The following is a 46552-nucleotide window of genomic DNA, read 5'->3' on the forward strand; positions in this document are numbered from 1 at the left end:
GGCCGATGCGATGCTGCCGGCGATGCTGCCGAAATCCAGGTCGGTGGTCACATAGGTGTTGCAACGCGCCGGCACGCTCGCCGAGGCGGTGAACGGGAAGGCATTGCTGACCAGCTTGGCGCCGCTACCGCCTGCGTTGCAATCGTTGGGTGGGCTGGGGGGGCCGATGATGCTTTCGTTGTAGGCATAGCGCAGGACGACGTCGGCGCCGCTGAAAATGCTGCTGTGGGTGCCGACCGACAGGACCTGGTTGGCCGGAACGCGTCCATACAAGGTGACGTTGACGGTTTGCGAACCGCCGACGATGACCGGCACCTGGTAGGACAGGTCCAGCAACAGCGGCGAGGGCGTGCTGGAGCCGGTCGCTCCCCACACCTGGGTGCGTCCGGCGTCCTTGTAGAGCTGGAAGTCCAGGCTGTCGCCGGTCGGATTGGTCATTCGGCGTGGGTTATACAAGCCTGGGCTGGCGCTACCGGCGCCGATATCCAGGCACAGACTGACCCGGGCATAGCCGAGCACGCTGAGTGCGGCGGTGTTGCAGGACACATTGAAGGTGGCCACCGCATCAGTGGCGCCATTGGCTGCCACGTTGCCGAAGTTCAATGGCGCAGCCAGGGTAACGGTGCAGGTGGTGTCGGCGCGGGCCGGTGCGGACGGCGCCAGCCACAGCATCGCCAGCAGCACGACGACCAGCCAATGCCACGGGAAGGGGGCCCTCATGGGCGAGTCTCGGCAGCACAGGTCAGCGGACCCACGCGTGGGATGCCGGAGGTGACGGCCGGATAGCTGAATCGCACGCGGCAGCTGCCGTCCGGCGTCTGCACCTGCACCTGGTTGTCCTGCTGCAGATCGTCCAGATAGGTCTCGCCGTCGTAACCGACCACCGCCTGGTCCTGGTCGCCTGTGTGGCGCACGCTGCTGCCCACCGGCAACGGTGTGCCATTGGCGTCATGCAGCACGATCACTGCCGCGCGCACCCGGGTAATGCCGAAATGCACCGCGATTCCGGATTGCTGGCGCGGCGTCACACTGGTATCGACCCGATCCACCCGCAGGTCGGCCGGCAGCGCCAGCGTGTCGATCGAGAGCTGGTTGCGCTGCCAGGACTGCAATGGCGTCACCAGCAAGGTGCCGCGGGCATCGGTCACGCCGATCAGGCGGTTTTCCAGGCGTACCGGAATACCGGCCTGGCCGTCGGTGGAGACCACGGCGAACGCGTCGCGGACGTCGCGCGCAGCGAAGCTGCGACCGTCCATCCACACCAGGCTGCCGCTGGCGCTGGCATAGCCCAACGTATCGCCTTGCTGACGGGAGGCGCCGATCCCGTAGCGGCCAATGGTGTTCAGCCAGCCCAGCTCGGCCAGTCCGCCATTGGTGCCCCCGCCGCGGCGGGCCTGCACGCGCCAGCCCAGTCCGCCGATGTCGCCGTCGCCAGGGAGTGGCTGGCTGAGATCGCCGACCATGCTGGTGCGGCTGCCGTTGCGCTGCATTGACACCCCCGCCTGACGAAGCTCACCAAAGGTGGTGGACAGCGACAGATACACGCTGCGGTCGCGCTGCAGGTCGAGATTCTGATTGCCGGACAGGTTGGCCGCCCAGCCGCGCCCGAAGCTGCGCGACCAGAACACGCTGGCATAGCGCGAGGTATCGCCTTGCGGGTAGCTCAGACGGACGTAGCTGGTCCCCAGTGCGCCGATCGCATCCAGGGTGACGCCGACGGCGGCACGATCGCTGACCCGTGCCGGCAGGCTGCCTTGCAGGGCGCCGAGATCGCGATAGTCGCCATGGGTGCGTTGGCTGCCCAGGGTGAGGTTCATGCGGCGATTGTTCCAGGCATAGCCGATTGCGGTCTGGCCGCCTTGCAAGCCATCCATTGCGCTGTGCGCATAGGCGGCGTTGATCACGCCGCCGCGTCCCAGCGACCAGATCGCCCCACCGCCCAGTGTGGCCACGCCACCGCCGCCTTCGCCGTGCGCCTCCAGGGTCAGGTCCTCGCTCACGCCCTTGCGCAGACTTGCGCTGGCCAGCACCTGCCGGCCGTAGCCGAACGAGCGCACGCCATAGTCCTGGCGGAGGTGGCCGATGCCGGCCGACCATTCGGACACCCCGCGTGCCAGCAGCTGCGGGGTGCCGTAGAACGCAAAGTCCAGCCGCTGGATGCGGCCGAAGGCATCGGTCACCACGATCTGCGCCTGGCCGGTGCCGCTGATGCCGGGTTGCGCTGCCAATTGGAACGGCCCGGCGGGCACCTGTCCGCTGTATTGGCGCATGCCATCCACGTAGAGCTCCACGGTGGAGGGGACTGCCGCTTCGCCCAGGAAGCGCGGCGTCGGCGTCAGCACGCGATAGGGTTGCAGGGCGTAATTGCGCCCGATCTGCATACCGCCGAGACGGACGGCGCGGCTCCAGTCGACGAAACCGCTGTAGAAGTCGCCCGCGACCAGGCTGGTGGCGCTGTCGGGAAAGTCGATTTGCCAGGCGCTGTCCAGTCGCACTGCGTCGCCGCGCCAGCGATTGTCCCCGTCGATGCGACGCAGCTGGAAGATGGCGGTCGAGGCGACCATGCCAGCGCCAATGCCGAAGCCGCGGACCTCGGTCGCCAGCGAGACGTTGTCGGCACCGCTATTGCTGGTCGCGAAGACATCGTAGTTCAGCAGCACGCCAGGCGAGGCGGTGGCCGTGGGGGCGGCGACCTGCTCGGACTGCAGGACCGTGGTCGCCAGCGAGAGCTGCGCCAGCGGTGCCTGCAACGCCAAGCGTTGCAGCGCGGCGTCGTAGCGCACTTCCACATCGGGCAAGCGGTCCAGGTCGACCAGCTCGTCGGCGCGACGCTCGGCGAGGATGAAGCCGAGCGTGCGCAGGGTCTGCACGCTGGCGCGCAGGTGCCCATCAGCCAGTTCGAACGGAGCCAGGCCGCGTTCGGCCTGATTGAGGGTGACTTCCAGATACAGCGTTTGCACCGCGGCGCTGGCGTCGGGCGCAGTGGAATCGGGACCGATGACGCCGCTGCTGCGCTCGCTTGCAAGAACGCAGGCCGGATAGCAGGCGATCAGCAGCGTCATCGCCAGTCCTGCCGCTTCACGGCCGCGCGGGCGCGGCCAGCAAGGTGCGTTCTTCAGCTTCACCGTTGATCCTTGCGGTGAGGGTGCCATGCGCGAAGCGAGCCGGCGGGGCGCCGAGCGACCAGCGCATGGTCTGGCCCGGCAGCACGTAGCCGACCAGGCCGTCGAGGACGTTGGTGAACGTGCCATCGACCTGGTGGCGCACATCGGCGACTTGCGCATGCGCCTTGCCGGTGTTGCGCAGTTGCAACTCGGCCATGCCATTGCTGCCGCTGACGATCTCGGCCTGCAACGCGGAGGTGGGTGCCGTCGTGCCGATCGGCAGCAGGAAGATCGGCACCGAATAGCGCAACACGAACTGCATGCCCTTGCGGTCGGGGTTGCTGTTGTCCGGCAGCTCATCGACGATGATGCGATAGCTGGCCTCTTCGCTGGTCGGCGGGGCGCCGGCCCGGATGACCCGGATCAGTTGCCGTTCGCCGGCGGCCAGGGTGCGCATCGGTGGGCTGACCAGCAATTCCTGGGTCGGGACCAGCTGGTCCGCCCCATCGACCTGCGTCCAGCGGTAGGCGCGCGTCTGCACCTGCAGCGGCGCGCTGCCGCTGTTGCTCAGCCACAAGCCATCGGCCGTCTGTTGTGCCTGCAGGGTCAACGACGTCGGCGCCAGTTGCAGGCTGGCGGCGTGGGCGCTCAGGCCTGGCCCTGCCAGCGCGAGCAGCAGGGTCAGTGCACGCAGCGTTGGCATGCGGCGGAGGTTGCGCGTGAGCGGGCCGGGCGACTGGCAGGCGTGGCGTGGCATGCGTCTCCTCAATAGATGATCGTGGCGGTGATGGTGTCCTGGTAGCTACCGGTCGCCGGGTTGTTGGCCGAGGGGTTGGTGACGCGGCCGTAGACCGGGTAGACCTGGGACAGGCCAGTGGCGGTGCGGCTGAGCGTGTTGGTCCCGCTGGTGCTCCCCCAGACCGTGCTGCGGCTCAGATCCTGGTACAGCTGGTAGGCGATGTAGTTGTTGGCCGTGACGCTGGCATCGGTGTTCTTCATCCGGCGAGTGGTGACGTCGTTGGCGGTGCCGGCGTTGCTGCCCGCGCTCAGCGCGATGTTGTAGGGCGTCAGGGCCGTGCACTGCGCGGTCAGGCTGCCGTTGGCGTCCACATTGGTGGACGTGGTGGACAGCACCGAGCCGAAGTCGACGTCGGTCGCGGCGGCGGCGGTAATGGTGCAGGCCTTGGTGACAGCGATCTTGACGTTGAAGGTGGTGGTGTCCGCCGCCGTAGCGGTGCTGGCAACGGACAGCAGGAGGACAGACAGCAGGGCGGAGTGGACAGTGCGCATGGACATTTCCTTGACCGTTTGGGTCATCTGTGGCGCGACCAGGTCGTCGCACACGCAGCAATGCATCAGGCGTGCCAAACAATACCGCTGTTTTACCCGTTCATCTCCCTGTTTTCACTGGTTATTTTCGTGAAATTGCGATGTCCTACGGATGACCTCGTCGCACGGAACGTTGACGCGGCGTGAAAACGTCGCGGAAATGTCGGAATCTTGTGGTCCCGGCTGCTTGCTGCCACGCCATCTCCCGGGGGTCGTTCAGATTCAGCGCGAATCGGCGATAATCCAGCCATGAGCGTCAATCTAAAAACCAAAGAAGAAATCGAACTGATGCGCGTCGCCGGCCGTCTGGCTGCCGAGGTGCTCGATATCGTCGCCCCCTACGTCCAGCCCGGGGTCACCACCGCCGAGCTCGACCGCATCTGCCACGACCACATCGTCAATGTACAGGGTACGATTCCGGCCAACGTCGGCTACCGCGGCTTTCCCAAGAGCGTGTGCACGTCGGTCAACAACGTGATCTGCCATGGCATTCCGAGTGCGGCCAAGGTCTTGAAGGAAGGAGACATCGTCAACATTGATGTCACCGTCATCAAGGATGGCTGGCATGGCGATACCAGTCGCATGTATTACGTCGGCACGCCTTCGGTGATGGCCAAGCGGCTGGTGGAGACCACCTACGAAGCGATGTGGCGCGGCATCCGTGCGGTCAAGCCGGGTGCCACGCTGGGCGATGTCGGACACGCGATCCAGAAGTACGCCGAGGCCGAGCGCTTCAGCGTGGTGCGCGACTACTGCGGGCACGGTATCGGCAAGGTCTATCACGACGAGCCGCAGGTCATGCACTACGGGCGTCCGGGCGAAGGACTGGTGCTCAAGCCAGGCATGACCTTCACCATCGAGCCGATGATCAACGAGGGCACTTATCACCATAAGACCTTGCCGGATGGTTGGACGGTGGTGACCAAGGACCGCAAGTTGTCGGCGCAGTGGGAGCACATGGTGGCCGTGACCGAGGATGGCGTGGATGTGCTGACGTTGTCGCCCAACGCCACCGTGCCGGCATGAGTGCAGCGCCGGCGGAGCGTCCGGAACCGGGCGTCGCCGGCGACGCCGACTGGGCCGCGCAGGCGCGCGCGCTGTTGGCGCAGGCCGATGCGCGCTTGTGCAAGCGCTTCGACCTGGGCGAAGCGATCGAACGGCTGCTGGCGCTGCGCGCGCGCGCGGTCGACCACGCGTTGCGCACGGCCTGGGCACGCTGTATTCCCGCTGACGCAGGCCTGTCGTTGCACGCTGTCGGCGGCTACGGTCGCGGCGAATTGTTCCCGCGTTCGGACGTGGATCTGCTGGTGCTCGGCGAACCGGCCGAACAGCAGGTCCACGAGCAGGCCTTGGCGCGCTTGTTCGCGCTGCTGTGGGACGTCGGTCTGCCGGTCAGCCATGCGGTGCGCTCGGCGGCGCAGTGCAGCGTTGCCGCCGCCGACCAGACCGTGTTGACCGCCTTGATCGAATCGCGGCCGTTGGTGGCCGATGCCGCTGCGCGCACGGCGCTGGCGACAGCGATCGCGCCGCAGCAGGTGTGGCCCCCGCGCGAATTCTTCGAAATCAAACGCGAGGAACTGCAGGCGCGCCACCAGCGCTTCGGCGACACCGCCGACAATCTTGAGCCGGACATCAAGGATGGCCCCGGGGGGCTGCGCGATCTGCAGACGCTGGGATGGATGGCGTTGCGCGCGTTCGGCGTCAAGGAGCTGGAAGCGCTGGTCGGGCTCGGCCATGTCGGCGCCGACGAAGCCGCTGCGCTGCGGCGCGAACGCGGCGAATTGGCGCGACTGCGCTACGGCCTGCATGTGGTCGCCCGGCGGCCGGAGGAACGGCTGCGTTTCGATTATCAGAAGACGCTGGCCGAGCGACTGGGCTTTGCCGACGATGCCGAAAGCCTGGGCGTGGAAAAGATGATGCAGCGCTTCTACCGCAGCGCTGCGCTGGTCCGCCGGATCAGCGATCGCCTGCTGCAGCGCTTTGAAGAGCAGTTCGATGGCGAGGCGATCCCGGTGCCGCTGGCCAACGGCTTCAGTCTGCGCCGCGGCTACCTTGCCGCCGACAGCGAGGACTGGCCAGCCGGCGACGTGTTGCAGGTGTTCGCCTTGTTCGCGCAATGGGCGGCACACCGCGACGTGCGCGGACTGCATTCGCTGACCGCACGTGCGCTGGCCGAGGTGCTGCGCGCACTGCCGTCGTATGCGCAGGCCGATGCGGTGGCGCGCGAGCGCTTCATGGCGTTGCTGCGCGGTCCGCGCGCGGTCGAAACGCTGACCCGGATGGCGCGGCTGGGGGTGCTGGGGCAATGGATTCCGGCCTTTGCCAGCGTCTCCGGACGCATGCAGTTCGATCTGTTCCACGTCTACACCGTCGACCAGCACACCTTGATGGTGCTGCGGAACATGGCGCTGTTCGCCGGCGGTCGCGCCGATGAGCGGTTCTCGATCACCCATGAAGTGTGGCCGCGACTGCGCAAGCCGGAATTGTTGCTGCTGGCTGGACTGTTCCATGACATCGCCAAGGGCCGCGGCGGCGACCACTCCGAGCTCGGCGCGGTCGACGCGCGCGCGTTCTGCCAGGCGCATGGCTTGAGCGCGGGCGATACCGAACTGGTGGCCTGGTTGGTCGAGCAGCATCTGCGGATGTCGGTGACCGCGCAGAAGCAGGACATCTCCGATCCGGAGGTCATCCACCGCTTCGCGACCTTGGCCGGCACGCGCGAACGGCTGGATTATCTGTACCTGTTGACATGCGCCGATATCGCCGGCACCAGCCCCAAGCTGTGGAACGCCTGGAAGGATCGCTTGCTGGCCGATCTGTATTTCGCCGCACGACGGGCCTTGCGCGAGGGGCTGGAACATCCGCCGCCGCGCGAGGAACGCCTGCGCGAAGCGCGCGAGTCGGCGCGCGCGCTGCTGCATGTGCAAGGCCTGGACGATGTCACCATCGACCGCCAGTTCGCCGGCATGCCGGACGAGAACTTCCTGCGCTTCCGCCCCGAGCAATTGGCCTGGCAGGCGGCGTCGCTGATCGAAGTGGAGATCGGCCAGACCCTGGTCAAGGCGCGTCGTGCCGTGCCGGACAACGATGCGTTGGAAGTCTTCGTCTACTCGCCCGATCGCGATGGTGTGTTCTCTGCGATCGTGGCCACGCTGGATCGCAAGGGCTATGGCATCCACCGCGCCCGCGTGCTGGATGCGCCGCACAACGCGATCTTCGACGTGTTCGAAGTTCTGCCGGGCGACAGTTTCGCCGACGGCGACCCACAGAGCCTGGCCGCGGCCCTGCGTGAGGTGCTGGCGGGCGATCTGCGGGAGGTGCGGCCAGCGCGGCGCGCCGTGCCGCGACAGCTACGCCATTTCCGTTTCGCCCCCCGGATCGAGTTCAGTCAGAGCGCCGGTGGCCGGCGCACGCGGGTGAGCCTGGTGGCGCCCGATCGCCCCGGTCTGCTGGCCGACGTGGCGCATGTTCTGCGTGTGCAGCACCTGCGCGTGCACGATGCGCGCATCGCCACCTTCGGGGAACGCGCCGAGGATCAGTTTCAAATTACCGACGAACACGATCACCCCTTGTCCGACACCGCCCGGCAGACGCTGCACGATACCTTGCGCGACTGCCTCGACCCCACGTAGTCCCCTGGAGAGCCCCATGAGCACCAAGAAGCCCGCGCGCAAGCAGAGCGCGACCACGCCCAGCGCCTCCGGCAAGCGCGCCGCCTCGGCTGCCGGCAAGCCGGCCGCCAAGCGTGCGACGGCGCCGCGTCTTCCCAACAAGCCCACCAAGGTGGTCAGCGCTCCGGCCGCGGCCAAGGCCAGTGCGGCCAAGAAGCTGCCGATCGCCCGCAAGGCGGTGCAGAGCGTGACGGCGACGGTGAGCAGCGACGAACTGCGGTTCGGCATCGAGAGCGCGTTCGAGCGGCGCGCCGCGTTGACCATCGACGAGATCGAGGGCTCCACCCGTGGCATCGTCACCCGCGTGATCGACGGCCTGGAAAGCGGGCAGTTCCGCGTCGCCGAGCCCGATGGGCATGGCGGCTGGACGGTCAACGAATGGCTCAAGAAAGCCGTGCTGCTGTACTTCCGCGTCAATGAGATGAGCGTGGTCGAGGCGCAGCCTGCGCCGTTCTGGGACAAGGTGGAGTCGCGCTTCGCCGGTTATCACGAAGCCGAGTTCCGCAAGGCCGGCGTGCGCGTGGTCCCGGGTGCGATCGCGCGCCGCGGCAGCTATTTCGGCAAGGACGTGGTACTGATGCCGAGCTTCACCAACATCGGCGCGCACGTGGGCGAGGGCACCATGGTCGATACCTGGGCCACGGTCGGCTCGTGCGCGCAGATCGGCAAGCATTGCCACCTGTCCGGTGGCGCCGGCATCGGCGGTGTGCTGGAGCCATTGCAGGCCAGCCCGACGATCATCGAGGACCATTGTTTCATCGGCGCGCGTTCGGAAGTGGTCGAGGGTGTGGTGGTCGGCCATCACAGCGTGATCGGCATGGGCGTGTTCATCGGCCAGAGCACGCGGATCTACAACCGCGCCACCGGCGAGATCAGCTACGGCTACGTGCCTCCGTACAGCGTGGTGGTCTCTGGTCAGTTGCCGGCCAAGGACGGGTCGCATTCGCTGTACTGCGCGGTGATCGTCAAGCAGGTCGACGCCAAGACGCGCAGCAAGACCAGCGTCAACGATCTGCTGCGCGGGTTGGCGGATTGAGCGCTGCATATTCGACTACCGGCGCCATGCTGTCGCGTGCCGCCGGTGGCTGGGTGCGTTGGGGTATTCCGGCCCTCTGGCTTGGATGGGTTGCGGTCTATCTCGCCGCGTCGTTGCTTGGCCAGGGCCTCCCGCATCGCGTGGACGCGCTGCGTTGGCTGGCGCCCGCCTTGTTGGTGCTATTGACCGTTCGGCATGTCTGGTCGTGCAATCAGTGGGCGCAGGTGCGCGATGCAGGTGACGCGCTGGAGATCGTTCAGCACGGAAGAACGCAGCGCGTCGACGTTGCGCAGCTGCGCTCGGTCGATGCCGCCTGGCTGATTCCGCCGGTGCGGCTCGTGCTGAGATTCCACGGTGAGCGCGGCGAGGTGGTATTTCTTCCGGCAAGCGCGCAGGACCACACACAATTGGCAACGATGCTGCAGGCACGTGCAAGCGCGCGCCGGGCAGTGCAAGCGAGTACGACATGACCACGTTATACGGATTGAAGAACTGCGACACTTGCAAGAAGGCCAGCAAATGGCTGGACCGCTTCGGGGTCGGCTATACATTCGTGGATTACCGGGACAACAAGCCGTCGCCGGAGACGCTGCTGGAGTGGGCTGGCAAGGCGGGCGGATTCGACGCGCTGATCAACAAGTCTTCCACCACCTGGCGGCAGTTGCCCGACAACAAGAAGACGCCTGGCTCGGATGCGGAGTGGAAGCTGTTGTTGCGCGAATACCCGCAACTGATTCGGCGGCCGGTGGTGATCGCCGACGATGGCGCCTTCAGCCAGGGCTTTTCCGATAATGGCTTCAAGCAGCGCTTCGGCATCGGGTGAAGCTGCGAGCGTACCGCGACGACGACTGGTCGGCGCTCTGCGCTGTCCATGACGCTGCGCGTCAGGAGGAGCTGCGGGCAGCCGGCCTGGCAGAAGCCTTCCTGCCGTTGTCGGTCGCTGCCGAGCGGGAGGGCCTGTTCGTCCACTACCAGCTGCGTGTCGCCGTGCTGGACGAACGGGTGGTCGGATTCGTCGCCTATGACGCGCACGAACTGGCCTGGCTGTACGTTGCGCCCGACGTGCGCCGGCGCGGTGTCGGCATGGCGCTGGTCGAGGCGGCCAAGCAGGCGCATCCTGCCGGACTGACCTTGGAGCTGCTGGAAGGCAATCGCGCGGCGCTGGGGTTCTATCGACGCTGCGGTTTCGTGGAGACCGGCAGTCATCGCGGTCGAATGCCGGGGAACGAACGCTTTATGGTCAGCGTGTGGACGATGCAGTGGTCCGGACAGCCCGCCGCTGCAGGCGCTGCCGGGCCGGTCTTGTGATGACGGAAAGCAATGACATGAACGATGTGCTGGAGTTGACCTGCGATCTGATTGCCCGTCCGTCGGTGACGCCCGACGATGCCGGCTGCCAGGCACTGCTCGCAGCACGCCTGCAGCGGTCAGGATTCGCTTGCGAACACCTGCGCCTGGGGGCAGTCGACAATCTCTGGGCCACCCATGGCAGTGGCGCGCCGGTGCTGGTGCTGCTGGGCCATACCGACGTGGTGCCGCCGGGACCGCGCGAGGCGTGGACCAGCGATCCGTTCGACCCACAGGTGCGTGATGGTGTGCTGTACGGCCGCGGTGCGGCCGACATGAAGGGCAGCGTGGCCGCGTTCGTGATCGCCGCCGAGCAGTTCGTCGCCGCGCATCCGAATCACCCGGGCACGCTGGCGGTGCTGTTGACCAGCGACGAGGAGGGCGCGGCCATCGATGGCGTGCGCCACGTCGCCCGTCTGTTCGCCGAACGTGGTCAGCGGATCGACTGGTGCATCACGGGCGAGCCGTCCTCGACGGCGGCGCTGGGCGATCTGCTGCGGGTGGGGCGTCGGGGCAGTCTGTCGGCAAAGCTGCGCGTGCAAGGGCTGCAGGGCCATGTGGCGTATCCGGACAAGGCACGCAATCCGATCCACCTGGCCGCGCCGGCCTTGGCCGAACTGTGTGCGCGTCGGTGGGACGAGGGTTACGAAAGCTTCCCGCCGACCGGCTTGCAGATCTCCAATATCCATGCCGGCACCGGCGCCAACAACGTGATTCCTGGCGAGCTGGAAGTGGATTTCAACCTCCGCTACAACCCGCACTGGAGCGCCGCCACGCTGGAAGCGGACATCACCGCACTGCTGGATCGCCACGGTCTGCAGTACACGTTGGCGTGGCATCGCAGCGGCGAGCCGTTCTATACCCCGGAAGGTGAGCTACGCAGCGCAGCGCGCGCGGTGCTGGCCGAGCATGTCGGCCGTGCGCCGGAGGAAAGCACCGGTGGCGGCACCTCCGATGCACGCTTCATCGCGCCATTGGGGGCGCAGTGCATTGAAGTGGGGCCGGTCAATGCCAGCATCCATCAGGTCGACGAGCATGTCCGGGTCGCCGATCTGCTGGCCTTGCCGGGGCTGTATCAACGACTGGTCGAGCGCTTGTTGCTGGATGCCTGAAGTAGTGGCTTCGTTGCCACTGAAACGGTTGCATCAGGCGTAGCGAACCGTTAGCGTCGATCGCATGGTCAATCGTTCCAACCTCGCCAATAACGTCAATCGCAATCCGCTGCGCGCGAATAATCGTGCGCGGCTGATGCGGGTCTGCGACTAGGCGACGTTCCACCATACGACGCCCGGCAACCAGAAAACCCGCATCGGCCGATGCGGGTTTTTTCATGGGCGAGGTTCATGCTGTAACCGTCTTCGGCTCGACTGCTCATCCCGCCAATTCCAGGAGTGTTTCCATGTGTTCGATCTTCGGCATCTTCGGCCTGCAACCCGGCGACGACCTGCAGGCCCTGCGCCGGCAGGCGCTGGAGTGTTCGCAGCGGCAACGCCATCGCGGCCCGGACTGGAGCGGCGTGCATGTCGATGCCGGCGCCATCCTGGTGCACGAGCGCCTGGCCATCGTCGACCCGGCCGGTGGCGCCCAGCCGCTGGTATCGGCCGATGGGCAACTGGTGCTGGCAGTCAACGGCGAGATCTACAACCATCGCGAACTCAAGCAGGACTTGCAGCAGCCATACGCATTCCAGACCGGCTCGGATTGCGAGGTGATCAATGCGCTTTACCGCGAGGATGCGCCGGCCTCGTATCTCAACCGCCTCAACGGCATCTTCGCCTTCGCGCTTTGGGACAAGGCCGCCGGGCGGGTGATCATCGCGCGCGATCCGATCGGCGTGGTGCCGCTGTACTGGGGACATGACCGCGAGGGACGGCTGCGGGTCGCTTCCGAACTGAAGTCGCTGGTGGATGCCTGCGCCGATGCGGCGCAGTTCCCGCCGGGACATTGGTACGACAGCGCCACCGGCCAGGTGACCCGCTATTACGAGCGCGGGTGGCGCGAATACGGCGAGGTGGAAGGCGTGGAGGTGTCGTTGCAGGAGCTGCGCGAAGCGTTCGAGCGTGCCGTCCACCGCCAACTGATGACCGATGTGCCGTATGGCGTGCTGCTGTCCGGCGGGCTGGATTCTTCGTTGGTGGCGGCGGTAGCAGCGCGTTACGCACGCCATCGCATCGAGGAGAACGATCGCACCGAGGCCTGGTGGCCGCGGCTGCATTCGTTCGCGATCGGTCTGGCCGGTTCGCCGGACCTGGCCGCTGCCGAGGTGGCGGCGGCGGCCCTGGGTACGGTGCATCATGGGTTCGAGTACAGCTTCGAGGAGGGCCTGGACGCGCTGCCGGAAGTGATCCGCCATATCGAGACCTACGACGTCACCACCATCCGCGCGTCCACGCCGATGTTTCTGCTGGCACGACGGATCAAGGCGATGGGCGTCAAGATGGTGTTGTCGGGCGAGGGCAGCGACGAGGTCTTCGGCGGCTACCTGTATTTTCACAAGGCACCCAATGCGCGCGAATTCCATGAAGAGCTGGTGCGCAAGCTCGATGCGCTCAATAACTACGATTGCCTGCGCGCCAACAAGTCGATGATGGCCTGGGGCGTGGAGCCGCGGGTGCCGTTCCTGGACCGCGAGTTCCTCGACGTGGCCATGCGCATGGATGCACGCTTCAAGATGATCGAACGCGGCAGCAACGCTGCCAATCGAATGGAAAAAGGCGTGCTGCGTGCCGCATTCGAGGGCTATCTGCCGGAGGCGATCCTGTGGCGGCAAAAGGAGCAATTCAGCGATGGCGTCGGCTACGGCTGGATCGACGGACTCAAGGCGCATGCGCAGGCACAGGTCAGCGATCGCGAGCTAGCCGCAGCCGATCGTCGCTTTCCGGTCAATCCGCCGCAGACCAAAGAGGCCTATCTTTACCGCAGTCTGTTCGAGCAGTTCTTTCCAGGCCAGGCCGCGGCCGAGACGGTGCCCGGCGGAAAGTCGATCGCGTGTTCATCACCGACGGCGATCGCCTGGGACGCGAGCTTTGCGGCGATGGCCGACCCCTCCGGGCGCGCGGTGGCTGGCGTGCACGCGCAGGCACTCGCGTCCTGAGTAAGGTGGCCGGCGGTTTGTGGCCGCCGGCCGGTTGCGATCATTCGTGACGGACGCAGTAGCCGTAGCGCTTGGGATCGATGTCGACACCGGCCACGTCGGCCTCGTTATGTCGCCACACGTTGGGCTTGAAGTCCGCGCCGTTGCAATTGGCGGCGCGATCCACACCGATGGTGTAGGTGAACGGATTGCCGGTGAAGCGGTTGTTCTCGAACACGTTGTCCTGGCTCATGCTGTTGTCCCAGCACAGGATTTCGGGTGTGCGATAGCGGATGGCGCAGGCCAGGAAGATGCCGGCGCTGTGATTGCCTTCGAACTGGTTGTTGGCGAAGCGGTTGCGCCGGGCGTCGGACAGATAGATGCCCTGGCTGCCGTTGCGCGCGAAGCGGTTGTCGCGGATCTCGCTGTCTTCCAGGTGCTCGGTGGTCAGACCGGCAGCCACGTTGTCGTGCAGGTAGTTGTTGAACATCTTGACCTGCGAGGTGCGATTGAACGACACGCCGTCCCAGATCGCGCCGGACACGTCGTTGTTCTCGATGGTCAGGTCGCGGGTATCGTATTCGCTGAGTAGGCAGGCGCTGCGGCATTTGTTGACCTGCAGGCCGGCCAGGCGAATGCCCTGGCCGGAACGCACGACCACTGCGCTGTTGCTCAGGTAGGGGCGCTCGGGCATGAATTCCTTGTCGCCGGTGCTGGCGACGATCTGCATGTTTTCGATATCGACATCGCGAATCACACCGGTCGGCTGTTGATTTTCGTAGTCGCCCACCACCAGCACCGGCTGCTGCACGCCGTCGGCCATGCGCAGCACGGTGCTCGGGCCTTGGCCGTGCAGGGTCAGATTGCCGCGGTGGATCGATACCAGGCCCTTCAGCGGGAACTCGCCCTTCTCCAGACACAGCGTCACCGGCTTGTCGCCTTGCGGCAATGCGTCGATGGCCTTTTGTAGATCCTGTCCGGGACGGACCTTGGCTGTGCAGGTGGTGGCGTTGGCGGTGGGCGGATCGGCCTTGGCCTGGCCGGGTGCGGCGCAGGCGGTGGCCAGTAGCAAGGGCAACACGACAGAGACGGAGCGGGCAAGCTGGGGCATGCGGATTCCGGAAGTGGGGGGAGGGGGCGAACGCGCTGGAGTCGGCGCTCGCGACGGCCTCTAGTGTCTCGCAGCAGGCGTTAAGTTCCAGCCGACGGCAGTGCGCGCAGTCGGCGCTGGTTCATTGCCTGGCCATGTTGCTAGCGCAGAGCGTGCGTTGCGTCGCGCCTTGAGGACGTACAGTCACTGCTGACGCCTGTACGCAGCGGAAGAGATCCAGACGACATGCCACAGACGCGCGCTCGCGCACTTGGCGGACGCGACAGTGGGGCGCATGGGGTGCGCGCCTGCGTCAGAAGCTATAGGCCACTTGCAGATAGATCCGCCGCGGCTCGCCCGGGAAGTGGCCGGTGCGTGTGATGAATCCGCTGGCGGCATAGACCTTGTCGAACAGATTCTTGACGTTGATCTGCAGCTTCCAGGCGTCCCACTGGGTTTGCCAACTGATGTCGTAGATTGCATAGGGCTTGACCCGTTGACCGTCCAGGCTCAGTCGTTCGCCAACGTAGTCGGCACCGAAACCGATCGCCGAATTCCAGGCCGGCAGGTCGTAGCGCGTCCATAGTCCGAAGGTGTTGCGCGGTGCATTGGCGAAACGGTCGCCGGAGGCATTGGTGATGCCGTTGGTGCCGGCATCGAGCACGCGTGCATCGTTGTAGGCGTAGCTGAGGTTGAGCACCCAGCGTTCGCTCAGATCGGCCAACAGATCCACTTCAAGCCCCTGGCTGCGCACCAGGCCCAGCGCGGCGAGCTGGTTGACGCCATCGACGATGCGGCCATCGGCCTGCACGATGTTGCTGCGTTCGATCCGATACAACGCGGTCGTCAGATTGAGCCCGCCGTCGTTGAGCGCGCTCTTCAGGCCAATCTCCCATTGCGTGCTGCGCTCGGGTTCGAATGGCCCGCCAACGCTGCTGTCCTGGTTGGCGGCGTCCTGCGGCAGGAAGCCACTCGCATGGCTGGCGTAGGCGTTCAGTCCTTCGCGCAACACCAGGGTGCTGCCCACCCGCCAGCTCAGATCGTTGCCGCGCACGCGCGAACCATCCAGTCGGTCGTCGTCGGTGAAGCCGTCCCAGCGCAGTCCTGCCATCGCGAACCAGCGTGCGGTGAGCGTGAGTTCGTCCTGCAGGTAGGCACCGTAGCGCTGGCTGCGGGTGCTGGTGGCGCGCCATGGCAGGTTGGCCAAGCCGTAGTCGTAGTAACCGCTGCGGCCGTATTGAGGATGGAACAGATCGATGCCGGGGACCGGGCCGCGCGTGCGGCCGGTATCGGCGGTATTGGTGGTCTGCGCGCGGAAGTCGGCATCCAGTCGGTAGTAGTCGGCACCCATCAGCAACTTGTGCGCGATCGCGCCGGTTTCGGTACGAAACACCGCATTGAGATTGCTGGCGATCGCATCGTTGTTGCGGTACTGATTGCGCAGCTGGCGGGTCATCCATTCCGCCACGCCATCGCGATCGCGGTCGATCAGCCCCATCGGCTCGTGGTAGATCTGGTGCTCGGCGTTCTCGAACCAACGCACCGCCATGTCCACGTCCCAGGCAATGGATGGCGCGAAGCGATACTGCGCGAACGCGACCTTGGCGCGCATGTCGAGGAAGTCGCTTGGCTCGTTGTGGTTCCAGCGACGGTCGGTGAGAAAGTTGCCTGCGTTGTCCACCGGCACGCCGCGCAGGCGGTTGCCGCCCAGGTTCTGGATGATGTCGGTGTATTGCAGGGTGAGCTCGCCGGTGTCGCCGACGTCCAATGCCACCGACGCATCGCCGATCTGGCTCTGGCTGTCGGTATTCCAACGGAAACCATCCTCGCCGTCGGCATAGGCGCCGATGCGGTAGCGCACGCGACCATCCGCGCTGGCTGGACCGCTGGCCTCGAACGAGGCCGCGCCGAAGGATTGATTGCCGAGCTGCAGTTCCACGCGCCGGCTGGTCTGATGGCTAGGCTTGCGCGTGACGTAGTTGATGACGCCGCCCGGTTCGCCGCCGCCGTACAGTGCGCCTGCCGGGCCCTTGAGCACCTCCACACGCTCGATATTGAACAACTGCGGGACCGCGAAGCCGGCATAGGGATCGCCACGCAAGCCGTCATACAGCACGTTCTCCTGGCGGAACCCGCGCAAGGTGACGCCGGCGTAGCTGAAGAAGCTGATGCCGCTGATGCTGCGATACAGATCGGTGATCTGGCGGGCGGCCTGGTCGTCGATCAATTCGCGCGGCAGGACTTGTACCGATTGCGGCACCAGGGCCAGCGGCGTGTCGGTGCGCGTGGCCACAGCGGCTTCGTCGGATTTGTACAAGGTCTGCGCGCGGCCGACCACATGCACGCCATCCAGCTCGGTGACCGTATTGCCGCTGTTCTGGGCCAGGACAGCAGGGGAGGAAGACAGCAGCACGGCCGAGATGGCAACGACAAGCAACGTGGGGTGCATTGGTGAGAATGGGAATGGATATCACTTGCATATTAACATGCATCGTCGCGCTCGCCGAACGCGCGTCGTCGGCCGTTGACTTTGAACGTGGAGCGCACTTTGGGATGAGATGCGTGGGCCGTCAGCGGCGCGGCGCACGCTCCGTGTCGCTAACAGCTAACCCTGCGGGAAGCGCCCTGTGGCAGCCAATGCCGCGTTGCGCGTCTTGTCTGCACGCGGCACAGGACGCTTTGCACTCACCTCAGATGACACGACACGCTCTAGTTGGGTCGTAGTTGCAGCGTGTATTGCGTAGCGGTCGGCAGGAACGGCGTGGGGTGTCCCTGCACCCAGTCCTCGTGGCCGGCGCCCCAGAACGGGGACAGCGGATGGCCGCTTTGTCCGCCCGGCATGTGCACGATGCCGTCCTGTTCGTGGCCGGGCGACACCACCATGCGTTGGGACGCCCCGAACGCCGGCCCCTGCACCCGCGGCATGTCGCGATCGCCCGGCAGCCGGTCCGGTGGCATGCACAGCACGTGCTTGGCGAGCGCCGGCAAGGCGCGCGCGAGCGGGTGACAGATGGCGGCGGTATTGCGCTCGCCCCAGCTGCGCGTGTCCAGTGGCTGGCCCTGCGCCGCGAGCTCGTCGTTGGCCGCCTGTGCCGCCTCGCGCAGCAATTGCTCCCAACTGCGGTAGGGTGCCGGCAACAGATGCGCCGGTCGCTGCTGCAGCATTGGCCAGGCGATGCCTTCCAACTGTATCCGCCGCGGCGGCTGGAAGGCGTCGCCCAGGGCCGCCTGGGCAGGGCCAAGCAGGCCGGCTTCCACCCGTTCCAGGGTGTTGGTCCGGAACGCGCGCACGATTCGATAGCTGACAGAATCGGCTGTCGCGCGCCCGCCCCAGTGTCGGGTTGCCTGTTCGATCTGCTGCAATGCCGGTTCCTGGCGCTGTGCGACCACCTCGCGCAGCAAGCCCCACCAGCGGGTGAGCAGGACCGCGCGATCGTCGAGCTGGATCGCCAGCAAAGTGCGCTCGTCGAAACGCTCGTGCGCGAACAGCAGCGTGCGGATCTGCTGCGCGCGCGCGCCGAGGTCGTAGCCAGCGTTACCCAGCGCCTTGAGTTGTTCCATATCGACGATGCGATTATTGGCCGTCCACAAGCGATGCGAGGGCGGATCGATCAACGACGGAGCGGCATCGCTGCGCAGCGGCCAAGGCGGACAGGCTGTCGCGGCCGCCATGTCGTCGGCCAGGCCGCCGTGTTCGATCGTGCCCGGCGTGCAGCCTGCGGCCCGGTCCGGTCGCGCGCCGATGATGCGCCAGCCGATCCGCCCGCTACGATCGGCAACCAGCAGGTTCTGCGCGGGGATGCCGGAGCGATCGGCGATTGCCCAGGCACCCTCCAGGTCCCCGGCCTTGACCATGTCGGCGAAGTCCAGGCCGATCGCGCCGGGAAGCTGCGCTGCCCAACGCAGCGCCAGCAGGTCGCCATTGGCCTCGGTGTGCAGGATGGGCCCCCAGGTTGATTCGCGTACCAGCAATGGCACCGGGGCAGCGCCAGCGACCCGGATCAGTTCGCGATGGACGGTCAACGGCACCCGGCTGCCGGCTTGCGCGGCGGGAATGCGGGCGAAGTCGGCGGTGTCGATATAGCTGTTGGTAAACGCCCAGGCGATATGGCCATTGCTGCCGACCACCATGGCCGGCAGGCCGGGCAGGGTGAACCCGGTCGCATCGACCCTGCCGCCCGCCGCGTCGGCCTGGGGATAGCGCAGGCGGGCACGGAACCAGATGTTGGGCGCGCGCAGGCCCAGGTGCATATCGTCGGCGACGATCGCGCGGCCGTCTGCCGTCAGATGGCCATCCACGGCAAAGTTGTTGCTGCCCGGCGTGCCGATTTCCGGGGTGGCGACAGGCGCTGCATGCGGCAGGCGGCGCAGGTCCAAGGTGGCGGCATCCGGCAGCACCGCATCGCCTTGCGACGGTCCGAACAAGGGCGCGTCCCAACTCGATCCCTGATGATCCAGCAATGCCGCCAGCGCAGGCGGCACCACGGCGCGGATGCGTGCCGCTGCCAGTTCGGTCTGGTTGCTGCTGTCCTGCAGGTCGGCATACATCGCCAGGCCGGTGAGGATGGAGTCGTCCACCGTCCAGGCACGCGGCTGCTGGCGCAGCAGCAGGTAGGGCCAGGGCCGCACCGACAGCGACGCCAGGCCGGCATTGACACCGTCGCTATAGGCCTGCAGCGCGGCTCGCTGGTGGCCGGCCGCAGTCGCCAGGCTGGCGCGTACGCGCGCACGCAACCGATGCATGCGCTGGCGTTGGTCCAGCTCCAGCGCTGCCGGGCCGAACAGCTCGGACAATTCGCCGGCCGCGGTGCGGCGCATCAGGTCCATCTCGAAATACCGTTCCTGCGCATGCACGTAGCCGAGCGCGCGCATGGCGTCGAGCTGGCTGGCAGCATCGATGCTGACTACGCCGAGACGATCGCGCTGTACGCTGACCGGTGCCTGCAGCCCGGCGAGCGTGCGCTGGCCGTCCAGCGTCGGCAGGCTCCCGCGCAGCAACAGGTAGACGGACAGCAGTGCCAGCAGAGCCAGGCCTGCAAGCGCCAGCAGCAGCCGGCCCAGCCATTTGCGCATCGTCGATGTCCTTGGGGGTGCGTCGGGGTGTGTCGATTCCATCCCAGGGAGCGACGGCACGCAAGCGCAACTGAAAGTGATTCCGATTAGATCATTGTCCGCCCGCTTCGGGCACCATGCCGGCATTGCGTCGCTGGAGCATCCCCATGAAAGGCCACCCCGAAGTCGTCGATTATCTCAAGCAGCTGCTGCGTGGCGAGCTGGCCGCACGCGATCAATATTTCCTGCATTCGCGGCGCTACGAGGACCAGGGCTTGATGGCGCTGTACGAGCGCATCAACCATGAGATGGAAGAGGAGACCGAGCATGCCGACGCGCTGCTGCGGCGCATTCTGTTCCTGGAAGGCGACCCGGACATGCGCCCGGCCGAGTTCACGCCCGGCAAGACCGTGGTGGAGATGCTCGAACGCGACCTGGTGGTGGAGTACGAGGTGCGTGCGGCGCTGGCGGCGGGCATGAAGCTGTGCGAGCAGCACGGCGACTACGTCAGCCGTGATGTCCTGCTCAAGCAGCTGCAGGACACCGAGGAAGACCATGCGTGGTGGCTGGAACAGCAGCTGGGCCTGATCAAGCGCATTGGCCTGGAGCTGTACCAGACCTCGAAGATCGACAAGGGCGAGGTGGCCGGTTGATGGCGTGGCCATGCGTGTGCGCTGCGCGCTGCAAGGTCGCGTGGCGATCACGCGCTGCATGGCCCGCACGCGTGCCTTGATGCTGCCGTGGGCAGTGACCAGCAGCGACATGGCCGCTCGGCCGGGCGCCGTCAGCGGCGTTGCAGGCGATAGACACCTGTGGTCAGTGCGGTGACGCCTTCGGCACGGAAGCGTGGTTCCTGATCGAGGATGGCGCGCTCCTCCAGCTGGTGCACACGCCATTGCGGGTCGAACAGCGCATGCACCGCCGCGGTGTCCACTGCGAACGGCGGGCCGTCTCGTTCGGCTTGCGGGTAATCCAGGGTGATCAGCAGGCCGCGGCATGCGGCCGGCAGGCGTGCATACGTCGTCTGCAGATAGCGCTGACGTAGCGCATTGGGCAGCGCCACCAGTGCGGCACGATCGTAGACCGCCGTGCAGTCGGCCAGCACGCTGGCGTCCAGCGCAAACGCGTCGCCGCAGATGATCTCGATGGCACCGGCGATGAAATGTTCGCCGGCCGCGCTGGTGTGGCGCTGCGGGTGCAGGCCTGCATCATCGAAGAACTGTGCGACCGCCAGCGGCGAGATCTCCACGCCCAACACGCGATGGCCTTGCGCGCCGAGCCAGTGCATGTCCAGCGTCTTGCCGCACAGCGGCACCAGCACGCGGGCGTGGCTGGGTAATTGCAGCGCAGGCCAGTGCTTCTGCAGCAAGGGCATGACCTCCTGCTGATGAAAGCCGGTCTGCGCGTCCTGCCACCGTTGCAACCAGAAGTCGGTCTCCATGGCGTCATCCTGCCAGAGGTTGCGCGTCTCGCAACCCGCAGCACGGTGGACTGAGTGAACCGGCCTGACGGCGGCGGGTTGTCGCCCGGTGCAGACCCATGCTGCGCAAGGTGCCGCGAGGGAGGTTTCGAACTGCGCGTGCGACCGCGCGGTCACGGCGGCAACCGATGATCATCGTCAATCAGTCGCGCGGCGTTGCAGAAGGACGAGTTCCTCGGTCGCGGCGGTTTCCTGGTCGTAATGCACCAGGCCTGCAAAATCCGTGTCGACCATGATCCCGCTGCCGAGATACGCCCAGCTTTCCTGCCCGGGCAGATAGTCCGCGCTGTCCATGCAGGCAATGACCGTGCCGCGATACCGCGAATCGATCTGAATCAGATCGCCCGCTCGTGCCTCCTGGCCGTCTGCGTATCGCATCGGTGCTCCGTCCGCCACACTGGTGTGAAGCGCGATCGCATCCGCGCTCGGTCAGCCCATCCCATCCGCCCAAGCCTGCCGCGATGCGTCGGATGCAGCATTGCGTGTCAGGCCTTGCACGGTGGCGGCGCCGCTCACAGCACCGCACCGCCAACGACGTCCCGTTACTGCACGTCCAATCCGTCGACCTTCTGCCAGCCTCTCGGCAGCAGGGTGCCGCGGCTGGCGCGCGAGCCGAGGTAGGCGTCCAGATCCTTGAACGACAGGTTCATGACCCGCGCCCCGCTGCGGACCAGCAAGGTATTGCCAGGCGCCACCGCGGCTACCGCGACCACCCGTTCGGTGCTCAGCTTGGCCTTGGGGATCTCGATGATCTTGTTGCCCTTGCCCTTGTCCAGCTCGGGCAGGTCGGCAGCGGCGATCGCCAGCAAGTTGCCGGCGCTGGTCACCGCCACGATCCGGCTGGCTTGCGGGTCGCCGACCTGGGCCGGTGGCAGGACATGCGAGCCGGCGGTCAGGTTGAGCATCGCCTTGCCGGCCTTGTTGCGGCCGGTCAGGTTTTCGAAGCGGGTGACGAAGCCATACCCGTGCGAGGACGCCAGCACGAAGCGGGTGTTGTTGTCGCCGCTGGCCATCGCGCGGAATGCCGCGCCCGACGCTGGCGAGAAGCGACCGGTCAGCGGCTCGCCATTGCCGCGCGCCGAGGGCAGGGTATGCACCAACGCCGAGTAGGCCCGGCCCTCGGTGTCCAGGAAGGCCACCTGGTAGGTGCTGCGGCTGCGCACCGCTGCCAACAGGCCGTCGCCTTCGCGGTAGGACATGCCGGCCGGATCGACCTCATGGCCCTTGGCGGCACGCACCCAGCCCTTCTCCGACAGCACCACCGTCATCGGCTCACTGGCGACCAGTTCGGTCTCGTCGATCGCCTGGGCGGCGCCGCGCTGTACCAGTGGCGAGCGGCGGGCATCGCCGAATTTTTTGGCATCGGCGGTCAGCTCGTCCTTGATCAGCTTCTTCAGCTTGGTCTTGCTGCCGAGGATGGCCAGGATCTGCTCGCGTTCCTTGGCCAGCGCATCCTGCTCGCCACGGATCTTCATTTCCTCCAGGCGCGCCAGCTGGCGCAGCTTGGTTTCCAGAATGTATTCGGCCTGTTCCTCGCTGAGCGCAAAGCGCTTCATCAGCACCGGCTTGGGCTCGTCCTCGCTGCGGATGATGCGGATGACTTCATCCAGGTTGAGGAAGGCGACCAGCAAGCCTTCCAACAGGTGCATGCGGCGCTCGACCTTCTGCAGCCGGTGGTTGAGGCGGCGCGTCACCGTATCGCTGCGGAAGCTCAGCCATTCGCTCAGCAACTGCTTGAGGTTCTTGACCTGCGGGCGTCCATCCAGGCCGATCACATTGAGATTGACCCGATAGCTGCGTTCCAGGTCGGTGGTGGCGAACAAGTGCCCCATCAACTGCTCGGCGTCCACCCGGCTGGAACGCGGTACCAGCACCACCCGCACCGGGTTGGCATGGTCGGATTCGTCGCGGATGTCCTCCAGCCATGGCAGCTTCTTGGCACGCATCTGCTGGGCGATCTGCTCGATCACCTTGGACGGCGAGACCTGGAACGGCAGCGCGGTCACCACGATGTTGGCGTGTTCCTTCTGGAAGGTCGCGCGCGCGCGGACGCTGCCATTACCGGTCTCGTAGATCGTCCGCAGGTCGGCCGGGGCGGTGATGATCTCGGCGGTGGTCGGGTAGTCCGGGCCGCGCACGTGTTCGCACAGTTCGGCGATGCTGGCGTCGGGGTCGTCGAGCAGGCGGATCAGGGCACTGACGATCTCATTGAGATTGTGCGGCGGCACGTCGGTGGCCATGCCCACGGCAATGCCGGTGGTGCCGTTGAGCAGCAGGTGCGGCAAGCGCGCCGGCAACCAGGTCGGCTCTTCGAGCGTGCCGTCGAAATTGGGGGCCCAGTCGGTCGTGCCCTGGCCGAGCTCGCCCAGCAGCACTTCGGCGATCGGGGTCAGCTTGGACTCGGTGTAGCGCATCGCCGCGAACGACTTGGGGTCGTCGGTGGAGCCGAAGTTGCCCTGGCCCTCGATCAGCGGATAGCGGTACGAGAACGGCTGGGCCATCAGCACCAGCGCTTCGTAGCACGCGCTGTCGCCATGCGGATGGTACTTGCCGATCACATCGCCCACGGTGCGCGCGGATTTCTTCGGCTTGGCGCCGGCATTGAGGCCGAGCTCGCTCATCGCATAGACGATGCGGCGCTGCACCGGCTTGAGACCGTCGCCGAGGAAGGGCAGGGCGCGGTCGAGCACCACGTACATCGAGTAGTCGAGATAGGCGCGTTCGGCGTACTCGCGTAGCGGCAGCTGTTCGAAGCCGTGGAAGGTGGGGCGGGTCAGATCGGTCATGTAAAGCCAGGTCCTGCGGAAGAGGAACCCGCGCCGGGCGCGGACTCGAAGAGGGCCGATTATCCGGATGCGGCCGGGGATGCCAAGCCGCCCGCGTGGGTGCCGGCCAGATAACGCATCGGCGGAGCGCCGAAATGGCGGTGGAACATGCTGACGAAGGCGCTGGGGCTGCTATAGCCGAGGTGGTCGGCGACCTGCGCCACCGCGCCGCCGTCGCCCAGCCGTCGCAGGCCTTCGGTCAAGCGGGCCTGCTGACGCCATTGGGCGAAACTCAGCCCGGTTTCGCTCCGGAAATGCCGGCTCAGGCTGCGCGAGGACAGGCCGGCCCAGGTTGCCCATTCATCGAGCGAGCGGGGGTCGGCCGGGGTGGCGAGCAATTGGCGGGCGATCCGTAGCAACCGGCGATCGACCGGCATCGGCAGGTGCAGGTGCTCGATCTGGACTTGCCGCAGCTCATCCAGCAGCACTGCGGCCACCCGTTGCTGGGTCGGATCCAGGGATCGATCCAGGCGCCAACTGGCGGCCCGCATCAGGGCCTCGCGGGCCAGCCCGGTGAGCCGGATCACGCCCCCGTGCGCGGGGAGGGCGCCACAGGCATCCGGCCGTACGACCAGGCCCCATCCACGCAGCGGTCCTGCCAGCTCCACGGTGTGCGGTTGGCCAGGCGGCAGCCAGCCGGCGCACCCGGGCGGCAGCGAGAGCGTGCCCTGTTCGGTATGCACGGTCAGCACGCCGTGTTCGACGTACATCAATTGCCCGCGCACATGCGCATGCCAGTCGGTTTCCGGCGCCCAGACCGCCTGCAGCTCGGCCAGGAATGCAATCACCACCGGGCCATCGGCCCATTCGAAGCTGGCGCGCACACCAGGTGGGAGGGCATCCACCGTCGTTGGCGGGTTTTTGATAGTCATTGGCTGGATTGTATTACCAGGCCATGCGGCCCGCTGCGTATGGTGGCGATCCTTGCGTGCGGTTTAATCCCTGGTGAGATATTTGCGTTGACAAATATATTTTTAGGTACAAAATGCACTGCATGAATGCTGCTTCCGCCTCCCCGCCGTCGTTCGGCCTGCTGTTGCGCCAGGTGCGTGACGCGCTGATGCGTCAGCTCGATGCCGAGATGAAGGGGGAGCTACCTGATTTCGGCTTCAGCCACTACGTCGGCCTGAAGGTTCTCGCGGTGCGTTCGCCCTGCACCGCCAACGAATTGGCCCAGGCGCTCGACCAGACCCCGAGCGCGGTGACGCGCCTGCTCGACAAGCTCGAGGCGCTTGGCGCGGTGCGACGCGAGCCGCATGCGCAGGATCGGCGCGCGCTGCAGATCGTCATGACCGAGCAGGGGGCGGTGCTGTGGGAGCGCCTGCGCCTGCGCGGCGAGCGGGCGATCGAACATGGCCTGCGCGATCTGTCGCCCGCAGAACGCGAGCAGCTGACCTCTCTTCTCATTCGTGTCCGCGATTCCCTCAACTCATGAACGCTGCTAGCTCTCTTCAATCGACTGCGGGTCAGACCGTGCGCCCGCCTGCCCAGCGCCTGCTGAGGCCGCTGGTCGTCACCGCCTTGGCGCTGGCATTGGCTGCCTGTGCCAGCAGCCGTGGCTTGGCCCCCCAGGGCACGCTGCTGGATCCAGCGTCAGTGCATGCCGAACGCACGTTGTCGCAGGCCTCGCTGAGTGCGGCTGCCTGGCCGAGCAGCGACTGGTGGCGCGCGCTGGGCGACCCGCAATTGAACGCCTTGATCGCCGAAGGCCTGCAGCACAGTCCTTCGTTGGCGGCGGCCGATGCGCGCCTGCGCCAAGCCCAGGCCCGCATCGGTGCGGCGCAGGCCGACCGTGGTCCCAGCCTGTCGGTCTCCGGCGGTTACACCGGTGTGCAACTGCCTGAATCGATGGTCGGTGCGGAGTTGGGCGGCAGCTACATCAACACCGCCGATCTGTCGGTGGATTTCCGCTACGGGGTGGATCTGTGGGGCGGCAAGCGCGCCGCCTGGGAAGCGGCGGTGGACCGCGCGCATGCTGCCGAGGTGGATGCGCAGGCCGCGCGTTTGAACCTGTCGGCTGCCATCGCCGAGGGCTATGCGCAGTTGGCCTATGCATGGAGCCTGCACGATGTCGCCGATGAAGAACTGGCGCGCGCACAGAATGCCCTGTCGCTGACCGAACGCCGCCGTGGTGCGGGCATCGACAGCGACCTGCAGGTTCGTCAGGCGCAGGCCCGCATCCCGGCGGCGCAACAGCAACTGCAATCGGCCCAACAGCAGATCGACGAAGCGCGAACCGCCCTGGCTGCGCTGGTGGGACAGGGGCCTGATCGTGGCCTGGAGATCGCGCGACCGGCGCTGGGCGCGCTGACGGCGCCGCAACTGCCCAGCACGCTGCCTGCCGATCTGCTCGGCCGTCGCCCCGATGTGGTGGCGGCGCGTTGGCGCGCGGAGGCGGCCGACAAGGACATCGCGGTCGCCAAGACCCGCTTCTATCCCAGCCTCAATCTCACCGCACTCGGCGGCGTGGTCAACAAGGACGTCGGCAGCCTGCTGGAGAGCGGCTCGGTGTTCGGCCTGGTGTCGCCGGCGTTGAGCCTGCCGATCTTCGATGGCGGCAAGTTGCGCGCCGGCCTGGCCGGCAGCGATGCGCAATACGACCTCGCGGTCGCCGACTACAACCAGAAGGTGCTGGACGCCTTGCGCGAGGTGGCCGATCAGGTCAACGCCGTGCGCTCGCTCCAGCAGCGTGCACAGGCGCAGGAGCAAGCGGTGCAGACCGCGACCGCCGCCTACGACCTGGCCCAGCAGCGCTACCGCGCCGGCATCGGCAGCTATCTGGAGGTGCTCAGCGTGCAGGAGCAATTGCTCGTCGCCCGCCAACGCATGGCCGGATTGCAATCGCAACAACTCTTGGCCTCGGTGAGGCTGCAGCGCGCACTGGGCGGCGGATATACGCCTGAGCCTGCGCACGACACCGCCCACACCGCGACCACACCCGCACAACCGAATTCCTGAGACAGCGACAATGAGCCAGACGACTCCTACTTCTTCCCAGCCCGCAGACGCGGCGCCGAGCAAGCGCGGCAAACTGCTGCGGGGCGTTGCCATCCTGGTGATCGTGGCGATCATTGCGGTGGCGGCCTGGTACATCCTGGTTGGCCGTTGGCACGAGGACACCGACGACGCCTACGTGCAGGGCAACCAGGTGCAGATCACCCCGCTGGTCGGCGGCACGGTGGTCAGCATCGGTGCCGAAGACGGCATGCGCGTGGAGCGCGGCCAGCTGCTGGTGCAGCTGGATCCGGCCGACACCACGGTGGCGGTGCAGCAGGCCGAGGCCAATCTGGCCAAGACCGTGCGCCAGGTCCGTGGCCTGTACCGGAGCGTGGAAAGTGCGCAGGCCGAGTTGTCCGCGCGCGAAGTCAGCCTGCGTCGCGCGCGTGCCGATTTCGCCCGCCGCAAGGATCTGGCCGCCTCCGGCGCCATTTCCAACGAAGAACTCGCACACGTCCGCGAAGAACTGGCAGCCGCCGAAGCGGCAGTGGCCGGCTCGCGCGAAAGCGTCGAGCGCAATCGTGCGCTGGTCGACGACACCGTGGTGACGACCCAGCCGGACGTGCAGGCCGCCGCGGCGCAATTGCGCCAGGCCTATCTCAACCAGGCGCGTACCGGCATCGTTGCGCCGGTGTCCGGCTACGTCGCGCGGCGCTCGGTGCAGGTCGGCCAGCGCGTGCAACCGGGCAATGCCCTGATGGCGGTGGTACCGCTGGAGCAGGTGTGGGTGGAGGCCAACTTCAAGGAGACCCAGCTCAAGCACATGCGTCTGGGCCAGCCGGTCGAGTTGCACTCGGATCTGTACGGCGGTGGCGTCAGCTATCAGGGCCGCATCGAGAGCCTGGGCCTGGGAACCGGTAGCGCGTTCTCGCTGCTGCCGGCGCAGAACGCCAGCGGCAACTGGATCAAGATCGTCCAGCGCGTGCCGGTGCGCATCGCCGTGGATGCCAAGCAGTTGGCCGCCAATCCGCTGCGGATCGGCCTGTCGATGAAGGTCGAGGTCAATCTGCACGACCAGCAGGGCCAGGTGTTGCCGGCCAAGCGCGCGCCTGCGACGGTGTTCTCCACCGATGTCTACGCGCAGCAATTGCAGGCCGCCGACGCGGATATTCAACGCATCATCCACGACAACCTGCCTTCGCAGCAGGCTGCCGCCAACGCAGGCTGAGTCGGTATGTCCTCGCAAGCGCCCACCGCGCCCGCCGGTCCGGCGGCGCCGGCGCCCGCCGCCGGCTTTCGCCCGGCCAGCGTGGCGCTGTGCACCTTCGGCCTGGCGATGGCCTCGTTCATGCAGGTGCTGGACACCACCATCGCCAACGTGTCATTGCCGACCATCGCCGGCAATCTGGGTGCCAGCTCGCAACAGGCCACCTGGGTCATCACCTCGTTCGCCGTCAGCACGGCGATTGCGCTGCCGTTGACCGGCTGGTTGAGCCGGCGATTCGGCGAGACCAAGCTGTTCGTCTGGTCGACCCTGGCCTTTACCCTGGCTTCGCTGCTGTGCGGACTGGCGCAGAGCATGGGCATGCTGGTGGTGTCGCGCGCACTGCAGGGGTTTGTGGCCGGGCCGATGTATCCGATCACCCAGAGCCTGCTGGTGTCGATCTATCCACGCGAAAAACGCGGTCAGGCGCTGGCACTGCTGGCGATGATTACCGTGGTCGCGCCGATCGCCGGGCCGATCCTCGGCGGCTGGATCACCGACAACTACAGCTGGGAATGGATCTTCCTGATCAACGTGCCGTTGGGAATCGCGGCCAGCAGCATCGTCGGCTCGCAGTTGCGGCATCGTCCGGAGCAGTTGGAAAAGCCGCGCATGGACTACATCGGCTTGATCCTGTTGGTGGTGGGTGTCGGCGCGCTGCAGCTGGTGCTGGACCTGGGCAACGACGAGGACTGGTTCTCATCCGACAAGATCATCGTGCTGGCCTGCGTCGCCGCGGTGGCGCTGGTGGTGTTCGTCATATGGGAACTGACAGACAAGGATCCGATCGTCGATTTGAAGCTGTTCCGGCACCGCAATTTCCGCGCCGGCACGCTGGCGATGGTGGTCGCGTATGCGGCGTTCTTCAGCGTCAGCCTGCTGATCCCGCAGTGGTTGCAGCGCGACATGGGCTATACGGCGATCTGGGCAGGTCTGGCGACGGCGCCGATCGGCATCCTGCCGGTGCTGATGACCCCCTTCGTCGGCAAGTATGCGTTGCGGTTCGATCTACGCATGCTGGCGACGATCGCCTTCATCTTCATGTCCTTCACCAGTTTCTTTCGCTCCAACTTCAATCTGCAGGTGGACTTCGCCCATGTGGCGACCATCCAGTTGGTGATGGGCGTTGGCGTGGCGCTGTTTTTCATGCCGGTGCTGCAGATCCTGTTGTCTGACCTGGATGGGCGCGAGATCGCGGCCGGCTCCGGCCTGGCCACCTTCCTGCGCACGCTTGGCGGCAGTTTCGCAGCGTCGTTGACGACCTACCTGTGGGCGCGCCGCACTCAGGTGCACCATGCACATATCACCGAGCACATCTCGGTCTATACGCCGGGGACGCAGGAGCAGGTGATGGCGATGGGGCAGGGCGATCTGCAACGCGGTGCGGCCTTCCTCAACAATATGATCAATCACCAGGCGTCGCAGATGGGCTTCAACGACATCTTCTATCTGCTGGGCTGGACCTTCCTGGCCATCATCACCTTGCTGTGGCTGGCCAAGCCGCCGTTCGGTGCCGGTGCCGGCAGTGCTGCGGCAGCAGGCGGCCACTGACAGCCGATAGCACGGTTGGGCGGCCGCCAGGCCGGCGCCGACCGTGTTCGGGAACGGCATGCAACGCTTGTCCATGCCGTGCCTGCGCAACCGATACGCGCCGACGATTGCGCGCTGGCTGTCGTCCATGCCGGGCAGGCCCAGCCTGTTCGGCAACGCAACGTCGTTGGATCAATCGTGCCGTGGCGTCGGCAATGCGAGTGCATCGCTGCGCGGGCGATCGGCGGTGTCGGTGGCGGGCGTGCGGCTGGGCGGATCGACTGTGGCGGAGACGGCAGCCGGCGCGGCGGCGAGCAATTGCAGCGGCTCACCGTGATAGCGAACGCTCAGCGCGCTTTGCAGGCGCTGTACTTGGTCGACCTGCGCGCATAACGCATTGGCTTGCGCTTCCAGCGCGGCCGCCTGCGCATCCAGTTTGGCGTCGAGTTGGCCTTCGAGTTGCTTGGCGCGTGCATCGATCCCTTCGGTGCGGCCGGTCATGATCTGCCAGAGCATGTGCCGTGCGATGCTGGCTTGGAACTGCTCGGCCTGCTGTTCGACATAGCGCTCGAAATTGCCGTCGAAGGCGTGTTGATCCCAGCGGCCCTTGCCCAGCGTATCGTCGACATAGGTATGTGCACGCCCGCGCAATCGGGCGATCTTGCGGGCGTTGCCGCCGCTGCCTGTCAGCACCTCGACCACACCGCCCAGCGCGTCGTAGCTGAGTTCGACCGCCGCGTGCGCGATGGTGGTGACCTGCGGCATCAGCAGACGTGCCTGCTGTTCCAACTCGCGCAACCGCTGCGCATCGTCCGCGCCGACCTGTTGCACCTGTTGGTCGATGCTCAGCCTGCCGTCATGGAAGAAGATCTCGCGTGGGACCCCGTGGTCCCGATACAGCCAGACGCCGCCGGTATCGACCAGCACGTTGAACGCCGTGGTCAGTCCGCATTGGCGTGAGGACAGTTCTGCGTGATGACGATGATGCAGCTCGCCACCGTCATTTTCAGTGGCCCTGGCCTGGAGAGTGCAGGCGACCAGTAGCGACAAGGCCAGCGGAAGCAGCGGACGCATCGAGGCACCTGCAGGGGGGGGCACAGCCCATGGTTGTCGCGGTCGCCTGGTCGCCGCGCGTGTCGAAAGTCACCATCGGCGCGCGGCTGGGCCATCAGCGCGATGGCGTGCAGGCCAGTAACGCAAAACCCCGCCGAAGCGGGGTTTGTCTGTTGCGTGAGTCGTGGTGCCCAGGAGAGGACTCGAACCTCCACGGTTTTACCCGCTAGTACCTGAAACTAGTGCGTCTACCAATTCCGCCACCTGGGCGACTCAGGGGGCGCATTGTGCAAGGCGCGCGACGTGCTGTCAACGCGCCGATACAAGTTTTTGCGCGCTCGCCGCCAGTGCGGTCCGTTGCATTCGCGCGGCGCTGGGTGCCTCCGTTTGGGCAACCGCGCAGCCGCTGCGCAAGGCTGCGCTCATTCCAGCGTACTGGCCGGCAGACGCACGCTGACTTCTTCGACCGGCTCGCTGGCCGAACGCGCCAGGCGGACCCGGTAGTCGCCGCCAGCGATCTGCCAGCGCCGCGCACGGGTATCGAAATCCGCCAGCGTCTTCGGTTCGGCGATCACCTCGACGCGCTGCGTCTGCCCCGGCTCCAGCGTCAGCTTCTGCCAGCCGATCAGCCGCAAGGGCGTGGCGTGGCCTTCGGGCAGCACGACGTAGAGCTGGGGCACGGTCGCGCCGGCCCGGTGACCTGTGTTCTGGACAGTGAAGCGTGCGCTCAGACGGCCATTGGCGCCGGCTTCCACTTGCAGGTCTGCCATGCGGAACTGGGTGTAGGACAGGCCGTGGCCAAATGGGAAGCGCGGGGTCAGGCCCTTGGCGGCGAACCACTTGTAGCCGACGTTGGCGCCTTCGATGTGGTAGTCGATGTGGTCTTTGCCCGGCTTGGCCGGTTTGAAGCCCAGTCCGGGAATCGACGGGCGCGGCAATTGGCGTTCGTCGATCGGCCAGGTCACCGGCAGATGGCCGGATGGATTGACCGCGCCGGTCAGCAGGTTGGCGATCGCCTCGCCGCCCCCGATGCCGGGATACCACGCCTGCAGGACCGCCGGCACCTGATCCGCCCAGGGCATGCGGACCGGTCCGTTGGTTTCCAGCACGACCGTGGTCTTGGTGTTGGCAGCGGCGACGGCTGCAATCAAGGCATCCTGGTGGTCTGGCAACTGCATGTCCGGCAGATCCACCGATTCGGCGGCCCACTGGGTCGCGAACACGATCGCCGCATCGGCGGCCTTGGCCGCACGGGCAGCGGCGGCGCGATCCTTGCCGTCGACGTAGTCGATCTGCGCGTTCGGCAGCGCCGCGCGCAGCGCCTGCAGCGGCGAGGAGGGATGGATGATCACCGGGCCGGGCCAGGTGGTCGGTGCGATGCCAGGCACGGCATTGCCACCGTTGATGGTGTAGTCCACCCGCGAGGAACCGCCACCGGACATGACGCCCTTGTCGGCGTAACCGCCGATCACCACGATGCGACGCAGCTGCGGCGACAGCGGCAGGAGTGCGTTGTCATTGCGCAGCAGAACGCTGCCTTCTTCGGCCGCATGTTGCGCGGCCAACTGGCCGGCCTTGCCGTCGATCGGCTGGCGCTGCGGTGGATGGTCGAAGGCCCCATGCGTGAACAAGCTGCGCAGGATGCGCGTGACCATGTCGTCCAGGCGCGCGCGCGGGACCACGCCGCCAGCGACGGCCATGCGCAGCGGCGCGTCGAAGAACACAGCCGGATCGAACACTTCGCCGGCCGACTGCTGGTCCAGGCCGGCGAGCGCCGCCTTCGAGCCGCTGTGCACGCCGCCCCAGTCGGACATCACATAGCCGGGATATTTCCATTCCTGCTTGAGCACCTGGTTGAGCAGATAGTCGTGCTCGCAACCGTAGATGCCGTTGATCTTGTTGTAGGAGCACATCACCGAGCCCGGGTCGCCGATCTTCAAGGCGATCTCGAACGCCAGCAGGTCCGACTCATGCATGGCCTGCTCGCCGATGTCGGCGCTGTGGAAGTTGCGTCGGGTCTCCATGTCGTTGAGTGCGTAGTGCTTCATCGTCGACAGCACGTGCTCGCTCTGGATGCCGCGAATCGATTCGCCGACCATCACGCCGGCCAGCAGCGGGTCTTCGCCGGCATATTCGAAGTTGCGGCCATTGCGCGGGTCGCGCTGCAGATTGACGCTGCCGGCCAACAGCACGTTGAAGCCCAATTGCCAGGATTCGCGGCCCATGGTCTTGCCGCCGGTATAGGCCAGTTGCCGATTCCAGCTGGATGCGGTGGCCGGGCCGGACGGCATCGCGGTGGCGTAGTCGCCTTTGCGGATGCCGCCGGGATTGGTCACGCCAACGCCAGCGTCGGCCAGCTGTTGCGCAGGAATGCCTAACCGCGGAATGCCGGGCACATAACCGGCCGATCCCAGCGCACCGTCCGGCTTGGGAATCTTGTCGGTGCCCAGGCCGAAATAGCTGTGCAGCAGCTGGAACTTCTCGTCCTCATGCATCTGCGCCAGCAACTTGGCCGCACGCGCATCGGCGCTCAGGGCGGTGTCCATCCACGGCTGCGGTGCGCGCTGCGGCTGGGCCTGGGCGGGCGGCGACGTTTGCGCGCCGGCGGGCGCTGCGCCCAGCATGAGTGCGAGCGTGAGCGCATGGGGACGCAGATGGCGAGTTGTAAACGTTTTCATATCGACAGGCATGAGGTCCTTGCGGTTTTTCGAAGTCAGAGAGATGGGGGGCAGAATCGACGGCCGGCAGCGGCCGTCGGCGGGCGTATCAGAAGTCGGTTTGCGCGGTCCGCATCACCGGGTACAGGCGATAGCGCTCGTCCCAGGCCGGGTGCAGACGGTAGAAGAAGTCCAGCCGCGCCTTGGGATCGGCGGCGAAGCTGGCGTCGCTGGCCAGCCGTTGCTCGAATTGCGCCTTCAGTACCGGATCGCGCGCGAGCATGTCTTGCGCCACTTCCTCGGCAACGTAGTCTTCCATGTATCCCTTGCGCTCGAAGGCGGTGTTGAAGAAACCCCATTGCAGCAATGAGTCCGGCGCCTGCGGTTCGAGCAGCGCCATCAGCAGGCGGGCCTTGGGTTGGGCGATCGGAACGAACAACGCACCGGCGCGCACCGAGCGGGTTTCCGCACGCCATTGTCCAGTGACCTCCAGGCCTTGATGGCTCTCGTTGGATTGCGCAGCGAAGCGTGCGCTGTCGGCACGGAAGGTCTGCACCGCGCGATCGCCAGTGCTGGACACGATCTGGAAACGCACGCCGTGCAGGCGCAGCTTGTCGGCGACCAAGGCGGCTTGTGCGGCAGGGACCAGATAACCGCCTTGCGGTGCCTCGACGACGACGTCGGCGACGATCTGATCGCGTAGCGGCACGTTCCACACCTGTGGAGTGTTCTCGTCGTAACGGGTCATCAGTGCCCCGGAAATCGGCGATGGCGTGCGTGTATAGGCGTAACCACGGAAGGCGATCGTGTGTGCGGCCGGGCCAGTGGTGTACCTCAGCGGTTCCGCTCGGCCGCCGAGTGCGCTGGCACGGCTGTCGGCCGCCAGCGCGTCAGCGCGCCATTGAGCGCCGTGGCGTGCGGTCTGCTGCAGCACCGAGACGATGCTGTTGCGGGTGATCCGCACCCGCACCGGATAGGGCTTCCACGAATGGGTCTCCACCAGCATGCCGAAACGATTGCGCAGCAGGAAATAGCCATGCGAAAAGCGCGGTGGCGAGACTGCGTCGGCGAAACCGGAACTGGGGTCGTCCTCGCGCTCGAAGGACGGATAAAACGGCAGCGGTAACGATCCTTGCTTGCGCAGGTCGGCGATCACCGCGTCGCGCCAACGGGTGCCATCGCCGCGCAGTGCGGTATCGCCGGCATGCACCGGCTCGACCTGTATCGAGATGTCATGTTCGAACTTGGCGCCATCGGTGACGTGCAGGTCCACGGTCATCAGTGGGTCCCACTGCTGCACCAGCCGCAGCATCGCCTGCATCTCCGGGGCGTCGGCCTTGAGATAGTCGCGGTTGAGGTTGAGGTTCTGTGCGGTGGCGCGCCAGCCCATTTGCTCGGGGCCGCGTTGGTTGGGGCGATTCCACGCGCCGAAGCGCTCGTGGCCATCGATGTTGAAGACCGGCACGAACACCCACACCAGTTTGTCGAGCACGCCCTTGCCGGCGGTGCCGTCGAGCAGTTCGCGCAGCGCCAGGAAGCCGGCATCCTTGCCATCGATCTCGCCGGCGTGGATGCCGCCTTGCACCAGCACCACCGGCAGCTTGCGCTGTGCCGCGCTGTCGGCATCGAGGGCGCCGCTGGTGGAGACGACCAGGGCCTTCATCGGCCGTCCTTCCGGGGTGGTGCCGAAGTCGATGCAGCGCACTGCCTGCGGATAGCGCAGGGCGAAGGCGTCGCACAGGGCGATCACTTCGTCGTAGCGTCCGGTCTGCCGGTAGCCGCTGCATTCGGCCTCGGTGGTCAGCGCGGCGGCGCTTGCGGCGAGCGGGGCACAGGTCAACAGCAGGCTCAGGGCCAGGCGCGCGAAGCGGGGCATCCAGCGGGTCCGATAGTCCAGAAAACGTTTGCAATGTAGCCGAGCTGGCTGCACTCGCCAATCTGCACTGCGACATCGGCAGGCGTCCGCTGCCGCCGGCGTTGCCGCTTTGGCCAGGCGTGTGATGGCGGTCGACCCACGCGCGCCGGTAGGATAGGGCGGTCTCCTGCTCGACCGGACTGCCTTTGACGCCCCCTCTCCAACCGGCCGCCGCTGCGCGCCTACCGCGCCAGATCCCCTTCATCATCGGCAACGAGGCCTGCGAGCGCTTCAGCTTCTACGGGATGCGCAACATCCTGGTGCAGTTCCTGATCACCTCGCTGCTGCTGCAGGAAGTCGGCCAGTCCGGCCGCGAAGGCGAGGCCAAGCACATCCTGCACAGCTTCATGATCGGGGTGTACTTCTTTCCCCTGCTCGGCGGGTGGTTGGCCGATCGCTTCTTCGGCAAGTACCGCACCATCCTGTGGTTTTCGCTGATCTACTGCGCCGGCCATGCCTGCCTGGCGCTGTTCGAGGACAGCCGCAGCGGGTTCTTCGTGGGGCTGGGCTTGATCGCGTTCGGCGCCGGCGGGATCAAGCCGCTGGTGGCGTCCTTCATGGGCGATCAGTTCGACCAGAGCAACAAGCACCGGGCCAAGGTGGTGTTCGACGCCTTTTATTGGATCATCAATTTCGGCTCGCTATTCGCCTCGCTGCTGATCCCGCTGGCGCTGAAGAATCTCGGGCCGGCGTGGGCGTTCGGGATTCCCGGCATCCTGATGTTCGTGGCCACGCTGGTGTTCTGGCTGGGGCGCCACCGCTATGTGATGGTGCCGCCGCCGCCGGACGACCCGCATGCCTTCGGCAAGGTCGTGCGTACCGCACTGCTGAGCCACGCGCCTGGGCAGGGCCGTCCGGGTTTGGCGCTGGCGGGCGCGTCGGTGCTGCTGGCGCTGGCCTGCCTGGCACTGGTTGCGCAGCTTGGCGTGGTCGTCTGCCTGTGCATTGCGCTGGTGCTGGTGCTGGCTGGCGTCGGCGGAGGCGCCTGGTGGCAGCTGGAGCGTGCGCGTCGGCAGCACCCGGATGTGGCGGTGGAGGGCGTGCGCTCGCTGCTGCGCGTGCTGGTGATCTTCGCCCTGGTCACGCCGTTCTTCTCGCTGTTCGACCAGAAGGCCTCGACCTGGGTCTTGCAGGGGCGGGAGATGGCGATGCCTGCCTGGTTCACCGCCTCGCAGATGCAGGCCTTGAATCCGGCGCTGGTGATGCTGTCGATTCCATTCAACAACCTGGTGCTGTATCCGCTGCTGCGGCGGGCCGGCTGGGAGCCGACGCCGCTGCGCCGCATGACCTGCGGCATCGCCTTCAGTGGGCTGGCCTGGATCGCGGTGGGCACCCTCCAGGTGACCATGGATGGCGGCACGCCGATGCACATCGCCTGGCAGATCCTGCCCTATGCGCTGCTCACCTTCGGCGAGGTACTGGTGTCGGCGACCGGCATCGAGTTCGCCTACAGCCAGGCGCCGGCATCGATGAAGGGCGTGGTGATGAGTTTCTGGTACCTGACCACGACCGTCGGCAACCTCTGGGTACTGCTGTCCAACCTGGCCGTGCGCAACGAGGTGGTCACCGGCCACATCGCCGTCACCGGCCTGAGCGAGGCCGCGTTCCTGATGTTCTTCTTCGCCGGTTTCGCCCTGCTGGCCGCGCTGGCGTTCGGGCTCTACGCCCGCCGCTACCGCATGGTCGACCATTACCGCACAGCCTGACCCAACGCATGATCACCATCGTCCTTATCGCCATCACTGCCATCGTCTCCTGGATGGCGTTCAACAACCGCAAGCTGGCAGACCGGCTGGTGCTGTGGCCGCCGGCCATCGATCGCCACCGTCAGTACGATCGCCTGGTGGCGTATGGCTTCATCCACGCCGATCTGGGGCACCTGATCTTCAACATGGTGACGCTGTTCTTCTTCGGCCGCTACATCGAAGGGGTCATGGCCGACCTGACCGGCACGGTGCTGACCTATCCGTTGTTCTATCTGGGTGCGCTGGTGGTGTCGATCCTGCCCAGCTATCTGAAGAACCAGAAGAACCCCAATTACATGAGCCTGGGAGCGTCCGGTGCGGTGTCGGCGGTGCTGTTCGCCTTCATCCTGCTGCAGCCCTGGAGCATCATCCTGGTGCTGTTCGTGCCGATGCCGGCGATCCTGTACGCGGTGTTCTACGTCGGCTACAGCATTTGGATGGACAAGCGCGGCGGCGACAACATCAACCACAGCGCGCACCTGGCCGGCGCGGCGTTCGGCGTGATGTTCATGCTGTTCATGGAGCCGCGCGTGCTGCAGGTGTTCCTGCAGCAACTGGCCAATCCACGGTTCGGCCTGGGCGGGTGATCGGCCTGTAGGCTGGCGTCGGGCGCTGTCGAGCAGCCCGACGGCGGTGCGTTTCGGCAAGTGCGGCGCTCGCTCAGGCGGCGTCGCGCGACGGCTCGCTCGTCATGGCGCCGTAGGCCTGCTGCAGGCGCTGATACACGGTGTCGTTGAGCTGCGCGAACGCCTGGCCATCGGTCTGGCCGCTGATGGCGTATTGCAGCAGGTCCTCCAGCATCATGCTTTCGGTGTCCGCGGGGGTGGCTGAGGCGTCGATGTTCATGGCGTTGGCTCCGGGCAAAGGACGAAGGTGGCGCCTTGGCCGATGGCCGCCGACGACTCCCTTCGCGACGGGTATCGGCGCCGCTGCGCGCAACTTGAGCGCGCCCCTGCCTGCTTGTGCACGCGGTCACAACTGCGGCTTCACGCAGGTCGCGCGCTGGGCTGGTCAGAATTCCGCGCAGTAAGGCAATGGGGTACGGAATGCAGGCGGGAAATGCGAGATGGCAGCGCTTGAGCTGGCCTGGTGGTGCAGTGCGACCCATCGACTGGCCGACGACGGCGCTAGCGCCGGGAGCGGGCAGGTATGCTATCAGTGGACGACTTCAGCTCCGTGCCCTGGCGCTTGGTGGATTGCTGTTGCTCGGCATGACCGGCTGCGGTCAGCGCAGCCCGCAGGCGGCCTCGCCAGGGGCGCCAGTCCAGGCCGCCGCGGAACCGACTCCGGTAGTGCCGGCCCCGGCCCCGGCTCCGGCCTCAGCGCCGACTGCCGTCGCCCCGTTGCGCGATGAGATCGAGCATGCGCCCAGCTATGTGATCGGGATCAGCTACCCCCACAATGTGGAGCCATATCCGGGTCTGGTTGCCTTGCTGCACGGCTACGCGCAGGCCGCGCGTGCGGAGTTGATGCAAGCGGTGGCCGGGCTGGGCAACGATCGCCCGACCGCGCCGTACGAACTGTCGCTGGCGTTCGAGACCGTGGTACAGACCCCGGAGCTGATTGCGGTGGCTGCCGATGGCAGCCGCTACACCGGCGGTGCCCATGGCGAGCCGCTGGTGGCGCGATTTGTCTGGCTGGTCAAGTCGCAGCAGCAATTGACCGCGGCTGCGCTGATTCCTGACCCGGCGGGCTGGCAGGCGATCGGGCAGGCGGCGGCCGCGCAGTTGCATGCCGCCGCGATGCAGCGCGCGGCCGCCGATCGCTTGCCTGCCGAGGAGCAGGCCGAGCAGGTCGCTTCCGCCGACCGGATGATTGCCGAAGGCACCGACGCGCAGGCGGACAATTTTTCGCAGTTCGTTCCGGTGCTCGATCCGCATGGACAGATCGCCGCACTCCGTTTCGTGTTTCCGCCCTACCAGGTCGGCCCGTACTCGGATGGCACGCAGATGGTGGAAGTCTCAAGTAAGATCATGCGACCTTGGATCGCAGCTGAATACGAACATCTTTTCGCACGCTGAAAGGTCGCGGACGGTATCGATATGTTTGAATGAGTCGACCGTTCAGTAGGCTTTTCAGCAGGTGCTATGGGTAGTTTCGACACAACCGCTAGCCGCGTGGATCACACATGCCAACGCTATCCGGATTTTCCGCGTGAGCCTGCCGTCCTGGTGCGTCTCATCAAACATCTCCACAAGCGCCTGCATACCCATGCCTGCGTCAAGTTGAAGTCCTATGGGATCAGTCCGCCCGAATACGACATCCTGATGATGTTGTACGGCACGCCCACGCAATCGATCACTCCGACAGAAGTGGCCGAAGCGGCCAGCGAAAAGCCGGCCAACATTACGCGGCTGACAGATCAGTTATGTGAGAAGGGACTGATTGGGCGCGCCACCAGTGCCGAGGATCGTCGCAAGATCACCTTGACGCTATTGCCCGCTGGCCTGGCGTTGATCGAGCGTATGCTGCCGGACGCGCGCGATCTGCTGATGGCGCAGGTGGCCGAGATCGGCGAAGCCGAGCAGGTGCGACTGGAGAAGTTATTGAAGAAGATGCTTGCCGGGGTCGACGCCGTCGAGTTGTGAGTCGCGGTCCGGCACGCAGAAGCGCCCAACATGCCGCTGCGGATGGTTGACGGTAGGTGGTGTCGGCTCGCGCTCGGCAGCACGTGCCGTTCAAAGCGCGCTGGCGGTATTAGGGGGCTTGCGATAGCTGTGGGGTGCAGCAGCGCGCGCGTCATTGCCGATTGACGCACGACTGCCGCGTAGTGCGGGCTTTATCTTCGGGGTTGCAATGATGTCGGCGCGCCATCGCCGCGGTCGGAACCGGCTGGTCCTCGGAAACGCAATACCGGCCGCCGGCCGGGGTTAGCGCCAACCGCTGGCGCGGGCACGGCGTTCGCCAGCTGCGTCCAGTGCTTCGCCAGCGATGCGTGCATCCACTGCTTGCAGCACGGCGGCTGGCATCGCACTAGCGGCCATGCGCACGGCGTCGTCGGGCGCCGGTGCGGACTCGGCGGGCACCTGCAGTTCCACCCGCCAGCCAGCCTGGCGGCGACACGCCAGCCCGACCAGGCGAGCGTCGCGGGTGAAGGTGCGGCAATAGGCACCGCTGCGATCCTGGAAGCTCAGGCCCATCCGGATGCCGGCATGTTCGTCACCGGAGAGCGCCTGCTCCAGGGCGTACGCCAGCGTGCTGTCGGCGGCAGTGCCCTGGGTGTCGGCAAACTCCACGGGTGCGGACGGTGAGGGTGGAGCGGGATGGCGCGCGACCCACAACCCGAGCAGCACGGCCGCGGCCAGCGCCGCCGGTCGCAGCCAACGCCGGCGTGCATGTTTTCCAGGTGCGATGTGCGACGCCGTTGCCGTGGTGGGAATCGCGGCGCTCGGTGCTGCGGTGACCGCGTCTGGTGCCTGCGGCCGTGCGCGTGCGGCGGCCAACAGCGGTGCGGGCACCGGTTCTTCCAGGATCGGCGCGAAGCCTGCACGCAAGCGCGTCTGCAATCGGCGCAGCCGCTGCAATGCCAGTGCCAATTGTGGATCGGCCGCTACCGCGGCCTCGATCTGTGCGGCCTGTGCGGCATCCAGCTCGCCGTCGGCGTAGGCCTGCAAGGTGGATTCGTCGATGCGGGTCATGGGGGCATCTCCAGGAGCGCCTGCAAGGCCTCGCGTCCGCGTGCGAGGCGGCTGGTGAGGGTGCCGATCGGGATCTCCAGAACCGCCGCGGCATCTTTGTAGGACAAGCCTTCGATCAGAACCAGCGCAATGGCCAGACGCTGCTCTTCGGGCAAGCCGGCCATCGCCGCCTGGACGGCGATCCAGTCCTGTTGCCGCTCCATCGGCGTGTCGCCGACCCGTTCGCCTTCTTCGGCATCGGCGAACAGACTGCGTCGTCGCTGCCGCGCGCGGATCTCGTCGATCCAGGCGTGGCGGATGATGCCAAACAGCCAATGTTGCAGCGGCGTGTCCGGTCGCCATTGCGCGGCATGCCGCAGGGCGCGTTCGATCGCAGCCTGCAGCAGGTCGTCGGCATCGGCCGGATGGCCGGCAACAGCACGGGCGAAGCGCCGCAATCGCGGCAGCAGGGCGCAGATACCGTCGCCGACGGCGACCTTGGGATCGGGCTGCATGTCAGGGAAGACGTTTGGGAGGGCGGGTTTCTTCCATTGCCGCTGCGCGTCGTTCACGGCGCGTCGCGGCGGCTGAATTAGTGTGGCACGCGCTTGCAACGGCGAGCGATGCATGGGGCGACGCGATGCGGACATGCAGCACCTGGGTGGGACTGGCGTTGCTGGTGTCGGCGGCACCGGCGCTGGCGCAGATCGTATTGCCGCCGGCTGGTGGACTGGTGCAGGACCTCACCCAGCCTGTACAAGGCGCCGCCGCGGGGGTGGGGCAGTCGTTGCGGCAGGCGCCAGGCGACCTTGCGCGCCTGCGCCGACTGCGCCTGGATGCGGTGCTGCGCAGCGATCCGCGTGGTCTGGATCGCGACGAGCAGGGCGCCATCGTAGTGCGTGACCAATTACTTGCGCTCGAGCCCACGCCAGCCATATTGCGGGCTGCGCAGGTGGCAGGGTTCGTGGTGCTCGAACAGCGTGGCTTCGACGACCTCGGCCTGCGCCTGGTCGTGCTGCGGACACCGCCAGGGGTGAGCGCGCGGCGTGGCTTGCGGCAGTTGCGCCAGCTCGACCCGCAAGGCGCATACGACTACAACCATGTCTACAGCGGCTCGGCGGCGCCGGCGGTTGTCGCGCCATCCGTGGCGCCGCCGGCGCGCCTCGCCGCAGCCGCGCCCGCAGCAACCACGGCTGGATTCCGCGTCGGCCTGATCGACAGCGGCGTGGAGGCCGCGCATCCGGCATTGGCCGGCGTGGACATACAGTCCTGGGGCTGCGGCGGCCGAACCACCCCGCAGGCGCATGGGACGGCGGTGGCCTCGCTGCTGGCGGGACGCGCGGTCGCCCAGGGCAATCCTGCGGGGGTGTTGTATGCCGCCGACATTTATTGCGGAAAAGCCGACGGCGGCAACGTGGTCGAGCTGGTGGCAGCGCTGGCATGGATGGCCCAGCAGCAGGTGCCGGTGATCAATATCAGCTTGATCGGTGGGCCCAACCGGTTGCTGGCGAGCGCCGTCGAGCGACTGCTTGCACGCGGCCACCTGTTGGTCGCCGCCGTCGGCAACGATGGGCCCGCCGCACCGCCGCTGTATCCGGCGGCCTACCCCGGCGTGATCGGAGTGAGCGCGGTGGACGCGCGAATGCGTGTGCTGCCCGAGGCAGGACGCGGGCCACAAGTGGCGTTCGCGGCAGTGGGCGAGCTGGTTGCCGCCACGCTACAAGGCCGTTGGCAGCCGCAGCGCGGCACCTCGTTCGCCGCGCCGCTGGTGGCGCGGCTGGCGGCGCAGCAGCTCGCGCAACCGGACCGGCAGGCGGCGGCGGCCGTGCGCGCGCACTTGCAGGCGCAGGCGCGTGACCTCGGTGCGCCCGGCCTGGATCCGGTGTACGGCTACGGCGTGCTGGGGGGCGAACTCGCGTTACAGCGCGCGCCAGGTCGGTGAATGCCGCCTGTCCAGTCCGGTTGGCGGATGGATGCATTGCAACGCTTGCTGCGTAAAAGGGGGTGAGAGCCACAGACAGTCTGTGGCGGAGCGAGGAGAACGCGATGAACGGCAAGACGGTAGTGTCGAACGCGGTGCTGGTCGCGGTGTTGGCGTTGGGTTCCAGCGTGGCCGGTGCGCAGGTCCTGGGCGGTGCCGGCAATCTGGGCGGCGCGGTCAATGGCACGGTGGGCGGTGTGGGGGGCGGGACGCTGGCCGGCAACGCGAACGCTGTCGGCGGTTTGAACGCTGCTCCCGCGGTGGACGGTGTCCGCAACGGTGTCGAGCAACAGTCGCGGCGTGCGCGTCTGGCTGCGCAACGTGCTGCCGCCAGCGGCACTGCTACCACCTCCGGGACCACACAGGCGGCCGATACAGCGGTCGGCACGGTGCGTCAGCGGGCCGGCAGGGCGGCAGGCGACGGCATGACGACGGCACGCTCTGCGGTGGGTGCCACGCGGAATGTCACCGGCGGTGCGATGGGTGCGGTCGGTGGCATGGCGTCGATGGCCGCCGGCGCAGCCGGCAATACCAGTACCGGAGCGGCCGATACGACTGCGGCTGGCTTGGCGGCAACGCCGGCCGTGTCCGGAAGCGGCAGCGCCAGCGGTCATGGTGCAGCCCATGCGGCAGCGATGCACGGCCCTGCGACCAGCGGCAGTGCACACGGTGGGATGCAGGGTTCGGCCAGCGCTGGCGCCCAGGCCGGGAACGGTCAGGCGACCGTCGGCGGCTCGGCCTCGGTGGGCGCCGATGCCGGTGCGGGTACCGACATGCACTGAGCGATCGCGCCCGTTGGTGCGCGTTGGAAAGGTGATAGAGACGACGACGCCCGGCATTGCCGGGCGTCGTTGTTTTCACCGACTTCTTCGCGCCACCGCCCGCTCGCAGCGGGAAGGCGGCGCATGAGGGTCAGCGGTTCGGCGTTGCCGGCGCCGCTGGCGTCGCATTGAGTCCACGCTTCTCCAGCAGCGGCTCGATCTGCGGAGCATGGCCGGCGAAGTTCTGGAACAGCTCCATCGCGTCGACGCTGCCGCCGCGCGACAGCAGGGTCGCGCGGAAGCGGTCGCCATTGGCGCGCGTCAGGCCGCCATGCTGCTTGAACCACTGCTGGGTGTTGGCGTCGAGCACTTCCGACCAGATGTAGGCGTAATAGCCGGCTGCGTAGCCGCCCATGATGTGGCTGAAATAGGGCGTCCGGTAGCGCGGCGGCACCGGTGGATAGGCGATGCCATCCTTGGACAGTGCCTTGGCTTCGAACGCCATTACCTCGGCCGCATCCGGAACCTGGTCGGCGCTGAGCTGATGCCAGTTCTGGTCCAGCATGGCCGCACCCAGGTATTCGGTGGTCGCGAAGCCCTGATTGAACTTGGCCGCAGCGATCACCTTGTCCAGCAGCGCCTGCGGCATCGGCGTGCCGTTCTGGTAGTGCTTGGCATAGTTTTTCAGGATGGCCGGGTCGTCGGCCCACATCTCGTTGACCTGCGAGGGGAACTCGACGAAGTCGCGTGGCACGCTGGTGCCGGAGAAGTAGGGATATTTCACGTCGGAGAACATGCCATGCAGTGCATGTCCGAACTCATGGAACATGGTGGTCACTTCGTCCCAGGTCAGCAGCGTCGGCTGGCCGGCCGGCGGCTTGGGGATATTGAGGTGATTGGCGACCACCGGCTTGAAACCGGTCAGCGCCGACTGAGATACATACGAGTTCATCCAGGCGCCGCCGCGCTTGGATTCACGCGCGTACATGTCGGCGATAAAGATCGCCAGCTGCTTGCCGTCGGCATCGAACACGTCGTAGACGGTGATGTCGTCGCGGTAGGTCGGCAGGTCGGTACGCTGCTTGAAGGTCAGCCCGTATTCCTGATTGGCCGCATAGAACACGCCGTTTTCCAGCACATTCTTCAACTCGAAGTACGGTTTGAGCTGGGATTCGTCGAAGTTGTACTTGGCCTGGCGCACTTTTTCGCTGTAGTAGGCCCAGTCCCAGGCTTCGAGCTTGAAGGTCGGCTTGCCTGCGGCCTTCTGTTCCTTGTCGATCATCGCCTGCAGATCGGCGGCCTCGCGCTTGGCATTGGCCACCGCGGCCGGTGCCAGCTTGCCGAGCATTGCATTGACCGCTTCAGGGGTCTTGGCGGTCTGGTTCTCCAGCGAATAAGCGGCATAGGTGGGGAAGCCGAGCAGCTTGGCCTTGTCGGCGCGCAGCTTCATGATGCGTGCCACCAGCGCGGTGTTGTCGTACTGGCCGCCGTGGCTGCCGCGCGACACCGAGGCATCGTAGATGCGCTTGCGCAGCTCGCGGTTCTTCAACTGACTCAGCGGCGGTTGGCCGGTGGTGTTGAGCAAGGCGATGACGTACTTGCCGTCGAGCTTGCGCGCCTTGGCAGCCTCGGCGGCGGCAGCGATCTGCTCATCGGACAGGCCGTCGAGCTGCTTGGCATCGTCCACGACCACGGCGGCAGCATTGACCTCGGCCAGCACGTTCTGGCTGAACGTGGTGCCCAGCTTCGCCAGTTCGGCGTTCATGGCCTTGAGCGTGGTCTTGTCGGCCTCCGACAGCTTGGCGCCGTCGCGGACGAAATCGCTGTAGTACTTCTCGACCAGGCGTACGCCTTGCGCATCCAGCCCGAGCGCAGTGCGCGTGTCGTACAGCGTCTGGATGCGCGCGAACAACTTGCCGTTGAGCGAGATGGCATCGCGATGGGCGGCGAACTTGGCCGAATAGTCGGCCTGCAACTTCTTGCGGGTGTCGTTGGTGTCGGCGCCGACCAGATTGAAGAACACGGTGGTCGCGCGATCCAGCGTGGCGCCGCTCTTCTCCAGCGCGATCAAGGTGTTCTCGAAGGTCGGTTTGGCCTTCTGATTGGCGATCGCCTCCACTTCCTTCAGTTGCTGCGCCATGCCGGCATCGAAGGCTGGCGCGAAGTCGCTGTCCTTGATGCGGTCGAACTGCGGGTAGTGCAGCGGCAGCGTGCTGTCGGCGAAGAAGGGATTGGCCGTGGCGGCCTGCGTGGTGGATGGCGCGGCGATGCCGTAGGCCGGCATGGCCATTCCCAGGGTGGCGGCCAGGGCCAGTGCGAGACGGGTGGTCAAGGGCTGTGCTCCAAAGTGCGAACCGCCGAGGCTACCCCAGCTTGCGCATAGGGGCGTGTGACAAAAGGCATGGCTGTGGCGAGCACTAGCGCAGCGTGCGCGCCGGTGGCTGACAGTGTCACGGCGCATCGGCTCAGCGGTTCGCTGCGTGCCAGCAACTGGCTGCGGTAGGCTGGCGCTTTCCAACCCAGGTGCACCATGACCGCTCTGCCCACGGATTCATTCACCGACTTGGATGGCCACACGCGCACGCTGACCGACTATGCCGGCAAGGTGTTGCTGGTGGTCAACGTGGCATCCAAATGCGGCTTTACTCCGCAATACGCCGGCTTGCAGGCGTTGTGGCAGCGCTATCGCGCGCGCGGCTTGGTGGTGATCGGTTTTCCCTGCGACCAGTTCGGTCACCAGGAGCCCGGCGATGCGGCGCAGATCCAGCAGTTCTGTTCGCTCGACTATGGCGTGGATTTTCCGATGGCGGACAAGGTCGAGGTCAACGGCAGCCGAGCGCATCCACTCTGGCAGTGGCTCAAGCAGCAAAAGCCGGGCGTGTTGGGCTCGACGGCGATCAAGTGGAACTTCACCAAATTCCTGGTCGGCCGCGATGGGCGGGTGCTGGAGCGGTACGCACCGACCACCAAGCCGGAAGCCTTGGCGGCCGATATCGAACGCGCTTTGGGCGCGTGATGCCGCAGGCCGCACACGCAACCGTAGCAGCGCCCCCGGGCGCGACGGGGCGTTACCGGTAACGCCCCG

General features: G+C 66.5%; 38 protein-coding genes and 1 tRNA gene. 20 read left to right on the plus strand and 19 right to left on the minus strand.

Translation table 11 applies throughout. The features are described from left to right. The 4 genes from CKY51_RS02805 to CKY51_RS02820 form a co-directional block, all read right to left on the minus strand. On the minus strand, window positions 1-720 hold a 720-nt coding region (locus CKY51_RS02805), incomplete at its 3' end, for a spore coat protein U domain-containing protein (protein ID WP_152248853.1). Continuing rightward, window positions 717-3062: a fimbria/pilus outer membrane usher protein gene (locus CKY51_RS02810; protein ID WP_038220521.1), complete on the minus strand. Its 2346-nt coding sequence runs from the start codon at window positions 3060-3062 to the stop codon at window positions 717-719. The genes CKY51_RS02810 and CKY51_RS02805, both read right to left, overlap by 4 nt. Window positions 3063-3078: 16 nt before the next feature. Next, complete coding sequence (locus CKY51_RS02815; RefSeq protein WP_052172247.1) at window positions 3079-3807, minus strand: fimbrial biogenesis chaperone; 729 nt, start codon at window positions 3805-3807, stop codon at window positions 3079-3081. Window positions 3808-3869: 62 nt separating this feature from the next. Further along, window positions 3870-4394 carry a Csu type fimbrial protein gene (locus CKY51_RS02820; protein ID WP_038220523.1) on the minus strand — a complete coding sequence of 175 codons (525 nt, stop codon included), beginning with the start codon at window positions 4392-4394 and terminating at the stop codon, window positions 3870-3872. Window positions 4395-4682: 288 nt separating this feature from the next. Between CKY51_RS02820 and map the strand changes: the two genes are divergently transcribed. From map to asnB, 8 genes are all read left to right on the plus strand, one after another. Then, window positions 4683-5459, plus strand: a complete 777-nt coding sequence (gene map, locus CKY51_RS02825) for a type I methionyl aminopeptidase (RefSeq protein WP_152248854.1) — start codon at window positions 4683-4685, stop codon at window positions 5457-5459. Next, window positions 5456-8065 carry a [protein-PII] uridylyltransferase gene (locus tag CKY51_RS02830; protein ID WP_022972085.1) on the plus strand — a complete coding sequence of 870 codons (2610 nt, stop codon included), beginning with the start codon at window positions 5456-5458 and terminating at the stop codon, window positions 8063-8065. Before map ends, CKY51_RS02830 begins: the two co-directional genes overlap by 4 nt. A 16-nt stretch (window positions 8066-8081) precedes the next feature. Further along, window positions 8082-9140: a 2,3,4,5-tetrahydropyridine-2,6-dicarboxylate N-succinyltransferase gene (gene dapD / locus CKY51_RS02835; RefSeq protein ID WP_022972086.1), complete on the plus strand. Its 1059-nt coding sequence runs from the start codon at window positions 8082-8084 to the stop codon at window positions 9138-9140. 26 nt (window positions 9141-9166) lie between these two features. Beyond that, window positions 9167-9610 (plus strand): hypothetical protein, encoded by a 444-nt coding sequence (locus CKY51_RS02840; protein WP_031339591.1) that lies wholly within the window; start codon window positions 9167-9169, stop codon window positions 9608-9610. Next, complete coding sequence (locus CKY51_RS02845) at window positions 9607-9963, plus strand: Spx/MgsR family RNA polymerase-binding regulatory protein (protein WP_152248855.1); 357 nt, start codon at window positions 9607-9609, stop codon at window positions 9961-9963. The genes CKY51_RS02840 and CKY51_RS02845 overlap by 4 nt, the downstream gene beginning before the upstream one ends. Beyond that, the gene (locus tag CKY51_RS02850) at window positions 9960-10448 is read left to right on the plus strand and encodes a GNAT family N-acetyltransferase (RefSeq protein WP_022972089.1); all 489 of its coding nucleotides are present in this window, start codon (window positions 9960-9962) and stop codon (window positions 10446-10448) included. Before CKY51_RS02845 ends, CKY51_RS02850 begins: the two co-directional genes overlap by 4 nt. Before the next feature lie 17 nt (window positions 10449-10465). Next, a complete protein-coding gene (dapE, locus tag CKY51_RS02855) occupies window positions 10466-11599 on the plus strand; it encodes a succinyl-diaminopimelate desuccinylase (protein WP_031339594.1) in 1134 nt (377 codons plus the stop codon). 287 nt (window positions 11600-11886) lie between these two features. Further along, window positions 11887-13581, plus strand: coding sequence for an asparagine synthase B (gene asnB / locus CKY51_RS02860; RefSeq protein ID WP_022972092.1), 1695 nt, complete (start codon window positions 11887-11889; stop codon window positions 13579-13581). 40 nt (window positions 13582-13621) lie between these two features. Here the strand turns inward: asnB and CKY51_RS02865 are convergent, their stop codons facing one another. The 3 genes from CKY51_RS02865 to CKY51_RS02875 all read right to left on the minus strand — a co-directional run bounded on the left by CKY51_RS02865 (window position 13622) and on the right by CKY51_RS02875 (window position 19723). Continuing rightward, window positions 13622-14671 carry a right-handed parallel beta-helix repeat-containing protein gene (locus tag CKY51_RS02865; RefSeq protein ID WP_031339595.1) on the minus strand — a complete coding sequence of 350 codons (1050 nt, stop codon included), beginning with the start codon at window positions 14669-14671 and terminating at the stop codon, window positions 13622-13624. 292 nt (window positions 14672-14963) lie between these two features. Beyond that, a complete protein-coding gene (locus CKY51_RS02870; RefSeq protein WP_022972094.1) occupies window positions 14964-17099 on the minus strand; it encodes a TonB-dependent siderophore receptor in 2136 nt (711 codons plus the stop codon). 260 nt (window positions 17100-17359) lie between these two features. Beyond that, window positions 17360-19723, minus strand: coding sequence for a penicillin acylase family protein (locus tag CKY51_RS02875; RefSeq protein WP_031339597.1), 2364 nt, complete (start codon window positions 19721-19723; stop codon window positions 17360-17362). Between the two features lie 146 nt (window positions 19724-19869). Between CKY51_RS02875 and bfr the strand changes: the two genes are divergently transcribed. Further along, complete coding sequence (gene bfr / locus CKY51_RS02880) at window positions 19870-20355, plus strand: bacterioferritin (RefSeq protein WP_022972096.1); 486 nt, start codon at window positions 19870-19872, stop codon at window positions 20353-20355. Window positions 20356-20486: 131 nt separating this feature from the next. Here the strand turns inward: bfr and CKY51_RS02885 are convergent, their stop codons facing one another. From CKY51_RS02885 to CKY51_RS02900, 4 genes are all read right to left on the minus strand, one after another. Continuing rightward, entirely contained in the window at window positions 20487-21143 is a 657-nt protein-coding gene (locus CKY51_RS02885) for a thiopurine S-methyltransferase (RefSeq protein WP_022972097.1), read from the minus strand. A 177-nt stretch (window positions 21144-21320) separates the two neighbouring features. Next, window positions 21321-21560, minus strand: a complete 240-nt coding sequence (locus CKY51_RS02890; RefSeq protein WP_022972098.1) for a hypothetical protein — start codon at window positions 21558-21560, stop codon at window positions 21321-21323. A gap of 164 nt (window positions 21561-21724) precedes the next feature. Continuing rightward, window positions 21725-23968, minus strand: a complete 2244-nt coding sequence (gene parC / locus CKY51_RS02895; RefSeq protein WP_022972099.1) for a DNA topoisomerase IV subunit A — start codon at window positions 23966-23968, stop codon at window positions 21725-21727. 59 nt (window positions 23969-24027) lie between these two features. Beyond that, window positions 24028-24879, minus strand: coding sequence for an AraC family transcriptional regulator (locus CKY51_RS02900; protein ID WP_031339598.1), 852 nt, complete (start codon window positions 24877-24879; stop codon window positions 24028-24030). A 113-nt stretch (window positions 24880-24992) separates the two neighbouring features. Here CKY51_RS02900 and CKY51_RS02905 point away from each other — a divergent pair, with 113 nt between their 5' ends. From CKY51_RS02905 to CKY51_RS02920, 4 genes are read left to right on the plus strand one after another with little or no spacing between them, the layout of a single operon-like run. Further along, complete coding sequence (locus tag CKY51_RS02905) at window positions 24993-25442, plus strand: MarR family winged helix-turn-helix transcriptional regulator (protein ID WP_425479863.1); 450 nt, start codon at window positions 24993-24995, stop codon at window positions 25440-25442. Next, a complete protein-coding gene (locus tag CKY51_RS02910; RefSeq protein WP_038220530.1) occupies window positions 25439-26965 on the plus strand; it encodes an efflux transporter outer membrane subunit in 1527 nt (508 codons plus the stop codon). Before CKY51_RS02905 ends, CKY51_RS02910 begins: the two co-directional genes overlap by 4 nt. Before the next feature lie 10 nt (window positions 26966-26975). Further along, window positions 26976-28172, plus strand: coding sequence for an HlyD/EmrA/EmrK family protein (locus tag CKY51_RS02915; protein WP_022972103.1), 1197 nt, complete (start codon window positions 26976-26978; stop codon window positions 28170-28172). A gap of 6 nt (window positions 28173-28178) precedes the next feature. Further along, window positions 28179-29759, plus strand: a complete 1581-nt coding sequence (locus tag CKY51_RS02920) for a DHA2 family efflux MFS transporter permease subunit (protein ID WP_152248856.1) — start codon at window positions 28179-28181, stop codon at window positions 29757-29759. Between the two features lie 171 nt (window positions 29760-29930). Here CKY51_RS02920 and CKY51_RS02925 read toward each other — a convergent pair whose 3' ends face one another. From CKY51_RS02925 to CKY51_RS02940, 4 genes are all read right to left on the minus strand, one after another. After that, on the minus strand, window positions 29931-30812 hold the full coding sequence (locus tag CKY51_RS02925; RefSeq protein ID WP_022972227.1) for a DUF2884 family protein: 882 nt from the start codon (window positions 30810-30812) through the stop codon (window positions 29931-29933). 164 nt (window positions 30813-30976) lie between these two features. Beyond that, window positions 30977-31061, minus strand: a tRNA-Leu gene (locus CKY51_RS02930). Between the two features lie 152 nt (window positions 31062-31213). Continuing rightward, entirely contained in the window at window positions 31214-33469 is a 2256-nt protein-coding gene (locus CKY51_RS02935; RefSeq protein ID WP_038220668.1) for a beta-glucosidase family protein, read from the minus strand. An 88-nt stretch (window positions 33470-33557) separates the two neighbouring features. Then, on the minus strand, window positions 33558-35324 hold the full coding sequence (locus CKY51_RS02940) for a M14 family metallopeptidase (RefSeq protein WP_022972225.1): 1767 nt from the start codon (window positions 35322-35324) through the stop codon (window positions 33558-33560). Window positions 35325-35509: 185 nt separating this feature from the next. On the opposite strand from CKY51_RS02940, the gene CKY51_RS02945 reads away from it, so the two are divergent. Both CKY51_RS02945 and CKY51_RS02950 read left to right on the plus strand, forming a co-directional pair. Next, window positions 35510-37069: a POT-type proton-dependent oligopeptide transporter gene (locus CKY51_RS02945; protein ID WP_022972224.1), complete on the plus strand. Its 1560-nt coding sequence runs from the start codon at window positions 35510-35512 to the stop codon at window positions 37067-37069. An 8-nt stretch (window positions 37070-37077) separates the two neighbouring features. Next, entirely contained in the window at window positions 37078-37695 is a 618-nt protein-coding gene (locus CKY51_RS02950) for a rhomboid family intramembrane serine protease (protein WP_152248858.1), read from the plus strand. Window positions 37696-37768: 73 nt separating this feature from the next. On the opposite strand, the gene CKY51_RS02955 is transcribed toward CKY51_RS02950, so the two are convergent. Next, on the minus strand, window positions 37769-37954 hold the full coding sequence (locus CKY51_RS02955; protein ID WP_022972222.1) for a hypothetical protein: 186 nt from the start codon (window positions 37952-37954) through the stop codon (window positions 37769-37771). Between the two features lie 365 nt (window positions 37955-38319). On the opposite strand from CKY51_RS02955, the gene CKY51_RS02960 reads away from it, so the two are divergent. Beyond that, window positions 38320-39129, plus strand: coding sequence for a DUF3298 and DUF4163 domain-containing protein (locus CKY51_RS02960; RefSeq protein ID WP_152248860.1), 810 nt, complete (start codon window positions 38320-38322; stop codon window positions 39127-39129). 66 nt (window positions 39130-39195) lie between these two features. Next, the gene (locus CKY51_RS02965; RefSeq protein WP_152248859.1) at window positions 39196-39696 is read left to right on the plus strand and encodes a MarR family winged helix-turn-helix transcriptional regulator; all 501 of its coding nucleotides are present in this window, start codon (window positions 39196-39198) and stop codon (window positions 39694-39696) included. Between the two features lie 282 nt (window positions 39697-39978). Here CKY51_RS02965 and CKY51_RS02970 read toward each other — a convergent pair whose 3' ends face one another. Continuing rightward, complete coding sequence (locus CKY51_RS02970) at window positions 39979-40746, minus strand: hypothetical protein (RefSeq protein WP_022972219.1); 768 nt, start codon at window positions 40744-40746, stop codon at window positions 39979-39981. Beyond that, entirely contained in the window at window positions 40743-41240 is a 498-nt protein-coding gene (locus CKY51_RS02975; protein WP_022972218.1) for an RNA polymerase sigma factor, read from the minus strand. Before CKY51_RS02975 ends, CKY51_RS02970 begins: the two co-directional genes overlap by 4 nt. A 125-nt stretch (window positions 41241-41365) precedes the next feature. Here CKY51_RS02975 and CKY51_RS02980 point away from each other — a divergent pair, with 125 nt between their 5' ends. Both CKY51_RS02980 and CKY51_RS02985 read left to right on the plus strand, forming a co-directional pair. Next, window positions 41366-42667 (plus strand): S8 family serine peptidase, encoded by a 1302-nt coding sequence (locus CKY51_RS02980; protein WP_211904854.1) that lies wholly within the window; start codon window positions 41366-41368, stop codon window positions 42665-42667. A 104-nt stretch (window positions 42668-42771) separates the two neighbouring features. After that, a complete protein-coding gene (locus CKY51_RS02985; RefSeq protein WP_022973503.1) occupies window positions 42772-43488 on the plus strand; it encodes a hypothetical protein in 717 nt (238 codons plus the stop codon). A gap of 130 nt (window positions 43489-43618) precedes the next feature. Here CKY51_RS02985 and CKY51_RS02990 read toward each other — a convergent pair whose 3' ends face one another. Further along, a complete protein-coding gene (locus CKY51_RS02990; RefSeq protein ID WP_211904856.1) occupies window positions 43619-45799 on the minus strand; it encodes a M3 family metallopeptidase in 2181 nt (726 codons plus the stop codon). A gap of 198 nt (window positions 45800-45997) precedes the next feature. Between CKY51_RS02990 and CKY51_RS02995 the strand changes: the two genes are divergently transcribed. Then, complete coding sequence (locus tag CKY51_RS02995) at window positions 45998-46483, plus strand: glutathione peroxidase (RefSeq protein WP_022973500.1); 486 nt, start codon at window positions 45998-46000, stop codon at window positions 46481-46483. The last annotated feature ends 69 nt before the right edge of the window (window positions 46484-46552 follow it).

This window comes from Xanthomonas maliensis (genome assembly GCF_009192945.1).
GTDB classification, from domain to species: Bacteria; Pseudomonadota; Gammaproteobacteria; order Xanthomonadales; family Xanthomonadaceae; genus Xanthomonas; species Xanthomonas maliensis.

What these genes read in the sequence shown, in the direction of transcription:
- CKY51_RS02810 (WP_038220521.1), bottom strand. Translation starts at nt 3,062, where the DNA reads ATGACGCTGCTGATCGCCTGCTATCCGGCCTGCGTTCTTGCAAGCGAG.
- CKY51_RS02815 (WP_052172247.1), bottom strand. Translation starts at nt 3,807, where the DNA reads ATGCCAACGCTGCGTGCACTGACCCTGCTGCTCGCGCTGGCAGGGCCA.
- CKY51_RS02820 (WP_038220523.1), bottom strand. Translation starts at nt 4,394, where the DNA reads ATGCGCACTGTCCACTCCGCCCTGCTGTCTGTCCTCCTGCTGTCCGTT.
- map (WP_152248854.1), top strand. Translation starts at nt 4,683, where the DNA reads ATGAGCGTCAATCTAAAAACCAAAGAAGAAATCGAACTGATGCGCGTC.
- CKY51_RS02830 (WP_022972085.1), top strand. Translation starts at nt 5,456, where the DNA reads ATGAGTGCAGCGCCGGCGGAGCGTCCGGAACCGGGCGTCGCCGGCGAC.
- dapD (WP_022972086.1), top strand. Translation starts at nt 8,082, where the DNA reads ATGAGCACCAAGAAGCCCGCGCGCAAGCAGAGCGCGACCACGCCCAGC.
- CKY51_RS02840 (WP_031339591.1), top strand. Translation starts at nt 9,167, where the DNA reads ATGCTGTCGCGTGCCGCCGGTGGCTGGGTGCGTTGGGGTATTCCGGCC.
- CKY51_RS02845 (WP_152248855.1), top strand. Translation starts at nt 9,607, where the DNA reads ATGACCACGTTATACGGATTGAAGAACTGCGACACTTGCAAGAAGGCC.
- dapE (WP_031339594.1), top strand. Translation starts at nt 10,466, where the DNA reads ATGAACGATGTGCTGGAGTTGACCTGCGATCTGATTGCCCGTCCGTCG.
- asnB (WP_022972092.1), top strand. Translation starts at nt 11,887, where the DNA reads ATGTGTTCGATCTTCGGCATCTTCGGCCTGCAACCCGGCGACGACCTG.
- CKY51_RS02865 (WP_031339595.1), bottom strand. Translation starts at nt 14,671, where the DNA reads ATGCCCCAGCTTGCCCGCTCCGTCTCTGTCGTGTTGCCCTTGCTACTG.
- CKY51_RS02870 (WP_022972094.1), bottom strand. Translation starts at nt 17,099, where the DNA reads ATGCACCCCACGTTGCTTGTCGTTGCCATCTCGGCCGTGCTGCTGTCT.
- CKY51_RS02875 (WP_031339597.1), bottom strand. Translation starts at nt 19,723, where the DNA reads ATGCGCAAATGGCTGGGCCGGCTGCTGCTGGCGCTTGCAGGCCTGGCT.
- bfr (WP_022972096.1), top strand. Translation starts at nt 19,870, where the DNA reads ATGAAAGGCCACCCCGAAGTCGTCGATTATCTCAAGCAGCTGCTGCGT.
- CKY51_RS02885 (WP_022972097.1), bottom strand. Translation starts at nt 21,143, where the DNA reads ATGGAGACCGACTTCTGGTTGCAACGGTGGCAGGACGCGCAGACCGGC.
- CKY51_RS02890 (WP_022972098.1), bottom strand. Translation starts at nt 21,560, where the DNA reads ATGCGATACGCAGACGGCCAGGAGGCACGAGCGGGCGATCTGATTCAG.
- parC (WP_022972099.1), bottom strand. Translation starts at nt 23,968, where the DNA reads ATGACCGATCTGACCCGCCCCACCTTCCACGGCTTCGAACAGCTGCCG.
- CKY51_RS02900 (WP_031339598.1), bottom strand. Translation starts at nt 24,879, where the DNA reads ATGACTATCAAAAACCCGCCAACGACGGTGGATGCCCTCCCACCTGGT.
- CKY51_RS02905 (WP_425479863.1), top strand. Translation starts at nt 24,993, where the DNA reads ATGCACTGCATGAATGCTGCTTCCGCCTCCCCGCCGTCGTTCGGCCTG.
- CKY51_RS02910 (WP_038220530.1), top strand. Translation starts at nt 25,439, where the DNA reads ATGAACGCTGCTAGCTCTCTTCAATCGACTGCGGGTCAGACCGTGCGC.
- CKY51_RS02915 (WP_022972103.1), top strand. Translation starts at nt 26,976, where the DNA reads ATGAGCCAGACGACTCCTACTTCTTCCCAGCCCGCAGACGCGGCGCCG.
- CKY51_RS02920 (WP_152248856.1), top strand. Translation starts at nt 28,179, where the DNA reads ATGTCCTCGCAAGCGCCCACCGCGCCCGCCGGTCCGGCGGCGCCGGCG.
- CKY51_RS02925 (WP_022972227.1), bottom strand. Translation starts at nt 30,812, where the DNA reads ATGCGTCCGCTGCTTCCGCTGGCCTTGTCGCTACTGGTCGCCTGCACT.
- CKY51_RS02935 (WP_038220668.1), bottom strand. Translation starts at nt 33,469, where the DNA reads ATGAAAACGTTTACAACTCGCCATCTGCGTCCCCATGCGCTCACGCTC.
- CKY51_RS02940 (WP_022972225.1), bottom strand. Translation starts at nt 35,324, where the DNA reads ATGCCCCGCTTCGCGCGCCTGGCCCTGAGCCTGCTGTTGACCTGTGCC.
- CKY51_RS02950 (WP_152248858.1), top strand. Translation starts at nt 37,078, where the DNA reads ATGATCACCATCGTCCTTATCGCCATCACTGCCATCGTCTCCTGGATG.
- CKY51_RS02955 (WP_022972222.1), bottom strand. Translation starts at nt 37,954, where the DNA reads ATGAACATCGACGCCTCAGCCACCCCCGCGGACACCGAAAGCATGATG.
- CKY51_RS02960 (WP_152248860.1), top strand. Translation starts at nt 38,320, where the DNA reads ATGACCGGCTGCGGTCAGCGCAGCCCGCAGGCGGCCTCGCCAGGGGCG.
- CKY51_RS02965 (WP_152248859.1), top strand. Translation starts at nt 39,196, where the DNA reads ATGGGTAGTTTCGACACAACCGCTAGCCGCGTGGATCACACATGCCAA.
- CKY51_RS02970 (WP_022972219.1), bottom strand. Translation starts at nt 40,746, where the DNA reads ATGACCCGCATCGACGAATCCACCTTGCAGGCCTACGCCGACGGCGAG.
- CKY51_RS02975 (WP_022972218.1), bottom strand. Translation starts at nt 41,240, where the DNA reads ATGCAGCCCGATCCCAAGGTCGCCGTCGGCGACGGTATCTGCGCCCTG.
- CKY51_RS02980 (WP_211904854.1), top strand. Translation starts at nt 41,366, where the DNA reads ATGCGGACATGCAGCACCTGGGTGGGACTGGCGTTGCTGGTGTCGGCG.
- CKY51_RS02985 (WP_022973503.1), top strand. Translation starts at nt 42,772, where the DNA reads ATGAACGGCAAGACGGTAGTGTCGAACGCGGTGCTGGTCGCGGTGTTG.
- CKY51_RS02995 (WP_022973500.1), top strand. Translation starts at nt 45,998, where the DNA reads ATGACCGCTCTGCCCACGGATTCATTCACCGACTTGGATGGCCACACG.